The organism is Methylocaldum sp., assembly GCF_035627495.1.
Classification (GTDB): Bacteria; Pseudomonadota; Gammaproteobacteria; order Methylococcales; family Methylococcaceae; genus Methylocaldum.
In genome coordinates this window covers 1-46,966 of sequence record NZ_DASPLO010000072.1, presented here as the reverse complement: position 1 = coordinate 46,966, position 46,966 = coordinate 1, and the positions used below count along the sequence as shown (strand labels likewise).

The window sequence follows — 46,966 nt, the reverse complement described above, 5'->3', positions numbered from 1 at the left end:
TTCACAACCGGGTCTTTGACAGCCTTGATGCTTTGGAAGACCACTTGGAGCACGCCTTGCGAGATCTCGAAAACGATCCCGCACGCGTCTATTCCATCACCGCCTGGTCTTGGATTGTTAATGCACTATAGATTGAAAAATGGAATCAAACCATAGGTTCACCAGATTGGCCAACGGGCGCTTGTCCGGCTTTTCCGGTCGCCATTCCGGTTGCTGGATGACCTTTCCTTGAATGAATCGCTCAAACTGGAGCGCTTCGACTTTGTGTAATAGCTCCCCCGAGCAAGATGACGATGCCGTCGCTATTGTTCTGGAGCTTATAGCGGTAGCCCAATAGCTTCCCCATCTTGGCCACATGGAAGCGGCCGTACGCGGGATAATGGACCTCGAAGGTCTTGTGCTCGATGGTGTCTTCGATCTCCTCGGCCTTGAGGGTGCCCGAATAGAGCTGCCGGACCGTGTCGATTGAGCAGCCGCAGAACAACAGCTTCGAATAGTCCACCAGCCTCGGCTCCCCGATCAGCACACGCCCCTTGGGGGTCGGTCTCGCCCTATTACAAAGACTCCAAGGAATAGCGTTCCCAGAGGGTTTTCTTATGCAGTTTTTTAGTCATTTTTTGTTGTCCTTATAACGGTTTGAACACACAGACGCGTTCAAGTTCTTGGTTGTGACGTGTTACAGGCACGTCCCTAGGGGGCGGCCGCGCATGCGCGGCTTGGCCGCCCCTTCCCGGACATAGCGCTGGCCATCGTAAAGGCATTCCCACCGGCCCTGGTCAAAGATGCAGCCGGCTAAGGGGATGCGGCGGAGCGATAGCCGATTTTGAGGAGCACCACGCCCGAGATCCTGACCAGGACCACGGGCGGTTTCGTGCCGTCGGGGTTTGGAAGAGCCGCGCCGGCTTTTGAAAGCGGTCCCGAACTTTGCGGCACCGGATCGAGTGCAGGCGTTGGCGGCGGTGGAGACTTGTGGAGGGTGCTGTAGGCGAGGGCCTGATGTATAGTCGGGTTCCTTGCCCTGGACGTTGCCGCGCCTGGGGAAACAGTACCGGCATTCGTCAATGACGATCACCGCCCCGTCCGGGCAGTCCCACCACGCCAAGGGATCGTCGAAGGGTTACCAATGGACGAGGTTGAGCCCCGCGATCCCCCGCCCCTGGTTCATTGACCGCCGCCTTTTGGACGTACCAGATCGGGCGCTTCCCGGCGAATTCGCGATCAATTTCAGCGAAGGTAAACAAGGTTTTGCCGTGGTCCGGAAGCCCCATGACGAAGGTAATGGCCATTACTCCACCCCTTCGGCTTCTCGCGCCGTTTGCCGAATCTCCTGCCACTGGCGGACGAGGCCCAACACCGCCCCCACCAGAACAGCGGCAATGATTCCCGCGAAGAATCCGAGTCCCGTTCCGGCCCACAACATCGTTTCAAGCGACGCCTGCCACTCCGAAACAGAACCGCTGATTGTGATGGTGTCCATAGCCCCCCCTTAAGCCGAAAAACTGCTGCCACTGCCGCCACCGTTGTCGCGTGTCCGCCAGACGCTGTTGAGTTTCTCGCCCTGCTTAAATCCGGAGAGGACCGCCCGAAAGGCAATGGCCGAGAATATAACGTTGATCGCCTTATCGACTTCGAGAAAGCCGAGCATTTGAACGACCTAATTGTTTAGTCCCACCGTGTGCTGGAGTGGGTTGAACGTAAAGCGATCGGGTTCTTTTTGCCAGCATTTGATGATGTACTCATAGGGTGTGAGTCCTTGGTGTCTGGCGTCAATTATTTTGTCCGGTCGGCGACAATTACAATGGCTGGTTGAGCGGTTGGTCTTTTTATCGTTTCATCTGTTGCGTTTTGCGATAGCTTTCTCCTTCGATTTCGATGATGGACGCGTGATGGATGAGGCGGTCTATTGCGGCGACCGTCATGATGCTGTCCGGGAAGATGGCGTCCCATTGACTGAACGGCTGATTGGCGGTGATGATCAGGCTGCCGGATTCATAGCGGTGGGCGATAAATTCGAACAGGACCTGGGTTTCCGCATCGGTTTTCTTGACGTAGCCGATGTCGTCGATGATGAGGACGCGATATTTGTCCAGGCGGGTCATGGCGGTCATCAGATCGAGGTCACGCCTGGCCTGTTGCAGGCTTTGCACCAGGGCCGTGGCGCTGAAGGCTTTGACGCGGAGGCCTTGCTCCACCAGATGCAGCCCCAAGGCGGCGGCGATATGGGTTTTGCCGACGCCGGAGGGGCCGATAAGGACGACATTGTCGGCGCGCCGGGCCCAGTCGGTCTGCTCCCTGAGGTGGAGGATCTTCTGCTGAGTCGCCGGTTCCAGGAGTGCCGGGTTCAGGGTGGCGAAGCTTTTTCCGGTGGGGAGTTCGGCTTCCCGGGTCCAGCGTTGAACGCGTTTTTGATAGCGGTCGGCGACCTCTTTTTCCGCGCGGGCTTCGAGATAGCGGCCATGGCTCCAGCCGTGCGCCACGGCGTGTTCCTGCAAGGCCTGATAATGGCGCAGGAAGGCCGGTAGCTTGAGGTCTTTCAGCGACAAGGCAACACTCGGGCTCATTGCAGCCCCCCATGGGCCTGCGCCCACGGTCCCCTGAGCAGATGATCATAGTCGGTCAGGGCATGCTGAGCCGTTGAGGCCGTCGGCCGCTGGGCGGGCCGCAAATAGCGCGCCTGCAGAGTTTTCAGGGGCGGCAGGGGGCCGTGTTCGGCCTGGCGCAAGAGGTCGGTGGCCAATGGGTCTTGGCAATCGTAGTCATAGGCCAGACGCAGCACCCCGACCATCCATTTGCAGGCTTCACGGGGTTCCAGCTGTTGATCGATCAACTGCCAGAGGCGGCGGTAGCCGTCCGTGGGCAGCAGCTCGTCACGCAGTTGGGCGAAGCGAAACGCCTGGGGTTTGGCGGCGAGGACGTGGATCACGTGGCGATAATCGACCTGCCGGGCGCGGCCTTGACCGGGTGGGGGATAAGCCCGTGGTCAGGGAGAACACCCGCTTTTGGCCGACAAAGCCCTGCAACCGGTCGTGGTAGAGATGGATTTCAAGGCGTTCCCCGATCAGCGAGGCAGGCACCGTGTAGAGCACCTTTTTCACCTCGATGGTGCTCATGCGGGTGACCTTGACGCTGAGCCGGGTATAGTCGGTGAAACGCTGTGCCGGCAGCGTCTTTCGTTCATCTTCGAAGCGCGCCCGGCAATGCCGGTTGAGGCGATCGGCGACACGCTCGATGAACCGCCGGTACGCCTCCACATTCAGGAAGTCGTGGCTACCGCGTCGCTTCAGCGCCTGATCCAGGCGGCGCTTGAATGAGCCGTGAGCACATTCGATGGCGCCGTTTTCGTGGCTCACCCCCGGATTGTTTCGCGCCGGCTTCATGCGGTAGTGGGTACAGAGGGCCTCATAGTCCCGGGTCAGGGCGGTCTGCTCCGCCGTATTCACATAGGCCGCGCTCAGACTGTCGGTGCGATGGGTGGCCGGACAGCCCCCGGCCTGCTGCAACGCGTTCTGCAAACCGTCCGCCAAGGCCGAATAGCTTTCACCGCCCCGCACGACCTGCACATAGCGCCAGCCGCTGTAGGCGAGCCGGAATTGGTAAAGCAAATGCTCGAACGGCTGGCCTTGAAGGGTGATGGGACTATCCGGATGTGTGAAATCCGACAACCCCTGGTAGCCCGGCGGCACCGACTGCCGGAATATGACGGCGCGCTGAGGTCCGTGCACCGCCTTCCAGTGCTTGACCCGTCGCTGCAACGTCCGCAAGATCCGCTCCGGATACCGGCCCGGATACATCTCGTCCAAATGTTCCCACAAGGTCAACCCCGTCACATCCGGGGTTTGCTCCAACAAAGGGACACAGTCTTTGTCCCACACCGCGTCCAACGGATCTTGGCGGGTCCGCCAATGACGTGGCGCCTTGCGTGAATCTCATTCAGCGTTCTCGATGCGGCGGCCGGAGCGTTCCGAAATGTCCGCCTTCGCCGCGGCCGCTTCCTGGGTTAACCCTTGTCGACGACTTGTCATATAAACCTTCTCCTGTCGTTGAGTGATTCGAGCCCCCGGCACCTGATCCTCCATCATGTGAAGTCCCAATTGACGGGTGCCAGTGTCTCACTCAACCGGCCAAGATAGTTGTCGTTGACCGGACAGGTTAATTGTCGTCAAACATCCTTGGAGCGTTTTGAGCCGTTTGGCGAAGTTGTAGGCATTCAGGAAGCTGTAGAGATGCTCTTTTAGCTGCTGGTGGTTTTCGTAGTAGTAGCGTTTGACGGTGGCTTCTTTCAGGGTTCGGTTCATCCGTTCGACTTGGCCGTTGGTCCAAGGATGTGCCGGTTGGGTGAGGCGATGCTCGATGCCATTCTGCTCGTAGGCATAATCGAAAGCCTGGATCCGGTAGATGCCGTCGGGATTTTCAACCGCTGGCTTTTCTTTGACTGAGTGTCGGAAGTTGGCCAGCTCTGTGAACGGCGTGCCGTTATCCGTCAAGACCGGGTGTATCTTGTAGGGCACCGTCGCGATGAGGGTGCGCAGGAAGTTGGCGGCGATCCGGCGGGTTGCCTTCTCATGCAGCTCGGCAAAAGCAAACTTGCTGACCCGATCGATGGCCGCGAATAGATACAAGCGGCCTTCTTCCGTATGCACTTCGGCAATGTCGACATGGAAGTAGCCAAGCGGATATCTCTTAAACTTTTCCCTGGCAGGTTTGCTGCCTGCCATCTCCGGCAACCGGCTGATGCCATGGCGCTGAAAGCAGCGGTGCAATGCAGAGCGGGTCAGGTGTGGAACGCTGGCTTGCAGGGCATACAGGCAATCATCCAGCGGCAGCAGCGTGTATCTGCGAAACGCCCCACACAGGCCGCTTCCCCTCCGGGCGTCAGCACCGTGGAGCGCCGCTCTTTCGGTCCCATTGGTGCATCCTGCACAGAGTCATGCTTTTTCCACTTCGCGACCGTCTTCGGATTGATGCCGTAGCTCTCGGCAAGTTTGTTCAAGCTCGCTTGACTCTGTTGTATCACCCGACGCACCGCCGCTGTCGGGCGGGCGCTTCCATGCAGAACCTGTCCCATAAATCGTCCCTCCGTAGCTGAGCATACATTACTCCAGCACACGGTGGGACTAAACATGTAGGCCGGCGCGCTCCCGATCGCCGAGTAAACGTGACCCTTGATGAGATCCAGCCCGGGATCGAAACCTTGATTTGTCACAAACCCCATGCGCGCCGCCACGAGCCAGGCGAACCCCACAGATCAGGGGCGCGACATAGGAACCCCTGGTGCACATCGGCCCCATGGGAATGGCAAACGCAGAACCCATCGCGTTGAACGTGATGTTCGAAGGACATTCATTCTCGAACTCTTGACCGTCGGTCGAGATCGTCGGCAAGTTGGATGTTTTCGTTCTCCGGCCCCGGTTCGTTCTGGTTCACCCCTCCGGGCAACTCTGGCGGCTTTTTGATCTCGTCGAGCATTTCCTGCAGCTTGCCCTTCGTGTCCAATAGCATGTTTTCCCGTGCGTAATCGGTCGGCAGTTCCCCGGAGGTCGAGTTGTCAATGGAGGTATTGGTGCTGTACTGATAGGTGTAATTGATGATGTTCCCGGCATTGTTGAGGGTGGTCTCGTGGGTCGTGGTTGACGTCGTGCAGGTCTGTGGATCTTGTCCCTGAGTCTTTTGCTGCAGTGAGCTTGCCCGGGAATTTCGGATACCGAAGTAGTGATTGATACTTGAACTACTGGAGGTTTGAAATGATGAAGATTCCAACGGCAAGAGTTTGACGACGTAGCAAATGGAGCTCTCTCGTCTGCGAGCGGAAAACCTGCAGTTGAAGATGGAATTGGAAATCGTAAAAAAGCGGCGGCGTATTTCCCGAAGGAGTCGCTGTGAGATACGCCTGGCTGGTGGATCAACGCGACTCGTATCCGCTGGAAAGGCTCTGTGCGGCCCTGAATGTCAGTCCCAGTGGTTATGCGGCCTGGAAACAAGGCGGCAGGCGGAGTAAGCGGTTGAGCGATGTTCAGCTCCTCACGCTGATCCGGGCCATCCACGAGGAGTCCAAGGGCAGTTATGGCTGGCCGCGCGTCTGGAAAGAACTGCGGGAGAATGGCTCGCCGGCCAGCAAGGAACGAGTCTGCAAGCTGATGCAGGCGAACGTGATTCGAGCCCGCCACAAACGGCGCTACAAGGCGACAACGGATTCGAAGCACCATCTCCCTGTAGCACCCAACCGGCTGGATCGCCACTTTGCGACAGAGCGTCCCGATCAAGTGTGGACCGCGGATATCACCTATGTGCCGACCACCGAAGGCTGGTTGTATCTGGCAGTGGTGATGGATCTGCACACCCGGATGATCATGGATTGGGCGATGGGGGAGCGCATCACCCAGGAGCTTGTCATCCATGCTCTCAGGATGGCTTGGTTCCGCCGCAAGCCGTCAGCGGGGGTCATGCATCATTCCGATCGGGGCAGCCAGTATTGCAGTGCGGCCTATCAGGCGCTGCTGAAACAATACGGTATGCGGGTATCCAGGAGTCGGAAGGGCGATTGTTGGGATAGTGCGCCGATGGAGAGTTTCTTCAACGGCCTGAAGAACGAGCGCACGCATCACCGGCGCTATGCCAGCCGGGAAGAAGCCCGTGAGGATACGTTCGAATACATTGAGTTGTTTTACAATCGGAGACGCCGCCACTCGGCGCTGGGATACCAGAGTCCGGCGACCTATTACCAGAACTGCTTGACCCAGCAACGGCGGGCAGCCTAAGCGTTTGGTATCGGTAAAACCCGGGCAAGCTTAGGCTTATGAGATATTGCGCCTTCACTAGTGCCATTATTTACTTGACATCCTCGGGCGATAGCCGTCTTGCGGCATGACTGCATGATTGAGGCAAAAGAAGCCGCTTTTAAAGGATGCTTTAAAGCATATCGGAGAGACGTCTTGCCACCCCCAACCAGGAGGAGATAGATTGGAGAGCCTACGTAGACGCCACAAAAGGCGAGCGTGTTGGAGCTGCACAAAGCAAACGTTAGGGCGTCTCAACTATCTTCCAACACCGATTCCGGAAAACTGAATACCGACGGCAATCCAAGATCGACACTATAGTGCCGCCGCTTGCTTGATATCGCGGCCGGAAGCTTCATTTCTAGCTATACCGGCCACGAGACCAAATATCGTCGCTGACTACATCGACTACTCAGCCGTTTTAAAGAATGGATCGCCGCACAGCGCTTGTTGGTTTCATTCCTTAAAACTCGGCTACATCAACATATATATTAAATATAGCCTTTTAACACTACTCTAGATTAGCGTGCCTTGTCCGCATCTCTTCTTCCGGAATCCCTTTCTCGTGAATGATATGGGATATCGTAGCTTCCAAAAAGATTAATGTCGATAACTCAAATGTCGTGCCCATCGGCATGCCAACAACTTTACCATACTGTTCCGCGGTACCAATCTGGCATACGAAATCAGCCATATCGCCAATTGTTGAGCTGCTCTTCGTGGACAGCAAAGCGACTTCAGCGCCTTGTTCCTTAGCGCGCTTGGTGAATGCAATCATCGTCTCCGTTTCTCCGGAGCCTGAGATCACGATAAATAAATCACCCCTCCGAATACTCGGGGTAACGATCTCACCAACAACATATGCATCATAACCGCCATGCATCAGGCGCATTGCAAAAAATCTTGCAACCAGTCCTGATCGGCCGGCACCGGTCACAAAAATACGCGATGCCTTATCAAGCATGAGGGTTAATTTTTCATCATAGGTCGGATCTGTAGCTTCTAAAACGCCTGAAATCTTTTCTATGATCAGTTTCTGATGCATATTACGCCCCTATGCAGCGCTAGCGAGCTCGCAAATCTCACGTGCGGCATCAGCAGGCGAAGCTGCACCATAGATTGCGGCGCCAACGACAACAATGTTTGCTCCAGCTCGCGCGACTTGCTGAACCGTCGATTGCTTAATTCCGCCGGCAACAGAGATTCTGACGGGCAGGTTTAGTCTAGCCACGCTTTGCAAATCGGCAAACGGGGTCTGACCCGCGGCCTGGGCATCAAGACCCGTGTGAACGCCAATAATATGGGCACCTAGCTTAGCGGACTCTCTAGCACATCCTATTTTATCCGGCACATTAATGAGATCGACCTGCACTTCTGCATTGTGTGCGTTCGCTGCCTTAATGACTCCCGCAATAGTTGGAAGGCCAGACACTCCGAGAACCGTACAGATATCAGCACCTGCCGCGTAGAAAGGTGTTGCTTCGTACTCGCCGGCGTCCATTGTCTTAAGATCGACTAAAATCAGTTTGCTTGGGAATTTTTTCCTCAATTCTTTAACCAGACCAACCCCATTATGTTTAATACACGGAGTTCCGATTTCAAAAATATCGACATAAGGGGCTGCAAGGCCAGCAAGCTTTAAGGTTTGGTTGACGTCCAAAGAATCTAATGCCAATTGTATTAATGGTCTTGCCATGATGCGTGCTCCAATTGTTATAGTTGGTTAGATACTTATTAATGCATTCTTTAAACGCATTATTTGTTAACTCTAAAGTAGAACCGGGATAGGTGTCAACGCTTCTCTGTCGCTCTTTTATGTCATCGACAGCACGTCAGCTCATGAATAGCATATGTGATTTCAATGCCTTGCGCGGGAACAATAAGCAGCTAGTGACGATGAACTAAAACCACCGGACCATTTGAGTCAGCACAGAAAGGATGACTCTACTAGCTTTTGCTTCCGATACGCGTCCAAGCCTAGTTTTTGAAGAACCTATCAATTTCGGCTAACGTAGCCATTTACTTTATAGTCGTTTATATGTTTTTCAGGTACTTAGCCACGCCGGTTTCGGCTGCCGCTACTTTGGTAGGTGCGGGCAGGTTCTTCAGGTACTTAGCTACACCAGTCTCGGCTGCTGCTGCCGCTGCTTTTGCGGATGCTGGCAGGTTTTTCATGTACTTAGCCACGCCAGTTTCGGCTGTCGGTCCTTCTGAAACCACGATGGAATTGTGCTGAACCGTCTGAACCTTAGATCCAGATTGCTTGCTGCTCCAGAAGATGAAGCCAGCCAAGGCGAGAACGATTAAACCGATCGGATAATTTTCCACCAAAGGATTTTCGGCTTTGGCAGCCGGAGCACCAGAGCTAGACTGTTCAACCGATGATGCCGACGAGGTGGAGCTGTCCGCATCCGGTCTGGCCTCTATCGTCAATGCTCTTTCCTTCGCAGCTTCACTGTGCTTGGCGATTAAGTCAGCGTCCTGGGAAATAACTACCGGCTCAAAGTCTGCTGCTGGGTATTGTGATTCCGCCCCCGCCAACGGGCTGGCTAGCAGCAGCGCCGTAAATATAGCTTTCGTCAAATCGTGCTTTTTCACATCATTCTCCTAAAAATCGTAAGAAGTGGATGAAGACCCCGGCCAGTGTGGGCTGGATGGCCGCCCCTAACTTAGTATAAGGGGGCGCATCATCAAATGGAATATATAAGCCTCTTCCGATGCTCTAAGAGCTTTAAGGAGGTGCACTTTTCATGATGCGGCAGCCTGAACGCATCCACCACGAGCGTCAACCAAAATGATCATCTCTACGCCAGGGTTCCGACGCAGGATTCGCACACAACCAGCGGCGCATCCTAACCATCCTCGTAGCCGGCGCTGAGAAGGGCTTCCCGGCAAAATTCGGCAAGCTGCTCCATCCACCGACATCTTGCCTTACCGAATTGATCCACCAGATTGAGGGTATCCACACGGATCGAAGCTTCGCGTCGTAAGAATACCCTGGATTTCTGATCATACGGCAAGTCTTGGCGTGCATCGAGGCGCTTTGGACAATCGTGCGAAGATTGGAGATCTACGCACCAAGCGGCTGCGGCTAAGTCCTGGGCCAGTCCACCGATCCGGACGCTCCCAGCACTCGCGTCGAGATCGCCTTGCGGCGACTCCCGTGAAAATCGGCGCTTGCTAACCTGATTGTTTACGCCCGACGGATCGCTCTAAGCGTATTGCTGCGAAATTCCCAACCCAATTGAAAGCCGGATGCGGTTTCTACAACCGGCTATCATTACGTTAGACAATGCTCGGAACCCACTCTGACTAAACCTACCTCGGATTAAACCTGCGCGGATGCGCCCATCGAGTCCATCGCCAATTCGCTTTGAATCCAGACCAATCCAGGCGATTGAGCGTAGGCCACGCTCGCGGTCAGGATTTCCTGACATCTTCCTCGAAGACCTTAATGCTGTTCCGCTGATTAACGCAATGGCCCTTCTTGCGCGACTAAGCGTGCTTTTTTGGGCGGTATTTGTTGAAGGATGTTACTGGCCCGGAGAATCGACGCTGCGCGTCGCCACTAATGTTTGGTCTGGTTATGAGATGCTTTACGCCGCGCGGGAGTTGGGGCTTTACGACGAAGGCCGCATCCGATTGGTGGAGATGACTTCCGCTACCGAGGTGTCGCTGGCGCTGCAGAATGGTCTGGTAGAGGCGGGAACATTGACGCTTGACGAGGTGCTCGGCCTAAAGGCGAAAGGCGCCGATCTTCACGTAGTGCTAGTGTTCGACTATTCGGCCGGGGCCGACGTACTTCTGGCCCGACCCGGCATCCGCACCATTGATGAACTGAAACACCGGCGTGTTGGAGTCGAAAACACGGCGGTCGGAGCGGTTCTGTTAGACGCGGCATTGAGTTCCGTTAAGCTGGATCCCAAAGATATCGAAATTATTCATTTGACGGTCGACGAACATGAAAGCGCCTATCGAAACGGTTCCGTAGACGCGCTGGTTACGTTTGAGCCTACTAAATCCCGCTTATTCGAACTAGGTGCGAAGCCGCTGTTTGATAGCACAAAAATTCCGGGTCGAATTCTCGATGTTCTTGCAGTGCGTGCAGAAGCACTGCAAGAACATCGGCAGTCTTTGCGCAGCCTTGTTGATAGTTACTTTCAGGCCATGGCCGAGTGGCGGACTCATCCGGAACAAACGGCCGCTTTGATAGCGCCGAGAATGGCGCTTTCGCCTGCGGCTGTTCTTAAAACCTATCAGGAAATTCATCTCACGGGCCTGGAGGAAAACCGTAAGCTTTTGAGCAGCTCCAGGCCGATTCTGGACTCAACCGCCCGTGAACTGGCCAATTTTATGGTCTCACGGCGACTCCTGCCTTCTCACGTATCTTTCAATCAAATAGCCAACGATCAGTGGTTGCCCCGACTCGGCCCATAAAAACGATAAGAACGATTTCGCTGGCTCGATGGATTCCTGTCGTGCTCATCGGATCTATGAGCTTGTTTTGGGCCGCACTTTCTTTCGTCGAATATCAGTTATGGAATTCCCGTATCCGACAGGAGAGCAGCGAGACCGTGCGCGATGAGGTCATCCGGCTACAGCGCGTGATGGAACACCAAATTCTAGGGGGGAATTGGAGCGCTGCGGAGCAAGCGCTTACCTGGCTGGCCGTGAAGCCTCCATTTTCCGTGCTGGCGGCGCTGGATGAGGACGGGACCGTACTGCTAGCGACTCGGTTGGCGTGGAAGGGCCAGAACGGTAACAAGGTCTTGCCGGGTTTTGTTGCTCACGACGTGCGATCGGTACTTGAGAACGGCGCCCCGATGGTCCGATATACCGGCGACGGCAGGCATATCGTGGCATATGCGCCTTTGAGTCTAGCGGGCGAATCGGGCAGCCTCCGTTCGCTTCGCAAAGGCATCATCTTCGTTAATTACGACATGAGGTACGAACAAGCCTCATTCTGGGCCGATTTGTTGCAGCGAAGCGCGGTATTTGCGGCAGCGTCTCTTCTTCTGGCAGCTGCACTTTTCGTGCTGTTGCGCAAACTCGTTGTCCAACCTCTGTATCGTTTAGCCGAGACAGCCCAGCGCATCGAAGCCGGTGAACTTGGATCGGGCGCCATGTTGGCCGGCGAAGGTGAATTGGCGCAGCTTGGGAGGGCGTTCGACCGAATGAGCCTCACACTGGCTCAGAACATGCGACAGATCCAAGACCGGGAGCAAAACCTCGCCATCACTTTGCGTTCAATCGGCGACGCGGTCATAGCTACCGATCGTGGCGGTCGAATCCAGCGCATCAACAAAGTAGGCGAGCAGCTCACCGGCTGGACTGAGCAAGAGGCTTTAGGACGCAAGATTGACGACGTCTTTCACATTATTAATGCGAAAACCCGAGAGCCAGCGGAAGATCCGGTCACCCGAGTCTTAGAGAACGGTCATATTTTGGGCCTTGCGAATCACACGGTACTTGTCGCCCGGGACGGACAAGAGTACCAAATCGCCGACAGCGTCGCGCCGATCCGAGATGAACAGGGCTCAGTTCGAGGAGTCGTGCTCGTTTTCCGGGATGTTACCGAGGAGTACCACACACGCGAGGCATTGGAGTTCAAGCAATACAGTATCGATCACACCGGCGATGCGATCATGTGGATTAACCCCGAGGGGCACCTCGTCGACATCAATCAGGGGGCTTGTCGAATGTTGGGGTATGGCCGCGACGAATTGCTGGCCATGAAGATCAGTGATCTTTACTCCGGCGATGAGCGGGAGCCGTGGCCGAACACATGGTCGGCTGTTCGAGAAGATTCTCACTCGAAAGAGGAAACGGTCTATCAGGGAAAGAATGGGAAGATCATACCGGTCGAAGTCGCCTACAGCTATCTCACATACGATGAAGACGAATTTATTTGCGCCATCGCCCGTGATCTTACAGATCAAAAAAAGGTGGAACGGGCGCTTCGGGAGGAAAGCCTGCGCAATGCGCTTTTGCTTAAGACCGCCAGTGATGGAATCCATGTTTTGGACGCGTACGGTAACGTCCTTCAAGCCAGTGATGCCTTCTGCCGTATGCTGGGCTATTCGCCGGAGGAGATTGTTCGTCTGAATGTCAGAGATTGGGATGGCAAGTGGACTCAGCAGGAACTTCAGGAAAAAATCAGAGAATTGCTCGACAAAGCGGATGTGTTTGAAACGCTTCATCGCCGCAAGGACGGCTCAATGTTCGAGGTGGAAATCTGCGCCACCGGAGTGAAATTCGGGAATCAGCGGCTGTTGTATTGTTCGGCGCGAGACATTTCGCAGCGCAAGGCTGTAGAACGTGCGCTCCGCGAGAGCAAGGAACGCCTAAAACTAGCTTACCAGGGTGCGGATCTCGGCACTTGGCACTGGGACATCGGCACCGGCCAACTGGTGTTCGACGACCGTTGGGCAGAATTTCTCGGCTTCGAGGCGCATGAGGCGGAGCACCACATCTTCACGTGGAAAAAGCTTATCCATCCTGATGACTGGACTCAGGTGATGGATGCGCTGAACGCGCATATCGCCGGGGTCACGCCGACATTCGAAACCGAACATCGTCTCCGCACCAAATTCGGCGAGTGGATCTGGATTCTCGACAAAGGCAGAGTACTCGAATGGGACGCTGCCGGGAAACCATTGCGGGCAGCTGGCACTCACCTGGACATTACGGCTCGAAGGCATGCGGAAATGGCTTTGCGGGAGAGCGAATCGCGTTTCCGCGAATTAAGCGATGCGGCGCCGGTGCTCATCTGGATGTCGGATTCGGAAAATGGACGCCACTACTTCAATCGGGGCTGGTTGGAGTTTACCGGCCGCACGATAAGCCAGGAAATATCCTCCGGCTGGATGGAAGGCATTCACCCCGATGATCGCGGGCCCTACCTTAGAGCGTATAGAAAAGCATTCGAAGCCCAGCAGACCTTCCGTACCGAATACCGCTTACGTCGATACGACGGCGAGTTCCGTTGGTTATCCGACTCCGGCAAGCCACGTTTCGACGGACAGGACCGATTTCTCGGCTTTATCGGATCATGTATCGATATCACGGAGATGAAGCAAGCGGAATTGGAGCTTCGTCTGGCCGCTTCAACGTTCGAGGTCAACGAGGCAATCATCATTACCAATGCGATTGGCGTAATTCAGCGGGTAAACAATGCCTATTGCAAACTAACGGGATTTTCCCGGGATGAAGTAATTGGACAAGGCCCCGATATCATGAAATCGGACCGCCATGACGAAGCGTTTTATCGCACCATATGGCGAACACTCATCCGCGATGGATTTTGGCAGGGCGAAATCTGGAGTCGCCGAAAGTCCGGCGAAATTTGCCCACACTGGCTCTCGATTACGGCAGTAAAGAACGATTTAGGCAAAACGACGCATTATGTCGGTGCGTTCATCGACATCTCCATGCAGAAAGAGGCCGAACGGCAAATTCGGCAGTTGGCTTATTACGATACGCTCACCGGCCTGCCGAATCGGCGGCTTTTCTACGACAGGCTGAATCAGGCACTCACTTATGCGGCCCGCTGGGGCCAATACGGCGGTTTACTCTTCATTGACTTGGACCACTTCAAAATCCTTAATGACACGCTGGGTCACGACATAGGTGACGAGCTTTTGATTCAGGTCGCGAATGTTCTAACGAGCGCGGTGCGAGAGGAGGACACGGTAGCCCGTTTGGGCGGAGATGAATTCGTAATTGTGCTGGAGTGCCTAGGTGACGATAAGCCGGTCGCCACGCTCTCTGCCGAGCAGGTGGCGCAAAAATTGATCGGGACCTTGAAGAAACCCTTTCGACTTGCCGGACAGGAGCACCACGTTACCTTGAGTATTGGTGCGGTGCTGTTTCGCGACGACACGGAGCGTCCGGAAACGCTGCTCAAGCGAGCCGATGCGGCAATGTATGAAGCCAAAGCTGCCGGTCGAAACACCGCTTGTTTTTTCGATCCCCAGATGGAAGCCAGCATGGAGGCGCGCGTCGCGCTGTTGGGGGAGCTTCGAAAAGCACGAGCGAGCAATCAGCTTCAGTTGTATTGCCAGCCGCTGGTCAATGTCGAGCGCAAGCTTTCCGGCGGTGAAATTCTGTTGCGTTGGAATCATCCTACGCGGGGATGGATTGCACCGAGCGAGTTTATTCCCCTGGCCGAGGAAAGCGGTCTGATCGCCGAGATCGGTAATTGGGTTTTGAATGCTGCGTGTGAGCGAATTTCGCAGTGGGAGCGAGAAGGATTATTGTCACCGGATTTTTCCCTGGCGGTGAACATCAGTCCGCGGCAGTTCCGACAGCCGAATTTTTCCGCAGTTGTACGCGGCATCGTGCAGCGTGTCAGCGTGGCTCCGCAACGGTTGAAATTGGAGATCACGGAAGGGATGCTGATATCAAAACTCGACGATATCATCAGGACTCTGGACACCCTGAGGGAAGCCGGGCTGCGCTTCTCCCTCGACGATTTCGGTACCGGCTATTCATCTCTCTCGTATCTGCAGCGTCTACCGCTGGACCAACTCAAAATTGACCGCTCGTTCGTGTGCGATGCTCATGAAAATACCAATGATGCCGTCATTGTGGAAACCATTATCGCCATGGGACACCATATGGGCCTGGAGGTGGTTGCCGAAGGGGTGGAGACTGAAGCGCAGTTCGAGTTTCTCAAGGCGCGCGGATGTCAGTCTTTTCAGGGCTATCTATTCGGACGGCCAATGGACTTGAATGATTTCGAGCGGTGTCTTCGGGATGTGGCCGGATGTGTGACCCGGTCACAGCTTTCTTTAGTTTGATGTATTCGACTGACTTTTAAAGAGCGGACAAAAGCTCGTCGACCCGCCGTAAATCATCCTCGGTATCAACACCCGCCTCCGGCGCTTCCTCGACCGGCAAAACCAGAATACGTTCGCCCTGCCATAGAATACGCAATTGCTCCAATGCCTCGACGGCTTCCAGCCGGGACGGTGGCCAGCTCACGTAGCGGCGAAGAAAACCGGCCGAATAAGCATAAATGCCGATATGCCGGAGATACGGAAAGTTTTCCGGCAAGGATCTGTCAGCGTCGGCAAAACCGGCCCTATGCCAAGGAATGGGGGCCCGACTGAAATAAAGTGCGCAGCCGTTTTGATCGAGCACTGTCTTGACGGCGTTCGGGTCGAAGACTTCGCTGTGGCTTTTGATGGGTGCGGCAAGAGTCGCAACCTGCGCAATACACTGGTTCGCCAAGGCTGCGGCGAGCATCCTCACCAGTTTTGGCCGCATCAGAGGCTCATCGCCCTGCAGGTTGACGACGATTTCGTCATCCGCCCAACCCAGCTTATCCGCCACCTCGGCAATCCGTTCGGTGCCGCTGGCATGCTCCTTTCGGGTCATTACCGCACGCACGGGCAGATGATTTACCGCGTCGCGGATCCGTTCGTCGTCGGTGGCGACAATGACGTTGTCGCCAGCTTCTAAGGCGCGCTCGCAGACGTGGACGATCATCGGTCGTCCCGCCAAAGCCAGCAGAGGCTTGCCCGGCAGCCGGCTTGATCCGTAGCGCGCAGGAATGACGATGTTAAAAGACGGCATGGTATAGCCGCTACGACAGAGCGTCGTATTCTTCAAGGCTGATCTTTCGAGCCTCGTTTTCCAGCATCACCGGGATGTCATCGCGTATCGGATAGGCGAGTCGGTCTGCCTTGCAGATCAGTTCCTGCTGCTCCTTTTTGAAAATGAGTTCGCCTTTGCAGACGGGGCAGACCAGGATCTCAAGCAGTTTTCTGTCCATTACGTTTGGCCTTCAATAGGGTTAACAAATTCTCGCCGAATTCGGTCGGCAGCTTTGCTTCGACGGGCACATACCAGAAATTTTCCGCGCCAAAAGCACGGCACTTAACCGCATCTTTCTCGGTCATCACGATCGGTTGACCTTTAGCAAACTCCAAGTCTTCAGCTCGATACTCATGATGATCGGGAAATTCGCGGCCGTCGAACTCTAAACCGAAACTTCGAAGATGACTAAAAAACCGCTGCGGATTGCCGATCCCGGCGATTGCATAGAAAGCACGTCCGACAAAGGATTTCAGGGGCTTTCTCACGGTTTCGTCCTGAAGGTTCACTGCCACTTCGCCTTCCAGAGACATGGCGTATTCGCCAGGCGGAGCTTCACCCGAATACACTCGTAAATCCACCGATTTCAAGCGTTCTAGCGGCTCCCGCAGAGGCCCCGCCGGAAGACAGTGGCCGTTACCGAACCGCCGGGCACCGTCGATCACGGCGATTTCCAACTCGCGAGCCAAAGCATAGTGCTGTAAACCGTCATCGGAAACGATGATGTCACAGCAGGTTTTCTCGAGAAGTGCTTGAGCCGCTTCGGCGCGTTCGGGGAAAACAAATACCGGACAGCCGGTTCGGCGTGCGATGAGTAGCGGCTCATCGCCCACGGCACGCGCATCAGAGTCCGCCGAAACTTGACGCGGCCGCCGTCCGAGGGACGCCCCATAGCCGCGGCTGACAATACCCGGTTTAAATCCTTTCTCCTTCAGAAACTGAGCCAGCCAAATGACCAAAGGCGTCTTGCCGGTACCGCCGACTGTTAAATTGCCGACTACGATGATCGGAACTGGAAGGCGGCTGACTTTCTTAAAGCCATTCCGGTATGACCAGCAGCGAATCGTAACAACCTGGCGGAATACGATTTCGAGCGAAGTCAAAAATGGATTTGGACGCGATTTGCCGTACCACTCCCGCTGTAGCCAGGCGGTCAGTTGCTTCTTCACCTGACTCGATGGAAGGGTTAGGGATTCTCGACCGCTTCGCTCTTGGCGACGAAGGTCACATGGGTGAAACCGAGCTGGCTGGCTGCATCTAGAACGGTAATTACGGCTTGATGAGTGGTCTTTTGATCCGCGTTGATGACCAGCAACGGGTTTTTATCATCACCCGCTCCTTCCAGGATGGCTCTTTTCAGGGTTTCGATTTGCGTGTTGACCACCTGATGCTCGTTGACGAAATAACGCCCTTCCGCATCGATGACGACGTCAACGCCCTTTTCTTCACTTGCAGTTTGCCCTGTGGCCTCGGGTAACCGGATCTGCAGTGCGGCTTCACGGCTAAACGTGGTGGTCAATACCAGGAAGATCAACAGTACGATGAGTACGTCGATCATCGGAATCAGGTTAAGTTCGGGATAATCCCGACGCCGCGGGCGGAAATTCATTGCCGATTAGTCCTCTTCCTGGCTGCTGTAAAGGGTTTCGATCAGGCGGACGGCCTCTTCCTCCATGCGGACGGCGAAGTCGATCACACGGCCTTGGAAATACCGGTAGAAAATCAGGCTGGGGATGGCTACAGCCAATCCTGCCGCCGTAGCGATGAGAATTTCCGATATGCCACCGGCGAGCTTGGTGGGATTGCCGATGCCGCTTGCCATGGAAAACGTGGAGAAGACCTTGATCATGCCCAGGACACTACCCAGGAGACCGAGGTAAGGCGACACCGAGGCGATAGTGCCCAAGGTATTCAAGTATCGCTCCAAATCGTGTATTGCCTGGCGTCCGGCTTGTTCGATACTTTCCCTCACCACTTCGCGGCCTTGCGAATAGTTCGTGAGCCCCGCCGCAAGGATCGCACCGAGCGGGGAATTTACCCTTAATTTCCGAATATAGGCGCTATCGAGCAGATTTTTTCGGTATAAATTCCATACTTCCGGCACCAGTTGCGGAGGAATAATACGGTTTGCACGCAACGCCCAGAAGCGTTCCAAAATGATGGCTAAAGCCAGTATTGAACAGGCGATGATGGGCACCATGACCCAACCGCCCGCTTTAATGATTTCAAACACGGTCGATTATTCCCCACATTAGTCAGCCAATCATTTTAATCGATCGGCTTGAAACCGACAGCCCTTACATCAAGGATAGCAACCGGAATACCGATCAAGCGCCTTTATGATTTATACGCGCAAACTGTCGAAGATTGTTAAAGGCTTATAAATTTCCGGCGGCTAGAACACCATCACAAGGCTTCTACATCGATATTCGGAAGTTCAGCGCGAAAACTTCCGCGTTGCCAAACGATTTTTCCGATATCAAGCCAAGGCTGAGCGATATTCCTATGGCGCAGATCGTCTTCCCAATCCATGGGCACTCGCACTTCTTTCATTTTGACGAGAAATTCAGCGTTCGATAAATCCAGCCCGAGCTCGGTACCCCAAAACGCCGTAACCTTTTTCAAGAACTTACTCAAACGCTCCTGATTCATGTGAGAAGTCACAGCGACATTTGCCCACATCGACTGGACGCGGCCCCAATTCGGCGCCACCAGCCTGCCCTCCTCGTTTACAAACGGCAGCCATTGCTCGCGGCCTGCCTGGTCCTTGTAAGTTATGGCCAAGATATGATTGTAGCCGGCAAAATGATCGTGCATGTAAAGAGCATGGGGCGTTATCCCGAGAAAGGCATGGGAAAAATTGATGACCGAATTGCTGAGGTGATCGATTAATCGTCCGGCAGCGCCGATATCGCAGGCCTCTCCGCAGCGGTACAAGACGCCGTAATGAATCGTGCTGTTTAGTTGGAGCATCAGTATTACAACCAGGAACTTTGCAATACGCTGCACTCGTTGCCTGCCCGTCGCGGCATACCGTTCGTACCATTTCGCAAAAGGATGTTCATCCAACGGAAGCGGAACCGATGGGGCCGCACACGCCTCATTGCAGACCACGCGTTCTCGCTGATCCGCTATTTGGCGATAAACCCGGTTTCCCCAATGATAGATGCCCGGCAACCCCATAAACCAACCGACTGGTGAGGTATATCCCATGCTGACCAATATGCGGATATAAGTATCCAATCCGGAATACAAGCGCCGTTCGCCATCCAAAGCATAAAGATCCAGCAAAAGCTCGCTGTCAGGGATCGAATCGAGTTCTCGGTATTTTCGCGCGTAACTCTGTAAGCCCTTGAAGTCGATTGCTTTGAGAATGTCGAAGTGCTGGACAATGATTACGGTGCGGTTGCACAACGGGCATTGTTGATCATAGAAAACGGTGAGCTTCGGTTGCTCGAACCGGAAAACCTTCTTCAGATTACGCCACCAGCCAAAGGGAACCAGTAATAAATAATGGACCAGCATCCCGAAGCCGAATGGATATATATTGAGCGAAAGAATTATTCCGGTATGGAACAGCGTTCCGGTAACTAAAAGCGGAATACGAAAAGGACGGAACCAAAACAAAAATATAAACAAAAATTGGAAAACAATTATCGTGTAGCCGATAAACATCTCCAAAGTTTTTATATTCAATAATAGAGTCATGTCGATAGCCGACATGTAATAAGGCATCGTCGGCGGAAGCCACGGCCCCATCCCGTTACGCCAGAATTCAGATGAGAGTTTATGGATACCCGAGTCCAGATAGAGCAGTCCTAGGGATATGGCAAGCGGAAGATAATAGGCAAGAACGGACACTCGACCATGCGGTTCATACCGGCTCTCCAGTGTCGAATGCCTTAGTTTGAGCCGGAGATTATCCAGGGATAACCCGCGCTCTGTAGGCAAGAATATCAGCAGGAAACTCGATCCCGTCATCAACTGATCGAATCCTCCGTCAAAATCCTGCCACATGGGCGTGAAAACGACGAAAACTACCCAAAATATATAATTAGCGACCGCCGCCCTTCGGGTATGATAGCCCACGACCAGACACACTGCGACAGCGGCCCAAACAAGGAGGAAGAAGTGCAGTATGGGCGAGGCTCTATCGAGAAAGGGTACCGGGTCGAAAATCAAATGCCGGAAGTAAAACAGGAAAATGATTTCCTGGAGTATTACCAAAGAGAAACCAATTCGGAAAGCACCAAGACCGATGGCAGGCACTTGCTTGGCAAGTCCCTGCTCGACCAATGTTTGCAGTTTTCGGTACATTGCTTGAATATTACGGTTAACGGAGAGCTATGAGCGGAATACGGAACGGTAAAACTATCCTGCGTGACAAGGGAACCGGCGATTCGATACAGAAAGGGTTCGAGGGAAAAAGGCGACTCGTTAGAGGCTTTTTTATTTGCAACAATAATAAAGCGTGTTATTCAAATGGCTTGTCCCATTCACCGGCAAAGAACGTGTCGGTCAGCGGCCGGCGTGTACGCGGAGCGTCCTCCAGTGCCTTAAGCCCATTCGGTATTTTGTCCTTGGCGAACTGGTATCCCACTTAATCATGGCAAATACTGTATCAAGATTTAGAATCAGCTTTTTGATCCAGATCAGATAATAACGTCCGGGTTGAGCACCGAAACACGAGAGCGTCTCCGAGAGAGCCATCAGCTTTGCTCGCTCGCGGTACAACCGCTCAAATTGTAACCTTTTGGCGACGGTATTAACCAAGTTTTAGTGATTAAAAAGTCAAGGCCACACGTGTTTGTCCTCTCTTTAGGAAGCTCCACGTTGCGGCAAGTGGGCGCTACCGCCGGCCTGCCGGGGGCTAAAAGCGTCTGCGCACCTCGAAGGCGATGAAGTCGGCGATCGGAGTCTCTTCAATCACTTCCAGCGAATCGACTTTTGCCCGCGAAGGGCCACTCGCACACCAGTCCAGGAACTCGGCGATACGATCCGAAGCACCCTCCGCCAGAATTTCGACCCGGCCGTCCGGAAGATTTTGTACCCAACCTTTAATTCCCAAGGCCGTTGCACGTTCGCAAGCAACCGCCCGGAAGAATACTCCCTGAACCAAACCCGATACGAAAACATGAACCCGTCTGGTCATCGATACACTCCGCAAAACTCAGCGACTGATTGTCCAACAATAATGAATCCGCGGATTGCGCTCGAAATCCTTCGGAATCGTTTTGCGGCTGATATCCTCCAACTTCAAGCCTGTCAGCGCTTCGGCATCGAGTTTGAATTTGCGGCAATTGGTGGAGAAAACCAATAATCCGCCCGGCGCCAAGAGGTCCATGCATTGCCCTATCAGCTTCGGGTGATCACGCTGCACATCCAAGGTCTGTTGCATTCTTTTGGACGTAGAGAAGGTCGGCGGGTCCAGAAAGATTAAATCGAAGCGCCGCTTATCTCGTGACGGCTGATCGAGCCATTCGAGACAATCCGCCTGAACGAGTTCGTGGCGACCGCCCCCAATTCCATTGACTTCCAGATTACGCCCGGCCCAGTCCAAATAGGTGCGGGACATATCCACCGTGGTGGTCGATAAGGCCCCGCCTTTTGCCGCATATACCGAGGCACTTCCGGTGTAAGCGAACAGATTGAGGAACCGCTTGTCCGCCGACCAATCCTGAAGCATCCGGCGCGTGATGCGATGATCGAGGAATAACCCGGTATCGAGATAATCCTCGAAATTGACCCAGAACCTCCATCCGCCCTCCTCTACCAAATAAAACCGTCCCGCCTCGGCCTGTTTCTCATATTGCGCCAAACCCTTTTGCTTCCGGCGAATCTTGAGAAAAACCTGCTCGGGCGGAATTTCGAGCACCGTCGGAATGGCCGCCACAGTGTGAATCAGCCGCGTTTCGGCCTTGACCGGATCAATGCTGGACGGTGCTTCGTATTCCTGCACATGAACCCAGGTCCGCTCGCCCTGATATACATCCACGGCGACGGCATACTCGGGCAGATCGGCGTCATACAGCCGGTAACAGCGGATTCCACTTTGCCGCGCCCAGCGCCCAAGATTCTTGAGATTCTTGCGCAAGCGGTTGGCGAACATCTCCGCCCCGCCCTCCGCCGTATCCACGATCTTGGCTTTCCGAAAAATTTCACGGGTTTTGCGTTGCGCCTCGGTCAACTGCTCGGGCTCGCGCGGGCTGAAAAAACGCTCCGGCTCGATATCGAAATTGAACAGCCGGCATTCGAGAGCACCGTTGTACAGTGTGTAATAGCGCGTCGCTCGAATCCCCAGTTTGAACGCCAACTCCGGATTACCGGTCAGTAGGGTCGCCTTCCAGCCGGAGAAATGATGCTTGAGCGTCTCCCCCAACTCCGTATAAAGCGGGACCAGTGTCTTCTCGTCTCCTAAACGCTCGCCATACGGCGGATTGACGGCAATCAGACCAAACTGGTGACGGGGGCGAGCATCCGCCATGGCCTTGCGCTCCACGTGCACGTAGCCTCTAAGCCCCGCGTGTTCGATGTTTTCCAGCGCAATCCGGACAGCTTGCCGGTCGACGTCGTACCCGACGATTGGAGGAAGTTTTGGCAAACCCTGTTCGCAACGCCGTTCCGCCTCGTTCACCAGATTCCGCCAGAGCGCACCGTCATGTTTTTTCCAGCCGAAAAGACCGAAATGAGGCCGCAGCAGTCCCGGCGCAAAATCGCTCGCCATGAGCGCCGCTTCGATCGGCAAAGTGCCCGAGCCGCACATGGGGTCGATAAAATGCCCTCCGGTCTCGGCGATCTTAGGCCATCCGGCACGCAGCAAAATCGCCGCTGCCAGGTTTTCCTTGAGCGGCGCTTTACCCCCTTCCCGCCGATAAGCGCGTTTGTGGAGGCTTTCACCCGAAAGATCGATGCTTACCGTCGCGAAATCCCGATCCAGATAAACATTCACCCGGAGATCCGGCCGGTCCAGACGCACCGACGGGCGGATACCGTAATGCTCCCGGAAGTAATCGACAATCCCGTCCTTGACCTTTTGAGCGCCGAACAGCGTGTGGTTGATCTTCGACCGGCTGGAGACAAAATCAACCGCGAAGGTCGATTGCGAATCCAGATGAGCGCTCCACTCGATGCGGCGGATGCCTTCGTAAAGCGCCTCAGGACTTGCCGCGAGAAAACGGTCAAGCGGAAGCAAAATCCGGTTGGCCAACCGAGACCACAAACACGACTTATAAGCCGTTTCGAGTTCGCCGCCGAAGTCTACTCCGGCGCGGGTCTCGGCCACGTCCACCGCGCCTAGTGCTCTTAACTCGTCGGCCAGAAGAAGCTCCATACCGAGCGGAGCGGTCGCAAAAAAACGCTGAGAATGATTCATTGAATATGTCTGAAAGGCCGCGCAAAGCGGATAGTAAGAAAATAGGATCAGTCGCTCGCCAGCGATCTTTCCAGAGAAGCTTGGCAGGTGATTAATTGTCGACGGTAGCGGGCAGCGTTCGCCGCTACGCGCTGGGCAACCCGTAATAACCAAGGCTTGGAAAGATAAGTCTTACGTTGAAACCCGCCTTGGCCCTCATGATAGGCCAAGTATTGGCTGTAGGCATCCTGCTTGGCGATTCCGAGGCGCGTATAGCTCTGATGCACATACCAGCCGATAAAATCGACCACGTCTTCGAATTCGTCGCGATCCGCCCAACCGTTGCCCGTTTTCATCCGATACCACTCCCAAGTCTCGTCCTTGACTTGACCGTAGCCGTAGGCCGACGATGGCCGCCACAGCGGCAAGATCCCTAAAAGCTGGTAGCGCGGCGGACGCGCGTCGTCGACGAAACTCGATTCCTGGTTGATGATCGCCATCTGGACCGGCACGGGTATTCCCCAACGGCGTTGCGCGTTCCTGGCGCTAGCGTACCAATCCTCTTTTTCGAAAAAAATCGAGCACAAATTCGATGGATTTTTCGGCGGGGCCGTCGCACAACCCGTCAGCACAGCCATAAAGAGAAAGAAAACGGCACGTTTCATCAGAACCGCGTGGGTTCCAACGTCCCGGCAATCCATCAGACGGTGGACTGTTCCGTGGGAACCTTCTGCTCTGATCGAAGCGATTTCCATGTCCATTCACCATTCGCGGCAAATTCCAACACCGCATCGTAATAACGGAGACCGTCGTGCGGGCCGCCGAGATTGACGTAGGCAATGCCGCTGGCGGTGAGCATATCCAGCACTTTCCCGACCTGCTCCGAACTGAGAGCGGTGTCGATACGGTCCAAAAAGGCGAATTTCGGCGTTGCGATCACTAGGCGGCTTACAGCTATCAATTGTTGTTCGGCCAGAGACGTAACGCTATCCCAATCCTGCTCCGCATCCAGCCCGCTGGCTCGGGTTAGTACCGGCTTCAGATCAAATGCCTGCAGAACCTCAAGGATCCGTTCCTCGCCGATCACGAACTCCTGACCGGTGCGAAGCAGCAATTCGCGGAGCGTTCCGGGCGGAAGATAAGGGCGCTCCGGAAGGAACATGATCTGATTCAATTCCGGGTGAATAATCCGGCCCTCGCCCTTTTCCCAAAGACCGGCGGTGGCCTTGAACAACGCAACCCTCGCGGTATCGTCTTCTCCGTAAACAAGGAGCCGTGTTCCGGCGGGAACTGAAATGGACAAGTCCTTGACTACGATGCGGCCATCTTCGGATGAACGCAGCGTCAAATGCTCGTACGCCAACAACCCATCGTTTTCGCAAACCTCGATAGCCGACGGAGCGACAGGATTTTCGGCGCAGAGAGGGCACTCCGACGTGCGACGACGATGGGCGCAAACTTCGCCTGTCGGCACCGGTGTTGTCTGCGCTTGTTCGATCGCCTCCGCGAGCGAACCCAGCCGAGCGATGACCGCGGCGAACGAGGAAATCGACTGGAAATTGGTTACGATCAGCGAGAAAGCGCCCAGGAGCTGAGCGAACGCCATCGCCGCCTGGGTAATCACGCCGAATTCGACTTCCCCGCGGATGAAAAGCGGAGCCACGATCAAGGCGGGGATGATCTGTATAAGGTAGTTGTAACCGGTGGTAAAGAACCCAAGATTACGGTTCACATCGATGATTTGCCGGAAATTGGCCGTCAGTTGATCGAGATGACGCAGGATTCGGGCTCTAGCCCGGCCCTCCCGGCGCAACAGCGCCACCGATTCGGCGTTTTCCCGGACATGGATGAGATCCGCCCTGAAGTTGGCCTCTTTGTCGAGTTGACTGTAGTTCAATCCGACGAGGGGATATCCGAAATTAATGGTCAGATAGGATCCGGCCAAGGCATAAACAACCGCTACGCCAAACAGCAAAGGGCTGATCGACCACATTACGCCCGAGAAAGCCACCACGGTAAAAGCGCCATTTAGGAGCATCAGTACGAAGGAAAGCGTGGTAACCGTGAATGCTCGCACATCGTCGGAAATACGCTGGTCCGGATTGGCGATTTCCCCGTTTGCAATCAGCCGATCATTGAGTCGGTAGTAGGTAGGATGTTGCAGATAAATATTGACGAACCTCCGGGTTAGCCAATCCCGCCAAAGCAGACCCAGGCGTTCTTCGGTGAAGCGGTAAAAAACCGCGACCACGGTACAGGCCGCTAAGACGCCGACATAGACGACGCCCTGCCACACGAACCCGTCCCAATTTCGTTCCGCGATAGCCGTCATGAAATCACGGCCGACGTAGCTGTTAAGAACATTCAGGCCATTGATCGCAAACAGGAATGCGATCAAGCCGGCGAACAGCATAACGGCCTTGTGGCCTACCTCGGAAGCGACAAAGCTTTTGATGCCCCGAACGAAACGAACCCAGGTTAGCCGGTTAATCTGCGCAAATTCTGCACTCATAGCAATAGTCTTTACGTTGTCCGCCGCTATCCCATCCCTCCCCGGCGCTTAGTTCCGAGAAGCACGCAGACTTATCGGAAACAAAGATTGATTTTATCCAGCCCCCTCCTGGTATGACCGGGTTGCAACACCGTTATCCTATTTCAGTTTGGTCCGCAGTGTGACTCAAACCTCATACCGCCCGCAAGGGGTTCGGCTGGCGCGGCCATCGCCAGAGGCTCCGCTTGAAACACGAGGAAGCATCCTGGCGACCGCGAGTTATCCATGGGACCGGGCATCGTCGTCTCGACTAAGATTGTCACTCTTTGACCTTACTTGTCAGAACTAACAAAAATAACCATCCTCTATCCAGGCATCAATCGGTAATTAATATCCAATCTGCCACAATCCACTACACTGCTACCTAGAACCGGTTCGACATTTGGCACACGCCATGCCTTATCCCTTACCAGGGCTGGCGCCGGACTAAACAGCCTAGCCGGTCGAAGTACAGGAGTTTGAACACGATTCGCCGCCACCGACGAGTCGCCCAAGAATTGAACGTCCGGGTGAATTAACGTGAATTCGGAGGAGGATGTCATGGCCACCAAAGTCATCGAGCCTGAACTGAGCAAACCAACATTCGCCACGCTATGGAAGCATGTGAAATGCATCCTGCGGATGCACGTATCGGGAATTCTTGACGAAGCGGAAACAATTAGCAGCGCGAACCGCGCGCGAAATTCCGGGAACATCGGCCCAAGGACCCCATAAGCCGGTTCTGGTCGCTTCCGAAGTTTTCATGAACGGCTCCAAAGAGAGTTCTTGAAGCGCCACAAGCGGAATAATCGCCGTAATCGGTTAAGCTTAACGGAGATTAAGCACACAGCCTGTAGACTCTAGCGCCCCTTGACGAACACCCCGATGCGAACCGAGCTCTTGGATAGTTTTGAAGATCTAACGGCTTGGACCGGCATCGCCTCGGGACAGGCCAAAGTCATAATCTCTCAGGACAAAGGACCTCACGGCAGAGCCATGAGGCTCGATTTCGATTTCAAGGGCGGTGGCGGTTTCGTTGTGGCGCGCAAACCGTTTTCACTCGCTCTCCCGGAAAGTTACGCCTTTAACTTCACCGTCCGTGGCGCTGCTCCCGCCAATAAGTTCGAGTTCAAGCTGGTCGACTCGCACGGCCGGAATGTCTGGTGGTTTCATCGGGATCGCTTCGACTTCCCCCGAAATTGGCGATCCATACGGATCAAAAGCAGCCAAATCGAATTCGCCTGGGGACCCTTGGGCGGCGGCGCCATGCGCCAGGCGGGCGCTATCGAGTTCGTGATCGCTGCGGGTCCCGGAGGCAAAGGAACGGTTTGGATCGATGACTTGCGGTTTGAGGATCTCACCCCCGACGCCGCGCCTACCGTTCGAGCATCGAGCGCCCTGCCGGGCTACGGGCCTGAGTTGGTCCTGGAACGCTCCGCCGAAACGTGTTGGCGAAGCGAACCCTCGCACCGAGCAGAATGGTTGCTGATCGATTTTCATACCGAACGTGAATACGGCGGTTTGACCGTCGAATGGGAACCCACCGCTCCAACTCGGGACTTCGACATCCAGATTTCGAATGACGGAATCGTCTGGAGAACAGTTTATTCCGCGTCCGGAGTCGAAACCGAGAGCAGCTACGTTTACTTGCCCGGCACCGCCTCACGCTATCTACGCCTTTACCTGGGCAATGCTACGAGCGAAGTCGGCATCGTCCACATCGGAATCGAGCCGTACGAATTTTCCCGCTCCATCAATGCGTTCTTTCAGAGTATCGCCAAAAAAGAAGCCAGAGGACTTTATCCAAAGTACTTGTCTGGAGAGCAAACCTACTGGTCACCGGCCGGTGTTAGCGGAGAAACCACGACGTCGGGACTTCTGAACGAAGAAGGCATGATCGAAGTCGACAAAGGCTCATTTTCCATCGAGCCTTTTTTGTATACCGACGGCCAATTGATCACTTGGGCTGACGACTCCTGTGAGCAGGAATTGGAGCGCGGACATCTGCCGATCCCGTCGTCCGTCTGGAATAAAGACAATCTTCGCCTCAAAACCACATTGTTCGCCGCCCACCTATCGGGTATGCCTGTTCTGTTGGCCCGTTACCGAATCGAGAACACCGGACAAAACGCGCGCGAGGTGCGTTTTTTTGCCGCCCTGCGTCCGTTCCAGGTCACACCGCCCTGGCAGGCTTTTGAAGATTTCGGCGGCGTCAGCCCGGTCCGGGAACTCGCTTACGTTGGCGGCTCAGTATTCGTTAACCGCAGCAAGCGTGTCATCCCCTTAAGCACTCCAAGCCGGTTTGGAGCCACCGCATTCGCCCAGGGCACTCTCACGGATTATCTGAAGCGCGGCGACGTACCACCTCGCACCACGGTAATCGATACCTTCGGCTATGCATCCGGCGCCTTTCGTTACGATCTCGAGCTTCTTCCGGGTTTCGCTCATGAGATTTATCTTGCGATACCTTTTGGCTCGGCCGAGGCCGAACCGGATGGATCGAACGAAATGCTGCTTCAATCGGTTTCCGGGGCGGATTTATTCGATGCCGCCAGGCGCGATTGGCAAGAAAAACTCAATCATCTCGACATTCGCCTGCCGCCGAAGGCACAACACTTCGTCGACACATTGAAAACCGCGACTGCTCACATCCTGATCAATCGCGACGGACCTGCGCTGCAACCGGGCCCTCGGCGTTACACCCGCTCCTGGATACGGGACGGAGCCATCATGGCAGCCGCGTTGCTCAGGATGGGCTGCGCGCAAGAGGCAAAGGACTTCATCCGATGGTATGCCGGTTATCAGGCGGAAGACGGTAATGTACCCTGCTGCGTGGATCGGAACGGTCCCGATTGGCTACCCGAATACGACAGCCAGGGCGAACTCATCTACACCGTCATGGAGTGCTATCGCTTTACCAATGACCGGGAATTCTTAATCGAGTTGTGGCCGGCGATCCTCAAGTCGGTGGACAGGATCGAAGCCTTGCGCAGCCAAAGACTCACGCCGGAGTTTCAGATGCCGGAGAAACGGGTCTGTTACGGTCTGTTGCCGGAATCCGCCAGTCACGAGGGCTATCTGGCCCACCCCGTCCATGCTTACTGGGATGATTTTTGGGCGCTCCGGGGACTCAAGGACGCCGTAGACATGGCGGAGATTATCGACGATCGAGATCAGGCAAGCCGTATTCAGGCTTTGCGGGACTCTTTCCGCGAAACTCTGTATGCGTCCATCGACGCCACAATGAACGAGCGTGATATCGATTTCATACCGGGCTCGGTGGAATGGGCGGATTTCGACCCTACGGCCACCGCCGCCGCCATCGCGCCGATCGACGAACTGCACAACCTCCCTGAAGCCGCCGTAACCCGCACGTTCGAAGAGTACCTGGCCAAATTCCACGAACGGCGCTCCGACAGCGTCGACTGGACCAATTACTCGCCTTATGAAGTACGTATCGTCGGAGCGTTGGTGCATCTCGGAATGCGCGGCAGCGCCCATGAGTTAGTGGACTTCCTTTTGGCCGACCGGCGTCCTTTGCCCTGGAATCAATGGCCCGAGATTGCGTGGCGCGATCCGAAGACGCCGGGACATATCGGCGATATCCCTCACAGTTGGATTAGCGCCGAATACGTTCTCTCCTTCCTAAGCATGTTCGCCTTCGAGCGCGAGGCGGACCGCTCGCTGGTGATTGCGGCGGGGATTTCCGAGGATTGGCTGATCGATGGGTTCGAAGTGGCCGTCGAGAATCTGCCGACTCATTACGGCAAACTCAGCTATCGCTTACGTCTCGTGGGACACGACAAGGCGTTGTTGGACTTGTCCGGCACTATCGTCTTCCCTCCAGGCGGGATCGTTATCAGGCCGCCGCTCCCGCGCCCGATCGTCTACGTCGAGGTTAATGGAGAGAGGAGCGAGTCATTTGATGCAGAAACTGCGATCGTCGACCGGCTTCCCGTCGGGATTATCATCGGATTCTGAAGATACGTGACGAACCGCTACCGAAGCGGCGAACTCGCCGGATAGAACGGCCGGTTGTTCGAAACCTTTACCGCATCGGAGAAGCCCTCCATCTCCGCGGCTATCATCCTGTAAAGTTCGGGCGTCCAGGACGGCAGCCCGTAACCCTCAGGATCCAGCGGCAAAAGGCGTGGATCGCGCGGCGCGATGATTACTTTGACGTTTTCTTCTCCGACCTGCGCTGTAAGCACGAACAGTTCTTCAATCGCTTCATCCCCCATGGCCAGACAACCGGCGGACACGCTGTTGCCGTGGATGAAAATGTCCGAGCCCGGATCGAAACGGCCTTCACGCTGGGCATGGAACCAATCGAACTCGTTCGGATAGTTCAACTTCATCGACAGATGATAGTTGCTGTTCGGATTCAGTCCGACGATGCGATACACCCCTTCAGGAACCTGTTTGTCGCCTTGCCACAGCTTTGGTCCGGTCACGCCGCTAGCCGCTTTGACGTCGTAGTCTCGGATAAAACGGAATTCGCCCCCGTCTCTGGCCCAAACCTCGAGTTTCTTTTCCTGCTTCAGCGCGATGAACGTAACTTCCCGTGGCGGGTATGCCACGCCGGCTTTCCGGAAATAAGGTTTAAGCTGCCCCGTTGCGTACGGGCCGAAATTGTTGACTACGTCCTCTACGGTTCGCATTCTGGATTCGACGACGGGGGGCGGCAGGCTCATGGGATACTGGCTAACAACCGAGTGATGTTTCTTCATAATAGGTTTGGCGGCCATCTGCACGGTTTTTTTACTGTTTCCGGCACACGCCGTCAAAAAGGCCGTCATGATGAATAACAAGACGATACTTTTCGTTTCCATGCACAGAACTCGCCAAATGTTTCTTGCTGATCAAGCGCCCATCGTCACGCGTATCCGGGCCGTTGAAAAAAGTTTAACCCATTTCCCGCGGAAAACCTCAAGGCCCGATCTCTAATCCCTCGCTTTCAATTCCTCCATTCCGGCTCGAATATCCTCTTTGAGCTTCGCCAGCGGCTTCGTGTTCCGGCGCGCGGCCGGCGACTCCGTAACCTCAAAAGAAATAGGAAAACGCCTCCCATCCGAAGAGGGCCAACGTGATCAGCAGAAAGGCGCAATAGAGCACGCCCACGGCAAGCCAGACGAAAGCCACGAAGATCATCAAACCGTCCTGCTCGAGCTCGCCCAGGCACGCGGACACGATGGCTAACGCGGGAAAGAAATCGTTCAAGGGAATGCCGAAGAACGGAATAATTATGATGAGTCCGCCGGCGAGCATGATCCCGCCGGTTACCACCTGTCCCTGTCGTCCGCTTACCCAGCTTAAATAGCGGAGCCGTGTGTAACGGCGGCACCATCCGAGAAATTTCAAGGTGTAAACGGTAATCAGCTTAAGCACTTTCGGAGCAACGCGAATGCCGCGAATGCGCTTCGGCAAAACAGGCTCCGGATAGCCCATCAGTAATTGGGCTCCAAGTACGATAAAAGCGAACCCGCCCGCAGTGGAGAATGGACCAAGAGGCAAGAGGGGTTGAAGAAACGGCAAGGCTAGAAAAAGGGCGACTAGGCAAAAACTCGCCTCTTGAAGAGCGTCAAGTACGTGACCAATCGTGACACCGCCGACTTCCGCATGCTTACGGAGCTGTTTTAGCGCCGTTATAAGATGTCTATAACCGCTCAAGATTGAACAATCGTCTCTGTCTCTATTCGGAATAGTAGAAAATTCGACGCCTGCGATTTCGCCGATAAACCGGTCAATCGGTCACGTCGGGTTCGAAAAACACCCATTTCACCTGCGGGAATGACGTCTTCAAACCGGCTTCGCAGCGATTGATATCGGCAATCATCTCATTCATTTCGGCTGCCCGTCGCATCTTCGCCTTTACCGCCACCATCACGTCGCTGCCGAGTTGCAATGTAATCAGATTGAATACTTGGCCGATTTCCTCGCATTTGTCCAGATAGTTATGGATGGCATGTCTGGTTTCCGGTTCCACGCTTTGCCCGATCAGCAAGGCGGAGATTTCCACACCGATACCCACGGCGACCAAGACCAACAACGCACCGATCGCGATACTGCCGGCCGCATCGTAGACCGGATCGCCCGTCGCCATGGCCAACCCGACAGCGATAAGGGCGAACACCAAGCCCGCCAAGGCCGCCACGTCTTCGCCCAAAACCACGATCAGCTCGCTCTGACGAGTGTCACGGAACCATTGCCAAAGTCCTCTGTTACCCCGCGCCTTATTGACCTCTCTCATACATCCGTAGAGCGAGACGCTTTCCATGATGATGCTGAATGCCAGGATTCCGACCGCGAGCCACGGCGACTCCAGCCCTTCGTGCGCCTCCAGCTTGTGTATGCCTTCGTAAATCGAGAATAATCCGCCCATGCTGAACAGGATCAGCGCGACGATGAACGACCAGAAATAAATCGCTTTGCCGTATCCCAGGGGAAAATCGGGCGAAGGCGGACGTTTCGCCCGTTTGAGGCCCAGAATCAGCAACCCTTGATTGCCGCAATCGGCAAAAGAATGAATGGCCTCCGCCAGCATCGAATTAGAGCCGGTGTGAATGGCGGCGAACAGCTTGGCAGCAGCTATGGCGGCATTTGCGCCCAAGGCGAAGAATATCGACTTCAGAGAATCGGCTTGATGAGACATGACTCCTCTTGGCGTTTTTTCTTGCATATGGAAGGCGGGAAAAAGCATAGCACTCCTTAGGGTACGGCACAGAACGACCGGTCTTGCACTCCAAGAGAAAGGCATGATGCAACGTGTACTGAAAACCCTAATCCTGCTCATTTCAATTCCGCTCGCCGCAGCCGAGGAGCCGCCGGGCCGGCTGGTGGACGTGGGCGGCTATCGTTTGCACATCCACTGTATGGGGCGCGGCACGTCGTCCGTGATTCTCGATCACGGGCTCGGCGGTTCATCGACGGATTGGATCAAAGTGCAGAGCAAGCTCGCCACCGTTACGCAAACATGTATTTACGACCGGGCCGGTTACGGTTTCAGCGACCGCGGCCCCCCACCCCGGACCAGCAGCCGTATCGCCACGGAACTGCGGACCTTATTGGAGCACATACAAGAAGAAGTGCCGCCGCCTTATCTCCTCGCCGGACACTCGTTCGGCGGCTACAACATGCGGCTATTCGCGGGGCTTTTTCCCGAGCAAACAGCCGGCCTGGTGCTGGTGGATACGCCCCATGAAGATCAGGCGGAAAGCATCTTTGAACACCGCATCATGCGCGAGATCGATCCCCACGGGGTGCTGCGGGGCTTTTGGGACCCCGGATTGTTGAGCGCCATCGTCGAACTGATCGATCCGGAACCCTTGGCTCCCTCATTCGGCGTATCCCCTAAAACGTTGCGCGCGATTCTGGCGGAAGCGGGCGCCTATGAGGAAAGCAGCCGCGAGCTTCGTTCCGCCGATGTTTATCCGGATACGCCATTCACCATTATCATGCACGGCGTTCGAATCATGCCGGACGGACAACTTGGGGACGATATCGAGCGCGAATGGTTGCGGCTGCAAAGGGAACTCGCCGGGCGCTATAAATATGGCGAAGTTTTGCTGGCCCCAAAAAGCGCCCATAACGTTCCGCTGGATGAGCCTGATTTGATTGTCGATGCGATAGGAAGAATGATCGACTCCCTTAGAAAAGCTAATTCACTCAGAAGATATGATGGATAACACCCGATTCCCCGAAAATTTCCTCTGGGGTGCCGCCACCTCCGCCTATCAGATCGAAGGCTCGCCTTTGGCCGACGGAGCAGGCCCCAGTAACTGGCACCGGTTCTGCCGCATACCGGGAGCGATTCACAACGGCGATACCGGCGATGTGGCCTGCGACCACTACCGGCGCTGGGTAGATGACGTGAGGCTCATGAAGGAACTGGGACTCAAGGCTTACCGGTTCAGCATTGCCTGGAGCCGCGCGCTCCCTGACGGGCGGGGAAAGCCGAGTGAGAAGGGCCTGGACTTCTATCGTAACTTGGCGGATGCGCTCGCCACCAACGGCATCGAGCCGTTTGTGACGCTGCACCATTGGGATCTCCCGACGGCGCTTGACGATCTCGGCGGCTGGGCTAACCGCGACTCGGCCCACTGGTTTGCCGATTACGCCCACCTGATCTTCCGAGCCTTGGAAGATAGGGTGCGTTACTGGACCACCCTCAACGAGCCTTGGGTGATCGTCGATGCCGGCTACATGCATGGCGTCCATCCTCCGGGGATCAAATCGTTGGAAAAGGCTCCGTTAGCGGCCCATAACTTGTTGCGCGCTCACGCATCGGCGGTACAGGCTTTTCGCGCGGACGGCAAAGGCCAAATCGGTTTGGTGGTGAACCTGGAGCCCAAGTATGCCGCCTCGAACGCCCTCGAGGATGCGGCCGCCATGGCGCGAACCCATGCCTATATGAACCGGCAATTTCTCGATCCCGTCTTCTTGGGAGCCTATCCCGATGAACTCGCCGAAATATTCGGACGCGATTGGCCCCGCTTTCCCGAAGACGACCTAAAGCTGATCCAGGAACCCATCGATTTTCTCGGCATCAACTACTACACCCGATCGGTAGTCCGCAGCGACCCATCCTCGCCGCCTTTCTATGCCTCCCCGGTACCGCAAGCGAACGCCGAGCACACGGAAATGAATTGGGAAGTGTTTCCCGATGGGTTGAAATCCTGCCTGCTTTGGGTGAAAAGGCGTTACGGGGACGTCCCACTGTACGTCACGGAAAACGGCGCCGCCTTGGCCGACTCGGCATCGAGGGAAGGACGTATCGATGATGTGCGCCGAATCGACTATTTCCGCACCCATCTTCGCGCGGCGCAGGAAGCCATTCAGCAAGGGGCTAATCTGAAGGGCTATTTCGCCTGGTCTCTGCTCGATAATTTCGAATGGGCCTGTGGCTTTTCCAAGCGCTTCGGCCTAGTACAGGTCGATTACGCCACACAAGAACGTACCCCCAAAGCCAGTGGTTGGTTTTATCGGCAGGTTATCGAGAGCAATGGGGCAGTAATTTGGGATTGAACGAGCAAAGGCTCGCAGCTCCCCTCCATGGGATATGGCTCCGTCATCGGCACGAAAGCGAGCTTGCCGGGAACACGGTACAACGTCTGGTATGAAGGGATATTACTCGCAATCGCTTTTAGCCTGTAACTCGATATAAAAACAACGTTGTTATCGGCCAATGCTTACAAGATAATCTTCACCGACATGCAACACACTATTCACTTGATTGTTATAATGCGCGGTCATTCAGGAACTGAATAACCGTACTCGTATCAAGGGTTAGCCAATATTCAGTTTTAGAACATAAAAAATTTTGAGGAGGAACTACTTATGGCAAAAATCAGCACGTTAGTTTTGAGCGCGAGTTTAGCCGTCACCGCGGTGCCCTGCGCCTTTGCTGACGAGGATTCGCGTTATCCCGGACATGATTTCAAGCCCACGGTGATTTATCAAAATCCTGAATTGATCACCCCAAACGGGTCAACGCACTCTTCGGACGATCAATCCGATACGCATGCGGATGATAAGTATCCGGGCTCCAATTTCAGGCCGACCGTCATTTATCAAAATCCTGAATTCATCAAGAAGTAAGCTCAACACCGTTTAGAGCTTTTGGAACGCACTGCTCGATCCGATACGGCGCGTATCGGATTGTTTATTTTCCGGAGAAACGTATGTCCGATCTGACATCCTCGACCTCAAACCCGAAGTCAGGCTTCGGCCTGAAAACGGTCCTCGAACGTTTGAACGGAGAGGTCTTTTTGAATTATCCGCTGCTGACCAGTCTCTTCGTGACGGACTTTGCCTTATTGAGCTTCGGACGAGAGCCGCTGCTGCTCCGTTTCCTGCTGCTCGCGGGCCTGGTTTATCTCGCAATGTTCTTCAGTACAAAATCGTTCGCTGCAAGCATGAGCGCTGAAAAACAGCCTCGACCGAAGGTCGAGGCTCCGCAATCTTGAGCGAAAAATCTTAACGTCGTTACTTCAGAAGTTTTTTCCTTCACTAACGAGGAGATAGCGATGGGGAAAATCGATAAGACATCGGTAGTTAAATTGTTGTGTGGCGGCAACGAAATCGTCCACAACGGATTGATTATGAATCGGCATGCTAGCAATGGAGCACGGATGTGAATACGGCAAAGGCATCGGAACCTAAAACCGGCATACCAGACTGGCAAAAGTTCATCTCTGTCATCCTGGATTATCCTATTCAAACGAGTCTGTTTATCATTAATTTTGCCTTTCTGCTTCTGATCGACCCGCCCGTCCTGCTATCGATCTTACTGCTCTCGGCGCTAGTTTATTTTATCTTTGCTTTTGGGCATCGGTTATCTCAAGTCACCGATCTGCCAGAAAGCTATTCGGATGTAGCTAAAGGACATTTCCCCGCCGCGAATCCGACCGCTGTCGAAAACTTTGAAGCGCACTCCACACCGATAACCGAACCGCCAAAGAGCCCAACCAGACGCGTCGCGCAGAGCGCAAGCGATCCGCAAAGGTCACAGGCAAAACCGCAAAGAACTAGACGAAGAGCAACCAAATCCTAAATAGAGGTCAGGAGCTACTTGATAAACAGCGACATCGATTTTGTGACGTTCGATGGACTATCCCGGCAAAACCTGGCGGGGCTTTTCCCGTCAGGTTTTACCCACGAGAATCGGTGCAGCAGCGACAATTGGCTCTTTCTGCATACCCGGGCAACGGATCGCCGAAAAGGAATGGGCGCTTTAGCGCCTATTCTCAACCTGAAATCGGGAACTGCCCTTTTCCTTTTAGCCCTCGCCGGTCACTGTGATCTTCTTCGGCTGTATGGCGGCTTTCTTCGGTATAGAGATTTCCAATATGCCGTTGCTGCAACGGGCCGAGATGCCTTCCGCATCAGCGGTATCCGGCAGCGAAAAACGGCGATAGAAAGAGCCATGGACTCGCTCGACGCGTTTCAGTCCTTCGCGGCGGGCCGTCGCTTCAGTTTGGCGCTCGCCTTTCAGCGTAAGTATGCCGTTCTCCATCGTGATATCGATGCTGTCCGGGCTTACACCGGGCAGATCGGCCCATAAAATATAGCGGTCAGCTTCCTCTTTGATGTCTACGGCGGGGGTCCATTCCGCGGTAGCTGCGGTATCGGTACCAGGACGGCCACCTTCGAACGAGCGCTCGAGCTCTCTTTGGAGCTGATTCAAAAGGCTCCAGGGTTCATACCTACTCATCGTGATTACCTCCTTTATTTGAAGAGTCTCTGCTCTAAATCCAATATGGAGGCGTGAGTTGGTTTTTCAAGCATTCGCAAATTAGCCGGCCCAGGCCCTTGCATTTCGGAATAGGCGCATCCATGGTCCGTACTCGCCCCATTCCTTCGGATGCCAGGAATTCTGTATAGTGCGGAAACACCGTTCCGGATGCGGCATCATGATGGTGAAACGGCCGTCGAGCGTCGTCAGGCCGGTGATGCCCAGCGGTGATCCGTTCGGATTATGAGGAAATGCGTCGGTAACTTTCCCGTAAGTATCCGTGTAGCATAGCGAGACCACGCCGAGGCTGAGCGCCTTGCGCGCATCGTCGTGGAACTGGGCCCGCCCTTCGCCGTGGGCCACGACGACCGGCATACGCGATCCCTCCATGCCGGCGAACAAGATGGATGGCGATCTCTGAACTTCCACCAAAGCCACCCGCGCTTCGAATTGCTCGGACTCGTTTCGAACGAAGCGTGGCCAGTGCATGGCGCCGGGAATCAATTCAGCGAGATGGGACATCATCTGGCAGCCGTTGCAGACCCCGAGACCGAATGTGTCCTGCCGGTTGAAGAACGCTTCGAATTCATCGCGGCCGCGAGTATTGAGCAATATCGATTTCGCCCAGCCGCCCCCGGCGCCTAAAACATCGCCATAGGAGAAGCCGCCGCAAGCGGCCAAACCGACAAAATCACGAAGGCTCACGTGCCCGGACAGGATGTCGCTCATATGCACGTCGACCGCCGTGAAACCGGCCCGGTCGAATGCCGCCGCCATTTCCACATGGCCATTCACCCCTTGCTCCCGGAGGATCGCCACGCGCGGACGGCCTTTATTGAAAAAAGGCGCGGCAACATCGTGGCTGGGATCGAAGGTCAACTCGGCTTTAAGCCCCGAATCGGCCTCATCCGCAATTGCTTCGAATTCCCGACGGGCGCAGTTCGGATTATCACGTAACGCCTGCATGCGGTAACTGGTTTCCGACCAGATCGGCTGTAGTTCGGCGCGGGCCTGGGACAGCAAGATCTCATCGCCCCGCTTGAACACGATTTGTTTGTCGGCACGAGGCATGCCGATGACATGGCTGAACCGGCCGAGCCCCGATTGATCGAGCCGATCCGTGACCACTTTTAGGTCCGTCTCGCGGACCTGCACAACAACCCCGAGCTCCTCGGAAAAGAGAGCGGCGATAGCATCTTCCCCGAGACCGGAGACGTCGATTTCGAGGCCGCAGCGCGCTGCGAAGGCCATTTCGCACAGAGTTGCGAACAGACCGCCGTCGGATCGATCGTGATAAGCCAGCAATCGGCCGTCCTCGTTCAAGGATTGGATTGCGGCGAAAAAGGATTTGAACATCGCCGGGTCGCCGAGGTCGGGGGATTCGCCCCCGATTTGCCCGTATACCTGAGCCAAGGCGGAAGCGCCCAACCGGTTCTTGCCTTGACCGAGATCGATCAAAATCAAGCGCGTCGGGCCGCATTCAAGCTGAAGCTCCGGCGTCAACGTGCGGCGCACGTCGATGACCGGCGCGAATGCGGAAATAATGAGTGACAGGGGCGCAGTCATGACGATGTCCCGGTCGTTCTGCCGCCATACGGTCTTCATGGATAAGGAATCTTTGCCCACCGGAATGGCGATGCCTAAGGCGGGACACAGCTCCAAGCCGACGGCTTTTACCGTATCGAATAGCTTGGCGTCTTCACCGGGAGCACCGGCCGCCGCCATCCAGTTGGCGGAAAGCTTCACCTGGCTCAAGGAGCCAATTTGAGCGGCGGCGATATTCGTCAAAGCCTCTCCCACAGCCATGCGGCCGGACGCCGGCGCATCGACCACCGCCAAGGGTGTGCGTTCGCCCATGGCCATCGCCTCGCCGGTATGCGCCTGAAAACCCGAGGCAGTAACTGCTACGTCCGCCACCGGCACCTGCCAAGGCCCGACCATCTGATCGCGCGCCACCAATCCGCCGACCGACCGATCTCCGATGGTGATTAAAAAGCGTTTATCTGCAACGGCAGGTAAACTCAATACCCGGTGAGCCGCCTCCCGAATTTCGATGCCGGCACAACAGATGGCGGACGATGCGGGCCGAATTCTAGTGACGTCGCGCTGCATCTTCGGCGGCTTGCCGAACAGCAGCGCCATGGGAATATCAATCGGGTGAGTGCCAAATTGACCATCGCCGAGGACCAGCCGCTCTTCTTCCGTCGCATAGCCGATTACCGCATAGGGACAGCGCTCCCGCTCGCAGAATGCCCGGAATTGGTCCAATGACTCCGGCTTGAGTGCCAGAACATAACGTTCCTGCGATTCGTTGCACCAGATCTGCATCGGCGACATGCCCGGCTCGTCGATGAGGATGTTGCGGAGATCGAAACGGCCTCCCCGCGCCGAGTCGTGGATAATCTCAGGCACGGCATTGGACAGCCCGCCGGCGCCCACATCGTGGATGGATAGGATCGGGCTGCCCTCACCCATCGCGGTGCAGCGGTTGATCACTTCCTGGCAGCGCCTCTGCATCTCGGGGTTCTCCCGCTGGACGGACGCAAAGTCCAAATCCTCGGCACTCTCGCCCGATGCGACGGAGGACGCCGCCCCGCCACCAAGGCCGATGAGCATGGCAGGGCCGCCAAGCACTACGATAGGCGCTCCCGGGGGAATCGCTTCTTTGCCGAGATGATGCGGCCGGATATTTCCCATTCCGCCCGCGATCATGATCGGCTTGTGATAGCCGTGCAGCCCGGAGCCATCCGGAGCCGGCTGCTCGAACGTGCGGAAATAGCCGCACAGATTGGGGCGGCCGAATTCGTTGTTGAACGCCGCCCCGCCGATAGGGCCTTGCAGCATGATGTCGAGCGCGGAGGCGATGCGGCCCGGCTTGCCGTAATCCTTTTCCCAAGGCTGATGAAAACCGGGGATACGGAGATGGGATACGGTAAAGCCGGTGAGCCCGGCCTTAGTCTGCGAGCCGCGCCCGGTAGCCGCCTCGTCCCGAATTTCTCCGCCGGAACCGGTCGCCGCGCCGGGATGGGGTGAAACGGCCGTCGGATGATTGTGGGTTTCCACCTTCATCAGGAGATGAACCGGCTCTTCCCGATAACCATATTCCAAGGTTTCGGGGTCGCGTAGAAATACTTTCGCGGTCGTGCCTTGGACGACGGCGGCATTGTCCCGGTAGGCGGATAGAACCCCATCCGGAGACTGCTCGCTCGTGTTTCTAATCATGCCGAACAACGTTTCGGCCTGCGATTCACCGTCGATACGCCAATCGGCATTGAAAATCTTGTGCCGGCAATGCTCGGAGTTGGCCTGGGCGAACATCATCAATTCCACGTCGGACGGATTCCGCCGGAGCGCCGTGAAGCTTTCAACCAAATAATCCAGTTCGTCCTCGGACAAAGCCAAGCCGAGACTGCGGTTTGCCTTGATCAGCGCCCATTTTCCCTCTTCGAGCACGGGGATGTATTCCAGCGGCGCCGGCGCGTGGTGCTGGAACAGGAGATGCTCTTGGCCGCGTCCCAACACCGTTTGAGTCATCCGATCATGGAGTAAAGGCCTTATGGCGTCTTGCTTGGCGCGGCTAATCGCTTCGCCGCTGCGGATGTGATATTCGACACCTCTTTCGACGCGAAGAACAGCGACCAGATCGCTGCGCCGCACGATGTCGGTCGCCTTGCTGGACCACGGTGAGATGGTGCCGAGCCGCGGCACCACCAAGAAATAGTCGCCTACGACGCGCGAATCGTGAGCCGGCCCGTAAGCCAGAATGCTTTCCAGCGTACGGTTCTCCAACCCGTTCAACTCGCGTGTAATCTCGGCGAAATGCACATAAGCGGCCGAGACTTCGACGATGGACGGCTCGACACACTGAAGATCGGCCAGCAGTTTTTGCAGACGGAATGCAGAGAGAGCGGGAGGACCGGAAAACTTAGCAAACATGATCTGAATTTCTACTGTGGTCAGCGATAAACGACATCGCTGGTTGGAAACGACGCGAAAAAGCTATTGCTTTTCCGGTTCCTGAGGCTCTTCGAGAGACTGCAGCGTTTGGTGCAGACGCTTGAGTAGCTCGAATCCCGGCCCTTCGGTCTGTGGCTTGCCGTCCTGGTCAAGAACATAGATTACGGTCACGTCCCGCCTGCCCTCCAACTTGACCCGATATTCCTTGGCCGGCGTTCCGGATCCCGAGAAGAAGGAACCGATGTCACCCAGAAGGCCCCGATCTTCGTAAGGTGCATCCTCGCCGCTGAAATAGACATAATAAAGTCCGTCCGAACGGTTCTGATCGCTTACTTCCAGCTTCAGCCGGCCAAGAGCCTTGCCCATGTCGTTCCAGGCCTCAGCGTAGGGCGCTTCGAGCTCGATCAGGGGAATGTCATCGGAATTCTGTGCCAAAGTGGCTGACGGACCAACCGGCTGCTTTTTAGGTTTGGCATCTGTCTCCGCGGACGGGCTATCCCGATCGGACTGCTCTTTTTCTTCATCCGCCGCTGGCCTGTCATCCGCTCCTTCGATGGTCGATGCCTGCAAATCCGGGGGAATTTCCAACGGAGGAATTTCAGTGCTGTATTTATATTGTTTCTGTTTATCGGGAAAAAGGCCGCTGACGAAGCTGCAACCGCTCAAAATGAGAGCGACTGAGACCAAAATAACCGCTCTGGCGTCGAACCGATTCATACTGTGCGTTAGGCTACACCGGCTTGTCGCATTGCGCTGCGCACCGTCTCCCAACAGCTCTCCGACAGCCAAGTCAGCGGCAAGCGTATGCCCGATTCAATCCACCCCATTTCATGTACCGCCCATTTGACCGGAATCGGATTCGATTCGATGAACAAGTCGCGATGGAGAGCCGCCAGCTTGGCATCGATGCTCTTGGCTGTTTGCGCGTCGCCGGTGACAGCCGCCGCGCACATCTCATGCATTAGCTTGGGCGCTACATTGGCCGTAACCGAGATCACACCTTTTCCGCCGAGAAGACAGAACTCGCACGCGGTCGCATCGTCGCCGGAATAAAGGAGGAAATCCGGGCCGCACAAGCGCATAATTTCCCTTGCTCGGTCCAGATTGCCGGTGGCTTCTTTGATACCGACAATATTGGGAATCTTGGCAAGACGAGCGACGGTTGCCGGCAACATATCGCAAGCGGTTCGGCCAGGGACGTTATAAAGAATCTGGGGGATGTCCACCGCCTCGGCGATGGCTTTATAATGAAGATAAAGACCTTCCTGCGTGGGCTTATTATAATAGGGCGTCACCAGCAGGCACGCATCCGCCCCCACGTCCTTGGCTCGAGCTGTCAGATTGATCGCTTCGGTAGTGGAGTTGGCGCCGGTACCGGCAATCACGAGAACCCGTCCGGCAATCCGGTCCACCACGAATTGAATCACACGGCAGTGCTCCGCCTCATCGAGAGTCGCCGATTCTCCAGTGGTGCCCACGGCAACGATGGCATCGGTTCCCTGCTCGATATGAAATTCGATCAAGCGGCCCAAACTTTCGTCGTCCAATGTGCCGTCCCGTTTCATCGGGGTCACCAATGCGACGATGCTACCTTGAATCATGCAACTTAACTCGGTTCAATAAAAAGATCATGTTACCGTGCGTCGCCGCCTTCTGACAACCGCGCAACTCCAACGGACAAGGTAAAAAACTCTGGCACCGGAGCCGCGTGGGCAGCGGCATCAACCGGATGAAAGTGATACACTTTTCGCATTTTTTCATGAAGAGAAACGACACTTCTATGCAGCTCGTCATCACCGTCCTAGGCGAAGACCGCCCCGATCTGATCGTGGAACTCACTCGCATGATCAAGGACTGCAAATGCACGATTCTGGAAAGCCGGATGACTGAGCTGGGACATGAATTCGCCGGCCATTTGTTGGTCGAGGGCAATTGGAATCATATCGTACGGCTGGAAAGCGCATTCGAAAACCTGGCCAACCGCTTTGCCATGAAGATCAATACGCTGCGCGGGCGGGAGCTGGAGGATCGCGACGACAATACCCTGCCCTACGCGATCGACATCTTCGCCACGGACCAAATCAACAGCATTCACGAGCTCAGTGCGTTTCTCGCCACCCGCAACATCAAGATTCTGGATCTCAGCACCAGCCGCTATCCGGCGCCCTTCAGCGGCACGCCTTTGTTTCTCGCACATATGGTTGTCAAGATCCCGACAGGGATGCGCATCGTTTCGCTACGCGACGAATTTCTGGATTTCTGCGATCAGCAAAATCTGGACGCTATACTCGAACCCGTAAAACGCTGACACAGAGCTTGTGAAAAACCTACTGCGCAACCCGATTCCACGCCTGCTCAACGTACCCGATCTAACCCAAGCATCGCGCAAGCGATTCTTTGAATCTCCCTCTCCCTTTGTGGGAGAGTGCCGGGGTGAGGGCCGTACGCCTGCACTGTGCATGCCGCACACTCCCTGTGCGGCACCCTCCGGGCGGCACCGCCGTGCAAATCGGCTGTCCTGACGATTTGTCGGCGCGGACGCGGACCGCTCGCGACGGTTTTTTTCACAAGCTCATAGGAACCACCATGACCATGCTTTCTCCCGGCCAAGCCGCACCGAATTTTTCAGCTCCGGCTACCTCGGGCAAGACTATCACGCTTGCGGATTATCGGAATAAGTACGTTGTCCTTTATTTTTACCCCAAGGACAACACGCCCGGCTGTATGCAGGAAGGCCAGGATTTTCGTGACCTATACCCTGAGTTTCAGGATTTGAATGCCGAGATTCTGGGAATCTCCCGGGACAGCGTGAAATCTCATGAAGGCTTCAAATGCAAGCTCGAATTTCCGTTCGAGCTGGTCTCCGACGAAGACGAGGCGATCTGCACCGTCTATGACGTCATCAAAATGAAGAACATGTACGGCAAGCAGGTGCGGGGCATCGAGCGCAGCACCTTTCTCATCGACAAAACCGGCGCGATCGCCGCGGCATGGCGAAAAGTCAGCGTCAAAGGGCACGCGGCCGCAGTGCTGGGAAAAATCCGGGAACTCTCCGGCGGCTAAGCACCTTTTTTATCCCCAGCCTTCCCATTCCACTTGCAGAAAAATTTCGAGATGAGCCAAGACCAAAGCCCTGAACTAAAGCTTTTCATACTGGACACCAACGTGCTGATGCACGATCCGGCCTCGCTGTTCCGTTTCCAGGAGCACGATATCTATATCCCCATGATCGTGCTGGAAGAACTGGACCATTCGAAAAAAGGTCTCTCGGAAGTTGCCCGCAACGCCCGTCAGGCCAGCCGCTTCCTGGATGAATTAATCCAACATGCCGACCTCCATGCTATCAACAACGGCATCCCGCTAAATCAACTTCAATACGCCGCCAGGATCGACGAGAAATGCAGCGGACGCTTGTTTTTTCAGGTTCGGCGTATGAACTCGGTGCTGCCGGAAAGCTTGCCCGGCGATCTGCCGGATAATTCCATCCTCGCCACCACGCTGGCCTTGTCCGAGGAGCGCCCGGAAACCCAAGTCGTACTGGTGTCGAAAGACATCAACATGCGGATCAAGGCATCGGTGCTCGGGATACGGGCGGAGGATTACCACAGCGATCAGGTGCTGGACGACGTCAATCTGCTGTATAGCGGGGCTCTAGAGCTTCCGCTGAATTTCTGGGAAACCCACGGCAGTAAGATGGACTCCTGGCAGGATCAGCAGGGTCGTACCTTCTACCGGGTTTCAGGTCCTTTGGTGAAAGACTGGTATCCCAACCAGTACCTTTATTTGGCCGATGAATCGGATTTCGAGGCCATCGTCCGCAGCAAAGAGAATGGCAGCAGCGCCGTCATCGAGCTGGCGCGCGACTTCCGGACTCCGCAACACGCCGTATGGGGCATTCAGGCGCGCAACCGGGAGCAGAACTTCGCCTTTAACGTGCTGCTGGACCCGGAAATCGATTTCGTCACCCTGCTGGGTACCGCCGGAACGGGCAAGACGCTTTTGACCTTGGCGGCCGGCCTCGCCATGACCCTGGAACAACAAATCTACAAGGAAATCGTGATGACCCGGGAAACCATCCCCCTGGGTGAAGACATCGGATTTCTACCCGGAACCGAAGAAGAAAAGATGACGCCGTGGATGGGCGCGTTGCTCGATAACCTCGAATTATTGAGCAGCCATGAAAACGGCTCCAATTGGGAGCGGCAGGCCACCAACACCTTGCTTTTGAACCGCGTCAAGATGCGTTCCCTCAATTTCATGCGCGGACGCACGTTCCTGAACCGGTTCATCATTCTCGACGAAGCGCAAAACCTGACATCGAAGCAGATGAAAACGCTGATCACCCGGGCCGGTCCCGGCAGCAAAATCGTCTGCCTCGGCAACATCGCCCAGATCGACACGCCCTACCTAACCGGTACGACATCCGGGCTTACGTACGTGGTCGACCGGTTCAAGGACTGGCCCCACGCGGCGCACATCACCTTGAAACGGGGCGAGCGTTCCCGCCTCGCGGACTTTGCCGCGGAGACTTTATAGAGGACATTAGGTAACCTCTTGGCGTCGGTGCGAAAATCCTTCGGCCTAGGCACCGTCTAAGACAAAGACGTCACCCGTCGAGAACCATCCATGGACGAGAATACGGCATCCGAGTCTGAAAGCTGGTACAGAATCCGGCTTTCACGCGACGAATATGAAAGCGGTGAAGTAGCCGTTATCCGGGGCACCTTCCGGCGAATTTACATCGCACGGAACGGGCCGAAAGGAATGGCGATGCTCGGAACCGAATCGGACGATGGAGAGGCTTACTTTATCTATTTCACACCCGAATCGCTGCCCCATGCCCGAGTACTAGTGAAGGCGTATTCCGCAGAGCCTCATGCGCCGCCGCTTCTCCATAGACTCTCCTTGATATTTGGAGAAGAACGAGATTAGTCGTAGCGCGTTAGGGCATGTTAACACTAAGGTATGGTCCGGCGATGGAAATCAGCGAAGCGCAATACCCGTCAAATCCGCACTGCGTGCCGCGTCAGCGGGACAATGTCTCGCTCTTCGGTACCCAACCTGATCCTATAAAGGCCATGGAACACGGTTATACGTGGCGTGGCCGTTTTAGGCGGTTTGGCAACTGCCACACGATTTATACGCGCCTGAACCGCTAATTCCACTGCATATTCGAGCAGTTGCAGCGAAGCCGAATGATCCGCCTCAAGGTCAACGCGGCAGCACCTTCATCAAGATTCATCGGACCGCACGAGCGCTTTGGAAGCTGTTGAAAATACTTCCTGGACTTGACGGTAAACCACCGGATGCGGTCTATTTCCTTGGCTTGATCTGTCAAGCCGCCTTAACCTGCTTGAAAGATCGGCCTCGACTATGAGGCTTTAGAGCATTTTCACGTCGGCTATACGGCATAACCGGCGTTCCGGAAGTAGTTCGTGCATTCGGCCGGAGTCAGCTGATTCAACAGTTCGCCGATGGCGTCCCCAATCGCCTCGACGGTGCGTTGCCCAGCCTTGCGGAGC

Annotated in this window: 38 protein-coding genes and 4 pseudogenes; 13 read left to right on the top strand and 29 right to left on the bottom strand. The window is 55.3% G+C overall.

Annotated features, from left to right (window positions below):
* Window positions 1-241 precede the first annotated feature (241 nt).
* The 9 genes and pseudogenes from VEB01_RS05935 to VEB01_RS05890 form a co-directional block, all read right to left on the bottom strand.
* On the bottom strand, window positions 242-502 hold the full coding sequence (locus VEB01_RS05935; RefSeq protein ID WP_324873669.1) for a hypothetical protein: 261 nt from the start codon (window positions 500-502) through the stop codon (window positions 242-244).
* A gap of 556 nt (window positions 503-1,058) precedes the next feature.
* Window positions 1,059-1,286 carry a hypothetical protein gene (locus VEB01_RS05930; RefSeq protein ID WP_324873667.1) on the bottom strand — a complete coding sequence of 76 codons (228 nt, stop codon included), beginning with the start codon at window positions 1,284-1,286 and terminating at the stop codon, window positions 1,059-1,061.
* On the bottom strand, window positions 1,286-1,477 hold the full coding sequence (locus VEB01_RS05925; RefSeq protein WP_324873665.1) for a hypothetical protein: 192 nt from the start codon (window positions 1,475-1,477) through the stop codon (window positions 1,286-1,288). The genes VEB01_RS05930 and VEB01_RS05925 overlap by 1 nt, the downstream gene beginning before the upstream one ends.
* Window positions 1,478-1,486: 9 nt before the next feature.
* On the bottom strand, window positions 1,487-1,645 hold the full coding sequence (locus tag VEB01_RS05920) for a DUF2523 family protein (protein ID WP_324873663.1): 159 nt from the start codon (window positions 1,643-1,645) through the stop codon (window positions 1,487-1,489).
* A gap of 9 nt (window positions 1,646-1,654) precedes the next feature.
* Window positions 1,655-1,756: pseudogene (locus VEB01_RS05915) on the bottom strand (IS481 family transposase); the annotation flags it as partial.
* A gap of 67 nt (window positions 1,757-1,823) precedes the next feature.
* Window positions 1,824-2,561, bottom strand: a complete 738-nt coding sequence (istB, locus tag VEB01_RS05910) for an IS21-like element helper ATPase IstB (RefSeq protein WP_324873661.1) — start codon at window positions 2,559-2,561, stop codon at window positions 1,824-1,826.
* Window positions 2,558-4,064, bottom strand: a pseudogene (gene istA / locus VEB01_RS05900) (IS21 family transposase). Before istA ends, istB begins: the two are co-directional and overlap by 4 nt.
* Before the next feature lie 45 nt (window positions 4,065-4,109).
* A pseudogene (locus tag VEB01_RS05895) lies at window positions 4,110-5,065 on the bottom strand (IS481 family transposase).
* A 275-nt stretch (window positions 5,066-5,340) separates the two neighbouring features.
* Window positions 5,341-5,757, bottom strand: a complete 417-nt coding sequence (locus tag VEB01_RS05890) for a hypothetical protein (protein ID WP_324873657.1) — start codon at window positions 5,755-5,757, stop codon at window positions 5,341-5,343.
* Between the two features lie 22 nt (window positions 5,758-5,779).
* Between VEB01_RS05890 and VEB01_RS05885 the strand changes: the two are divergent.
* A pseudogene (locus VEB01_RS05885) lies at window positions 5,780-6,755 on the top strand (IS3 family transposase); the annotation flags it as partial.
* Between the two features lie 529 nt (window positions 6,756-7,284).
* On the opposite strand, the gene hxlB reads toward VEB01_RS05885, so the two are convergent.
* From hxlB to VEB01_RS05870, 3 genes are all read right to left on the bottom strand, one after another.
* Entirely contained in the window at window positions 7,285-7,818 is a 534-nt protein-coding gene (hxlB, locus tag VEB01_RS05880; RefSeq protein WP_324873655.1) for a 6-phospho-3-hexuloisomerase, read from the bottom strand.
* 9 nt (window positions 7,819-7,827) lie between these two features.
* The gene (hxlA, locus tag VEB01_RS05875) at window positions 7,828-8,469 is read right to left on the bottom strand and encodes a 3-hexulose-6-phosphate synthase (RefSeq protein ID WP_324873653.1); all 642 of its coding nucleotides are present in this window, start codon (window positions 8,467-8,469) and stop codon (window positions 7,828-7,830) included.
* Window positions 8,470-8,807: 338 nt separating this feature from the next.
* Window positions 8,808-9,371: a hypothetical protein gene (locus VEB01_RS05870; RefSeq protein WP_324873651.1), complete on the bottom strand. Its 564-nt coding sequence runs from the start codon at window positions 9,369-9,371 to the stop codon at window positions 8,808-8,810.
* Window positions 9,372-10,250: 879 nt separating this feature from the next.
* Here VEB01_RS05870 and VEB01_RS05865 point away from each other — a divergent pair.
* Both VEB01_RS05865 and VEB01_RS05860 read left to right on the top strand, forming a co-directional pair.
* Window positions 10,251-11,210 carry an ABC transporter substrate-binding protein gene (locus VEB01_RS05865; RefSeq protein ID WP_324873648.1) on the top strand — a complete coding sequence of 320 codons (960 nt, stop codon included), beginning with the start codon at window positions 10,251-10,253 and terminating at the stop codon, window positions 11,208-11,210.
* Between the two features lie 41 nt (window positions 11,211-11,251).
* A complete protein-coding gene (locus tag VEB01_RS05860) occupies window positions 11,252-15,574 on the top strand; it encodes a PAS domain S-box protein (protein WP_324873646.1) in 4,323 nt (1,440 codons plus the stop codon).
* 16 nt (window positions 15,575-15,590) lie between these two features.
* On the opposite strand, the gene kdsB is transcribed toward VEB01_RS05860, so the two are convergent.
* From kdsB to VEB01_RS05810, 10 genes are all read right to left on the bottom strand, one after another.
* A complete protein-coding gene (kdsB, locus tag VEB01_RS05855) occupies window positions 15,591-16,352 on the bottom strand; it encodes a 3-deoxy-manno-octulosonate cytidylyltransferase (RefSeq protein ID WP_324873645.1) in 762 nt (253 codons plus the stop codon).
* A gap of 10 nt (window positions 16,353-16,362) precedes the next feature.
* Entirely contained in the window at window positions 16,363-16,551 is a 189-nt protein-coding gene (locus VEB01_RS05850) for a Trm112 family protein (protein ID WP_324873643.1), read from the bottom strand.
* Window positions 16,532-17,542: a tetraacyldisaccharide 4'-kinase gene (lpxK, locus tag VEB01_RS05845; protein WP_324873641.1), complete on the bottom strand. Its 1,011-nt coding sequence runs from the start codon at window positions 17,540-17,542 to the stop codon at window positions 16,532-16,534. Before lpxK ends, VEB01_RS05850 begins: the two co-directional genes overlap by 20 nt.
* Window positions 17,543-17,559: 17 nt before the next feature.
* A complete protein-coding gene (locus VEB01_RS05840; RefSeq protein ID WP_324873639.1) occupies window positions 17,560-17,982 on the bottom strand; it encodes an ExbD/TolR family protein in 423 nt (140 codons plus the stop codon).
* Window positions 17,983-17,988: 6 nt separating this feature from the next.
* Window positions 17,989-18,606, bottom strand: a complete 618-nt coding sequence (locus tag VEB01_RS05835; protein ID WP_324873637.1) for a MotA/TolQ/ExbB proton channel family protein — start codon at window positions 18,604-18,606, stop codon at window positions 17,989-17,991.
* A gap of 173 nt (window positions 18,607-18,779) precedes the next feature.
* Entirely contained in the window at window positions 18,780-20,690 is a 1,911-nt protein-coding gene (locus tag VEB01_RS05830; protein WP_324873635.1) for a DCC1-like thiol-disulfide oxidoreductase family protein, read from the bottom strand.
* Window positions 20,691-21,243: 553 nt separating this feature from the next.
* Window positions 21,244-21,525, bottom strand: a complete 282-nt coding sequence (locus VEB01_RS05825; protein ID WP_324873634.1) for an acylphosphatase — start codon at window positions 21,523-21,525, stop codon at window positions 21,244-21,246.
* A gap of 18 nt (window positions 21,526-21,543) precedes the next feature.
* The gene (gene rlmKL / locus VEB01_RS05820; protein ID WP_324873632.1) at window positions 21,544-23,745 is read right to left on the bottom strand and encodes a bifunctional 23S rRNA (guanine(2069)-N(7))-methyltransferase RlmK/23S rRNA (guanine(2445)-N(2))-methyltransferase RlmL; all 2,202 of its coding nucleotides are present in this window, start codon (window positions 23,743-23,745) and stop codon (window positions 21,544-21,546) included.
* Between the two features lie 47 nt (window positions 23,746-23,792).
* Window positions 23,793-24,389, bottom strand: a complete 597-nt coding sequence (locus VEB01_RS05815) for a transglycosylase SLT domain-containing protein (RefSeq protein ID WP_324873630.1) — start codon at window positions 24,387-24,389, stop codon at window positions 23,793-23,795.
* A gap of 35 nt (window positions 24,390-24,424) precedes the next feature.
* Complete coding sequence (locus VEB01_RS05810) at window positions 24,425-26,236, bottom strand: ABC transporter ATP-binding protein/permease (RefSeq protein ID WP_324873628.1); 1,812 nt, start codon at window positions 26,234-26,236, stop codon at window positions 24,425-24,427.
* Window positions 26,237-26,815: 579 nt separating this feature from the next.
* Here VEB01_RS05810 and VEB01_RS05805 point away from each other — a divergent pair.
* A complete protein-coding gene (locus VEB01_RS05805) occupies window positions 26,816-26,989 on the top strand; it encodes a hypothetical protein (protein WP_324873626.1) in 174 nt (57 codons plus the stop codon).
* A gap of 150 nt (window positions 26,990-27,139) precedes the next feature.
* Window positions 27,140-30,235: a discoidin domain-containing protein gene (locus tag VEB01_RS05800; RefSeq protein ID WP_324873624.1), complete on the top strand. Its 3,096-nt coding sequence runs from the start codon at window positions 27,140-27,142 to the stop codon at window positions 30,233-30,235.
* Between the two features lie 17 nt (window positions 30,236-30,252).
* Here the strand turns inward: VEB01_RS05800 and VEB01_RS05795 are convergent, their stop codons facing one another.
* The 3 genes from VEB01_RS05795 to VEB01_RS05785 all read right to left on the bottom strand — a co-directional run bounded on the left by VEB01_RS05795 (window position 30,253) and on the right by VEB01_RS05785 (window position 32,906).
* On the bottom strand, window positions 30,253-31,086 hold the full coding sequence (locus VEB01_RS05795; RefSeq protein ID WP_324873622.1) for a L,D-transpeptidase family protein: 834 nt from the start codon (window positions 31,084-31,086) through the stop codon (window positions 30,253-30,255).
* Between the two features lie 211 nt (window positions 31,087-31,297).
* Window positions 31,298-31,924, bottom strand: a complete 627-nt coding sequence (locus VEB01_RS05790) for an exopolysaccharide biosynthesis protein (RefSeq protein ID WP_324873620.1) — start codon at window positions 31,922-31,924, stop codon at window positions 31,298-31,300.
* A 73-nt stretch (window positions 31,925-31,997) separates the two neighbouring features.
* Window positions 31,998-32,906, bottom strand: coding sequence for a cation diffusion facilitator family transporter (locus VEB01_RS05785; RefSeq protein ID WP_324873619.1), 909 nt, complete (start codon window positions 32,904-32,906; stop codon window positions 31,998-32,000).
* Window positions 32,907-33,009: 103 nt separating this feature from the next.
* Between VEB01_RS05785 and VEB01_RS05780 the strand changes: the two genes are divergently transcribed.
* From VEB01_RS05780 to VEB01_RS05760, 5 genes are all read left to right on the top strand, one after another.
* Entirely contained in the window at window positions 33,010-33,939 is a 930-nt protein-coding gene (locus VEB01_RS05780) for an alpha/beta fold hydrolase (protein ID WP_324873617.1), read from the top strand.
* A complete protein-coding gene (locus VEB01_RS05775) occupies window positions 33,929-35,278 on the top strand; it encodes a GH1 family beta-glucosidase (RefSeq protein WP_324873614.1) in 1,350 nt (449 codons plus the stop codon). The genes VEB01_RS05780 and VEB01_RS05775 overlap by 11 nt, the downstream gene beginning before the upstream one ends.
* Window positions 35,279-35,590: 312 nt before the next feature.
* Window positions 35,591-35,851: a hypothetical protein gene (locus VEB01_RS05770; RefSeq protein ID WP_324873612.1), complete on the top strand. Its 261-nt coding sequence runs from the start codon at window positions 35,591-35,593 to the stop codon at window positions 35,849-35,851.
* Between the two features lie 83 nt (window positions 35,852-35,934).
* Window positions 35,935-36,219 carry a hypothetical protein gene (locus tag VEB01_RS05765; RefSeq protein WP_324873611.1) on the top strand — a complete coding sequence of 95 codons (285 nt, stop codon included), beginning with the start codon at window positions 35,935-35,937 and terminating at the stop codon, window positions 36,217-36,219.
* Window positions 36,220-36,386: 167 nt separating this feature from the next.
* Complete coding sequence (locus tag VEB01_RS05760; RefSeq protein ID WP_324873610.1) at window positions 36,387-36,806, top strand: hypothetical protein; 420 nt, start codon at window positions 36,387-36,389, stop codon at window positions 36,804-36,806.
* A gap of 225 nt (window positions 36,807-37,031) precedes the next feature.
* Here the strand turns inward: VEB01_RS05760 and VEB01_RS05755 are convergent, their stop codons facing one another.
* The 4 genes from VEB01_RS05755 to dapA form a co-directional block, all read right to left on the bottom strand.
* The gene (locus VEB01_RS05755) at window positions 37,032-37,472 is read right to left on the bottom strand and encodes an Hsp20/alpha crystallin family protein (protein ID WP_324873671.1); all 441 of its coding nucleotides are present in this window, start codon (window positions 37,470-37,472) and stop codon (window positions 37,032-37,034) included.
* Window positions 37,473-37,547: 75 nt separating this feature from the next.
* Window positions 37,548-41,423: a phosphoribosylformylglycinamidine synthase gene (purL, locus tag VEB01_RS05750; protein ID WP_324873609.1), complete on the bottom strand. Its 3,876-nt coding sequence runs from the start codon at window positions 41,421-41,423 to the stop codon at window positions 37,548-37,550.
* Between the two features lie 63 nt (window positions 41,424-41,486).
* Entirely contained in the window at window positions 41,487-42,161 is a 675-nt protein-coding gene (bamC, locus tag VEB01_RS05745; RefSeq protein ID WP_324873608.1) for an outer membrane protein assembly factor BamC, read from the bottom strand.
* A gap of 8 nt (window positions 42,162-42,169) precedes the next feature.
* Window positions 42,170-43,045, bottom strand: a complete 876-nt coding sequence (gene dapA / locus VEB01_RS05740) for a 4-hydroxy-tetrahydrodipicolinate synthase (RefSeq protein ID WP_324873607.1) — start codon at window positions 43,043-43,045, stop codon at window positions 42,170-42,172.
* Between the two features lie 158 nt (window positions 43,046-43,203).
* On the opposite strand from dapA, the gene VEB01_RS05735 reads away from it, so the two are divergent.
* The 3 genes from VEB01_RS05735 to VEB01_RS05725 all read left to right on the top strand — a co-directional run bounded on the left by VEB01_RS05735 (window position 43,204) and on the right by VEB01_RS05725 (window position 45,980).
* Window positions 43,204-43,752 (top strand): glycine cleavage system transcriptional repressor, encoded by a 549-nt coding sequence (locus tag VEB01_RS05735; protein WP_324873606.1) that lies wholly within the window; start codon window positions 43,204-43,206, stop codon window positions 43,750-43,752.
* Between the two features lie 278 nt (window positions 43,753-44,030).
* A complete protein-coding gene (locus VEB01_RS05730; RefSeq protein ID WP_324873605.1) occupies window positions 44,031-44,507 on the top strand; it encodes a peroxiredoxin in 477 nt (158 codons plus the stop codon).
* Window positions 44,508-44,558: 51 nt separating this feature from the next.
* Entirely contained in the window at window positions 44,559-45,980 is a 1,422-nt protein-coding gene (locus VEB01_RS05725; RefSeq protein WP_324873604.1) for a PhoH family protein, read from the top strand.
* Window positions 45,981-46,966: the final 986 nt, after the last annotated feature.

What these genes read in the sequence shown, in the direction of transcription:
- VEB01_RS05930 (WP_324873667.1), bottom strand. Translation starts at nt 1,286, where the DNA reads ATGGCCATTACCTTCGTCATGGGGCTTCCGGACCACGGCAAAACCTTG.
- VEB01_RS05850 (WP_324873643.1), bottom strand. Translation starts at nt 16,551, where the DNA reads ATGGACAGAAAACTGCTTGAGATCCTGGTCTGCCCCGTCTGCAAAGGC.
- VEB01_RS05775 (WP_324873614.1), top strand. Translation starts at nt 33,929, where the DNA reads ATGATGGATAACACCCGATTCCCCGAAAATTTCCTCTGGGGTGCCGCC.
- VEB01_RS05815 (WP_324873630.1), bottom strand. Translation starts at nt 24,389, where the DNA reads ATGAAACGTGCCGTTTTCTTTCTCTTTATGGCTGTGCTGACGGGTTGT.
- VEB01_RS05830 (WP_324873635.1), bottom strand. Translation starts at nt 20,690, where the DNA reads ATGTACCGAAAACTGCAAACATTGGTCGAGCAGGGACTTGCCAAGCAA.
- VEB01_RS05735 (WP_324873606.1), top strand. Translation starts at nt 43,204, where the DNA reads ATGAAGAGAAACGACACTTCTATGCAGCTCGTCATCACCGTCCTAGGC.
- VEB01_RS05795 (WP_324873622.1), bottom strand. Translation starts at nt 31,086, where the DNA reads ATGGAAACGAAAAGTATCGTCTTGTTATTCATCATGACGGCCTTTTTG.
- VEB01_RS05925 (WP_324873665.1), bottom strand. Translation starts at nt 1,477, where the DNA reads ATGGACACCATCACAATCAGCGGTTCTGTTTCGGAGTGGCAGGCGTCG.
- VEB01_RS05770 (WP_324873612.1), top strand. Translation starts at nt 35,591, where the DNA reads ATGGCAAAAATCAGCACGTTAGTTTTGAGCGCGAGTTTAGCCGTCACC.
- kdsB (WP_324873645.1), bottom strand. Translation starts at nt 16,352, where the DNA reads ATGCCGTCTTTTAACATCGTCATTCCTGCGCGCTACGGATCAAGCCGG.
- dapA (WP_324873607.1), bottom strand. Translation starts at nt 43,045, where the DNA reads ATGATTCAAGGTAGCATCGTCGCATTGGTGACCCCGATGAAACGGGAC.
- bamC (WP_324873608.1), bottom strand. Translation starts at nt 42,161, where the DNA reads ATGAATCGGTTCGACGCCAGAGCGGTTATTTTGGTCTCAGTCGCTCTC.
- VEB01_RS05785 (WP_324873619.1), bottom strand. Translation starts at nt 32,906, where the DNA reads ATGTCTCATCAAGCCGATTCTCTGAAGTCGATATTCTTCGCCTTGGGC.
- VEB01_RS05840 (WP_324873639.1), bottom strand. Translation starts at nt 17,982, where the DNA reads ATGAATTTCCGCCCGCGGCGTCGGGATTATCCCGAACTTAACCTGATT.
- hxlB (WP_324873655.1), bottom strand. Translation starts at nt 7,818, where the DNA reads ATGCATCAGAAACTGATCATAGAAAAGATTTCAGGCGTTTTAGAAGCT.
- istB (WP_324873661.1), bottom strand. Translation starts at nt 2,561, where the DNA reads ATGAGCCCGAGTGTTGCCTTGTCGCTGAAAGACCTCAAGCTACCGGCC.
- VEB01_RS05805 (WP_324873626.1), top strand. Translation starts at nt 26,816, where the DNA reads ATGGCCACCAAAGTCATCGAGCCTGAACTGAGCAAACCAACATTCGCC.
- VEB01_RS05780 (WP_324873617.1), top strand. Translation starts at nt 33,010, where the DNA reads ATGATGCAACGTGTACTGAAAACCCTAATCCTGCTCATTTCAATTCCG.
- VEB01_RS05810 (WP_324873628.1), bottom strand. Translation starts at nt 26,236, where the DNA reads ATGAGTGCAGAATTTGCGCAGATTAACCGGCTAACCTGGGTTCGTTTC.
- hxlA (WP_324873653.1), bottom strand. Translation starts at nt 8,469, where the DNA reads ATGGCAAGACCATTAATACAATTGGCATTAGATTCTTTGGACGTCAAC.
- VEB01_RS05920 (WP_324873663.1), bottom strand. Translation starts at nt 1,645, where the DNA reads ATGCTCGGCTTTCTCGAAGTCGATAAGGCGATCAACGTTATATTCTCG.
- VEB01_RS05725 (WP_324873604.1), top strand. Translation starts at nt 44,559, where the DNA reads ATGAGCCAAGACCAAAGCCCTGAACTAAAGCTTTTCATACTGGACACC.
- VEB01_RS05765 (WP_324873611.1), top strand. Translation starts at nt 35,935, where the DNA reads ATGTCCGATCTGACATCCTCGACCTCAAACCCGAAGTCAGGCTTCGGC.
- VEB01_RS05825 (WP_324873634.1), bottom strand. Translation starts at nt 21,525, where the DNA reads ATGACCAGACGGGTTCATGTTTTCGTATCGGGTTTGGTTCAGGGAGTA.
- purL (WP_324873609.1), bottom strand. Translation starts at nt 41,423, where the DNA reads ATGTTTGCTAAGTTTTCCGGTCCTCCCGCTCTCTCTGCATTCCGTCTG.
- VEB01_RS05865 (WP_324873648.1), top strand. Translation starts at nt 10,251, where the DNA reads ATGGCCCTTCTTGCGCGACTAAGCGTGCTTTTTTGGGCGGTATTTGTT.
- rlmKL (WP_324873632.1), bottom strand. Translation starts at nt 23,745, where the DNA reads ATGAATCATTCTCAGCGTTTTTTTGCGACCGCTCCGCTCGGTATGGAG.
- VEB01_RS05730 (WP_324873605.1), top strand. Translation starts at nt 44,031, where the DNA reads ATGACCATGCTTTCTCCCGGCCAAGCCGCACCGAATTTTTCAGCTCCG.
- VEB01_RS05800 (WP_324873624.1), top strand. Translation starts at nt 27,140, where the DNA reads ATGCGAACCGAGCTCTTGGATAGTTTTGAAGATCTAACGGCTTGGACC.